This window comes from Streptomyces sp. CC224B (assembly GCF_030010595.1).
Lineage (GTDB): Bacteria > Actinomycetota > Actinomycetes > Streptomycetales > Streptomycetaceae > Streptomyces > Streptomyces longispororuber.
The window spans coordinates 115,343-171,986 of record NZ_JASCXL010000002.1 but is presented as its reverse complement, the minus strand read 5'-3'; the positions used below and the strand labels follow the sequence as shown (position 1 = coordinate 171,986).

General features: G+C 72.5%; 47 protein-coding genes, 1 tRNA gene, 3 pseudogenes and 1 riboswitch (2 of these 52 cut by a window edge). Of the genes and pseudogenes, 25 read left to right on the top strand and 26 right to left on the bottom strand.

Annotated features, from left to right (window positions below):
- A protein-coding gene (gene glnA / locus QK440_RS01895; RefSeq protein WP_282791142.1) for a type I glutamate--ammonia ligase crosses the window boundary here: on the top strand, positions 1 to 1,288 show its 3' portion. 122 nt of this gene lie to the left of the window's left edge; 1,288 of the gene's 1,410 nt are visible here — the last part of the coding sequence; its start codon lies off the left edge, out of view; it ends in the stop codon at positions 1,286 to 1,288.
- Between the two features lie 268 nt (positions 1,289 to 1,556).
- Here the strand turns inward: glnA and QK440_RS01890 are convergent, their stop codons facing one another.
- The 7 genes from QK440_RS01890 to QK440_RS01860 form a co-directional block, all read right to left on the bottom strand.
- Positions 1,557 to 2,096, bottom strand: a complete 540-nt coding sequence (locus QK440_RS01890; protein WP_282791141.1) for a helix-turn-helix transcriptional regulator — start codon at positions 2,094 to 2,096, stop codon at positions 1,557 to 1,559.
- Between the two features lie 138 nt (positions 2,097 to 2,234).
- Positions 2,235 to 3,047, bottom strand: a complete 813-nt coding sequence (locus QK440_RS01885; protein ID WP_282791140.1) for an ABC transporter ATP-binding protein — start codon at positions 3,045 to 3,047, stop codon at positions 2,235 to 2,237.
- 17 nt (positions 3,048 to 3,064) lie between these two features.
- Complete coding sequence (locus tag QK440_RS01880; RefSeq protein ID WP_282791152.1) at positions 3,065 to 4,075, bottom strand: iron chelate uptake ABC transporter family permease subunit; 1,011 nt, start codon at positions 4,073 to 4,075, stop codon at positions 3,065 to 3,067.
- 230 nt (positions 4,076 to 4,305) lie between these two features.
- Positions 4,306 to 5,313, bottom strand: coding sequence for an ABC transporter substrate-binding protein (locus QK440_RS01875; protein WP_282791151.1), 1,008 nt, complete (start codon positions 5,311 to 5,313; stop codon positions 4,306 to 4,308).
- Between the two features lie 160 nt (positions 5,314 to 5,473).
- Positions 5,474 to 5,661, bottom strand: a riboswitch (cobalamin riboswitch).
- A gap of 13 nt (positions 5,662 to 5,674) precedes the next feature.
- The gene (locus QK440_RS01870) at positions 5,675 to 6,157 is read right to left on the bottom strand and encodes a VOC family protein (RefSeq protein ID WP_282791139.1); all 483 of its coding nucleotides are present in this window, start codon (positions 6,155 to 6,157) and stop codon (positions 5,675 to 5,677) included.
- Positions 6,158 to 6,162: 5 nt separating this feature from the next.
- On the bottom strand, positions 6,163 to 7,035 hold the full coding sequence (locus QK440_RS01865) for a helix-turn-helix domain-containing protein (RefSeq protein WP_282791138.1): 873 nt from the start codon (positions 7,033 to 7,035) through the stop codon (positions 6,163 to 6,165).
- Positions 7,036 to 7,369: 334 nt separating this feature from the next.
- Positions 7,370 to 7,735: a hypothetical protein gene (locus tag QK440_RS01860; protein WP_282791137.1), complete on the bottom strand. Its 366-nt coding sequence runs from the start codon at positions 7,733 to 7,735 to the stop codon at positions 7,370 to 7,372.
- A 160-nt stretch (positions 7,736 to 7,895) separates the two neighbouring features.
- Here QK440_RS01860 and QK440_RS01855 point away from each other — a divergent pair, with 160 nt between their 5' ends.
- From QK440_RS01855 to QK440_RS01830, 6 genes are all read left to right on the top strand, one after another.
- A complete protein-coding gene (locus QK440_RS01855; RefSeq protein WP_282791136.1) occupies positions 7,896 to 8,264 on the top strand; it encodes an arsenate reductase family protein in 369 nt (122 codons plus the stop codon).
- A gap of 339 nt (positions 8,265 to 8,603) precedes the next feature.
- Entirely contained in the window at positions 8,604 to 9,074 is a 471-nt protein-coding gene (locus QK440_RS01850) for a hypothetical protein (RefSeq protein WP_282791135.1), read from the top strand.
- Between the two features lie 186 nt (positions 9,075 to 9,260).
- On the top strand, positions 9,261 to 10,298 hold the full coding sequence (glnII, locus tag QK440_RS01845) for a glutamine synthetase (protein WP_282791134.1): 1,038 nt from the start codon (positions 9,261 to 9,263) through the stop codon (positions 10,296 to 10,298).
- Between the two features lie 604 nt (positions 10,299 to 10,902).
- Positions 10,903 to 11,517: a winged helix-turn-helix domain-containing protein gene (locus QK440_RS01840; RefSeq protein ID WP_282791150.1), complete on the top strand. Its 615-nt coding sequence runs from the start codon at positions 10,903 to 10,905 to the stop codon at positions 11,515 to 11,517.
- 207 nt (positions 11,518 to 11,724) lie between these two features.
- Complete coding sequence (locus QK440_RS01835; RefSeq protein ID WP_282791133.1) at positions 11,725 to 12,714, top strand: NAD-dependent epimerase/dehydratase family protein; 990 nt, start codon at positions 11,725 to 11,727, stop codon at positions 12,712 to 12,714.
- 1,829 nt (positions 12,715 to 14,543) lie between these two features.
- On the top strand, positions 14,544 to 14,963 hold the full coding sequence (locus QK440_RS01830) for a hypothetical protein (protein WP_282791132.1): 420 nt from the start codon (positions 14,544 to 14,546) through the stop codon (positions 14,961 to 14,963).
- On the opposite strand, the pseudogene QK440_RS01825 reads toward QK440_RS01830, so the two are convergent.
- The 6 genes and pseudogenes from QK440_RS01825 to ssd form a co-directional block, all read right to left on the bottom strand.
- Positions 14,960 to 16,401 (bottom strand): annotated as a pseudogene (locus tag QK440_RS01825) (NF041680 family putative transposase). The gene QK440_RS01830 and the pseudogene QK440_RS01825 sit on opposite strands and share 4 nt — an antisense overlap.
- 517 nt (positions 16,402 to 16,918) lie before the next feature.
- Entirely contained in the window at positions 16,919 to 17,083 is a 165-nt protein-coding gene (locus tag QK440_RS01820) for a DUF4244 domain-containing protein (RefSeq protein ID WP_282791149.1), read from the bottom strand.
- Between the two features lie 335 nt (positions 17,084 to 17,418).
- Positions 17,419 to 18,240, bottom strand: coding sequence for a type II secretion system F family protein (locus tag QK440_RS01815; protein ID WP_282791131.1), 822 nt, complete (start codon positions 18,238 to 18,240; stop codon positions 17,419 to 17,421).
- Complete coding sequence (locus QK440_RS01810) at positions 18,240 to 19,181, bottom strand: type II secretion system F family protein (RefSeq protein WP_282791130.1); 942 nt, start codon at positions 19,179 to 19,181, stop codon at positions 18,240 to 18,242. The genes QK440_RS01815 and QK440_RS01810 overlap by 1 nt, the downstream gene beginning before the upstream one ends.
- Positions 19,178 to 20,347 carry a TadA family conjugal transfer-associated ATPase gene (locus tag QK440_RS01805; RefSeq protein ID WP_282791129.1) on the bottom strand — a complete coding sequence of 390 codons (1,170 nt, stop codon included), beginning with the start codon at positions 20,345 to 20,347 and terminating at the stop codon, positions 19,178 to 19,180. Before QK440_RS01805 ends, QK440_RS01810 begins: the two co-directional genes overlap by 4 nt.
- Positions 20,344 to 21,471: a septum site-determining protein Ssd gene (ssd, locus tag QK440_RS01800; protein WP_282791128.1), complete on the bottom strand. Its 1,128-nt coding sequence runs from the start codon at positions 21,469 to 21,471 to the stop codon at positions 20,344 to 20,346. Before ssd ends, QK440_RS01805 begins: the two co-directional genes overlap by 4 nt.
- Before the next feature lie 524 nt (positions 21,472 to 21,995).
- Here ssd and QK440_RS01795 point away from each other — a divergent pair.
- Complete coding sequence (locus QK440_RS01795; protein WP_282791127.1) at positions 21,996 to 22,829, top strand: HAD-IB family hydrolase; 834 nt, start codon at positions 21,996 to 21,998, stop codon at positions 22,827 to 22,829.
- Positions 22,830 to 23,275: 446 nt separating this feature from the next.
- Here QK440_RS01795 and QK440_RS01790 read toward each other — a convergent pair whose 3' ends face one another.
- Entirely contained in the window at positions 23,276 to 24,091 is an 816-nt protein-coding gene (locus QK440_RS01790) for a Fic family protein (RefSeq protein WP_282791126.1), read from the bottom strand.
- A gap of 101 nt (positions 24,092 to 24,192) precedes the next feature.
- On the opposite strand from QK440_RS01790, the gene QK440_RS01785 reads away from it, so the two are divergent.
- The gene (locus QK440_RS01785) at positions 24,193 to 25,173 is read left to right on the top strand and encodes an ATP-binding protein (RefSeq protein ID WP_282791125.1); all 981 of its coding nucleotides are present in this window, start codon (positions 24,193 to 24,195) and stop codon (positions 25,171 to 25,173) included.
- A 192-nt stretch (positions 25,174 to 25,365) separates the two neighbouring features.
- On the opposite strand, the gene QK440_RS01780 is transcribed toward QK440_RS01785, so the two are convergent.
- Positions 25,366 to 26,703: a hypothetical protein gene (locus QK440_RS01780; RefSeq protein WP_282791124.1), complete on the bottom strand. Its 1,338-nt coding sequence runs from the start codon at positions 26,701 to 26,703 to the stop codon at positions 25,366 to 25,368.
- 404 nt (positions 26,704 to 27,107) lie between these two features.
- On the opposite strand from QK440_RS01780, the gene QK440_RS01775 reads away from it, so the two are divergent.
- The 6 genes and pseudogenes from QK440_RS01775 (at position 27,108) to QK440_RS01750 (ending at position 35,499) form a co-directional block, all read left to right on the top strand.
- Positions 27,108 to 29,510, top strand: a complete 2,403-nt coding sequence (locus QK440_RS01775) for a SulP family inorganic anion transporter (RefSeq protein ID WP_282791123.1) — start codon at positions 27,108 to 27,110, stop codon at positions 29,508 to 29,510.
- Between the two features lie 215 nt (positions 29,511 to 29,725).
- Positions 29,726 to 31,779: pseudogene (gene acs, locus QK440_RS01770) on the top strand (acetate--CoA ligase).
- 339 nt (positions 31,780 to 32,118) lie between these two features.
- Positions 32,119 to 33,516 (top strand): Na+/H+ antiporter NhaA, encoded by a 1,398-nt coding sequence (nhaA, locus tag QK440_RS01765; protein ID WP_282791122.1) that lies wholly within the window; start codon positions 32,119 to 32,121, stop codon positions 33,514 to 33,516.
- Positions 33,517 to 33,685: 169 nt separating this feature from the next.
- Positions 33,686 to 34,186, top strand: coding sequence for a phage holin family protein (locus tag QK440_RS01760; RefSeq protein WP_282791121.1), 501 nt, complete (start codon positions 33,686 to 33,688; stop codon positions 34,184 to 34,186).
- A complete protein-coding gene (locus QK440_RS01755) occupies positions 34,183 to 35,130 on the top strand; it encodes an alpha/beta hydrolase (RefSeq protein ID WP_282791120.1) in 948 nt (315 codons plus the stop codon). Before QK440_RS01760 ends, QK440_RS01755 begins: the two co-directional genes overlap by 4 nt.
- A gap of 177 nt (positions 35,131 to 35,307) precedes the next feature.
- Entirely contained in the window at positions 35,308 to 35,499 is a 192-nt protein-coding gene (locus QK440_RS01750) for a hypothetical protein (RefSeq protein ID WP_282791119.1), read from the top strand.
- Between the two features lie 202 nt (positions 35,500 to 35,701).
- On the opposite strand, the gene QK440_RS01745 is transcribed toward QK440_RS01750, so the two are convergent.
- The 3 genes from QK440_RS01745 to nth all read right to left on the bottom strand — a co-directional run bounded on the left by QK440_RS01745 (position 35,702) and on the right by nth (position 39,130).
- Positions 35,702 to 36,904 carry a MarP family serine protease gene (locus QK440_RS01745; RefSeq protein WP_190133960.1) on the bottom strand — a complete coding sequence of 401 codons (1,203 nt, stop codon included), beginning with the start codon at positions 36,902 to 36,904 and terminating at the stop codon, positions 35,702 to 35,704.
- Positions 36,905 to 37,021: 117 nt separating this feature from the next.
- Entirely contained in the window at positions 37,022 to 37,804 is a 783-nt protein-coding gene (locus QK440_RS01740) for a CoA pyrophosphatase (protein WP_349239257.1), read from the bottom strand.
- A 264-nt stretch (positions 37,805 to 38,068) separates the two neighbouring features.
- On the bottom strand, positions 38,069 to 39,130 hold the full coding sequence (nth, locus tag QK440_RS01735; protein ID WP_282791118.1) for an endonuclease III: 1,062 nt from the start codon (positions 39,128 to 39,130) through the stop codon (positions 38,069 to 38,071).
- Positions 39,131 to 39,600: 470 nt separating this feature from the next.
- Here nth and QK440_RS01730 point away from each other — a divergent pair, with 470 nt between their 5' ends.
- Positions 39,601 to 40,275: a Crp/Fnr family transcriptional regulator gene (locus tag QK440_RS01730; protein WP_006382668.1), complete on the top strand. Its 675-nt coding sequence runs from the start codon at positions 39,601 to 39,603 to the stop codon at positions 40,273 to 40,275.
- 156 nt (positions 40,276 to 40,431) lie between these two features.
- A complete protein-coding gene (locus QK440_RS01725; RefSeq protein WP_282791117.1) occupies positions 40,432 to 41,325 on the top strand; it encodes a nucleotidyltransferase domain-containing protein in 894 nt (297 codons plus the stop codon).
- Here QK440_RS01725 and QK440_RS01720 read toward each other — a convergent pair.
- From QK440_RS01720 to QK440_RS01705, 4 genes are all read right to left on the bottom strand, one after another.
- Positions 41,295 to 42,128 (bottom strand): MBL fold metallo-hydrolase, encoded by an 834-nt coding sequence (locus tag QK440_RS01720; protein WP_282791116.1) that lies wholly within the window; start codon positions 42,126 to 42,128, stop codon positions 41,295 to 41,297. The two genes, QK440_RS01725 and QK440_RS01720, sit on opposite strands and share 31 nt — an antisense overlap.
- Before the next feature lie 49 nt (positions 42,129 to 42,177).
- The gene (locus QK440_RS01715; protein WP_282791115.1) at positions 42,178 to 43,044 is read right to left on the bottom strand and encodes an NUDIX hydrolase; all 867 of its coding nucleotides are present in this window, start codon (positions 43,042 to 43,044) and stop codon (positions 42,178 to 42,180) included.
- Between the two features lie 400 nt (positions 43,045 to 43,444).
- Positions 43,445 to 43,909: a RidA family protein gene (locus tag QK440_RS01710; RefSeq protein WP_282791114.1), complete on the bottom strand. Its 465-nt coding sequence runs from the start codon at positions 43,907 to 43,909 to the stop codon at positions 43,445 to 43,447.
- Positions 43,906 to 44,067 (bottom strand): DUF4177 domain-containing protein, encoded by a 162-nt coding sequence (locus QK440_RS01705; RefSeq protein WP_003975360.1) that lies wholly within the window; start codon positions 44,065 to 44,067, stop codon positions 43,906 to 43,908. Before QK440_RS01705 ends, QK440_RS01710 begins: the two co-directional genes overlap by 4 nt.
- 82 nt (positions 44,068 to 44,149) lie before the next feature.
- Here QK440_RS01705 and QK440_RS01700 point away from each other — a divergent pair, with 82 nt between their 5' ends.
- Both QK440_RS01700 and QK440_RS01695 read left to right on the top strand, forming a co-directional pair.
- Complete coding sequence (locus QK440_RS01700) at positions 44,150 to 45,124, top strand: ArsA-related P-loop ATPase (protein WP_282791113.1); 975 nt, start codon at positions 44,150 to 44,152, stop codon at positions 45,122 to 45,124.
- Between the two features lie 37 nt (positions 45,125 to 45,161).
- Positions 45,162 to 46,526: an ArsA-related P-loop ATPase gene (locus QK440_RS01695; RefSeq protein WP_282791112.1), complete on the top strand. Its 1,365-nt coding sequence runs from the start codon at positions 45,162 to 45,164 to the stop codon at positions 46,524 to 46,526.
- Between the two features lie 363 nt (positions 46,527 to 46,889).
- On the opposite strand, the gene QK440_RS01690 is transcribed toward QK440_RS01695, so the two are convergent.
- Complete coding sequence (locus tag QK440_RS01690) at positions 46,890 to 47,234, bottom strand: WhiB family transcriptional regulator (RefSeq protein WP_190133954.1); 345 nt, start codon at positions 47,232 to 47,234, stop codon at positions 46,890 to 46,892.
- Positions 47,235 to 48,182: 948 nt separating this feature from the next.
- Here QK440_RS01690 and QK440_RS01685 point away from each other — a divergent pair.
- Positions 48,183 to 50,402, top strand: coding sequence for a transglycosylase domain-containing protein (locus QK440_RS01685; RefSeq protein WP_282791111.1), 2,220 nt, complete (start codon positions 48,183 to 48,185; stop codon positions 50,400 to 50,402).
- Positions 50,403 to 50,541: 139 nt separating this feature from the next.
- Here the strand turns inward: QK440_RS01685 and QK440_RS01680 are convergent, their stop codons facing one another.
- Positions 50,542 to 51,009: a GatB/YqeY domain-containing protein gene (locus tag QK440_RS01680; protein ID WP_282791110.1), complete on the bottom strand. Its 468-nt coding sequence runs from the start codon at positions 51,007 to 51,009 to the stop codon at positions 50,542 to 50,544.
- Between the two features lie 129 nt (positions 51,010 to 51,138).
- Here QK440_RS01680 and QK440_RS01675 point away from each other — a divergent pair, with 129 nt between their 5' ends.
- The 5 genes and pseudogenes from QK440_RS01675 (at position 51,139) to QK440_RS01655 (ending at position 54,663) form a co-directional block, all read left to right on the top strand.
- The gene (locus QK440_RS01675) at positions 51,139 to 52,074 is read left to right on the top strand and encodes a metallophosphoesterase (RefSeq protein ID WP_282791109.1); all 936 of its coding nucleotides are present in this window, start codon (positions 51,139 to 51,141) and stop codon (positions 52,072 to 52,074) included.
- A gap of 109 nt (positions 52,075 to 52,183) precedes the next feature.
- Positions 52,184 to 52,257 (top strand) — tRNA-Pro (locus QK440_RS01670).
- A 174-nt stretch (positions 52,258 to 52,431) separates the two neighbouring features.
- Positions 52,432 to 52,792, top strand: a pseudogene (locus QK440_RS01665) (serine hydrolase); the annotation flags it as partial.
- 133 nt (positions 52,793 to 52,925) lie between these two features.
- Positions 52,926 to 53,531, top strand: a complete 606-nt coding sequence (locus tag QK440_RS01660) for a DUF4365 domain-containing protein (protein WP_282791108.1) — start codon at positions 52,926 to 52,928, stop codon at positions 53,529 to 53,531.
- Between the two features lies 1 nt (position 53,532).
- Entirely contained in the window at positions 53,533 to 54,663 is a 1,131-nt protein-coding gene (locus tag QK440_RS01655) for a hypothetical protein (RefSeq protein ID WP_282791107.1), read from the top strand.
- Positions 54,664 to 55,039: 376 nt separating this feature from the next.
- Here QK440_RS01655 and QK440_RS01650 read toward each other — a convergent pair whose 3' ends face one another.
- Both QK440_RS01650 and QK440_RS01645 read right to left on the bottom strand, forming a co-directional pair.
- The gene (locus tag QK440_RS01650; RefSeq protein WP_282791106.1) at positions 55,040 to 55,582 is read right to left on the bottom strand and encodes a Pycsar system effector family protein; all 543 of its coding nucleotides are present in this window, start codon (positions 55,580 to 55,582) and stop codon (positions 55,040 to 55,042) included.
- Between the two features lie 50 nt (positions 55,583 to 55,632).
- Positions 55,633 to 56,644 carry the 3' portion of a DUF4407 domain-containing protein gene (locus QK440_RS01645; RefSeq protein ID WP_282791105.1) on the bottom strand. The gene runs 323 nt beyond the window's last position, so only the last 1,012 of its 1,335 coding nucleotides appear in the window; the start codon falls outside the window, past its right edge; the stop codon is at positions 55,633 to 55,635.

Genomic DNA, 56,644 nt, shown 5'->3' with positions numbered 1-56,644 from the left:
CGACCCGGCGGAGGAGCTGGCCTTCGACGGCTCGTCCATCCGCGGCTTCCAGGCCATCCACGAGTCCGACATGGCGCTGCGCGCCGACCTGTCGACGGCCCGCGTGGACCCCTTCCGGCGCGACAAGACGCTGAACGTCAACTTCTTCATCCACGACCCGATCACGGGTGAGCAGTACTCCCGCGACCCGCGCAACGTGGCCAAAAAGGCGGAGGCGTACCTGGCCTCCACGGGCATCGCGGACACGGCGTACTTCGGCCCGGAGGCGGAGTTCTACGTCTTCGACTCGGTGCGCTTCGAGACCTCCGCCAACCGCTCGATCTACGAGATCGACTCCGAGGCGGGCGCCTGGAACACCGGCGCGGTCGAGAACAACCGCGGCTACAAGGTCCGCTACAAGGGCGGCTACTTCCCGGCCCCGCCGGTCGACCACTTCGCCGACCTGCGCGCCGAGATCTCCCTGGAGCTGGACAAGCAGGGCCTGAAGGTGGAGCGCCAGCACCACGAGGTGGGCACCGCGGGCCAGGCGGAGATCAACTACAAGTTCAACACGCTGCTCGCCGCGGCCGACGACCTGATGCTCTTCAAGTACATCGTGAAGAACGTCGCGTGGCGCAACGGCAAGACCGCGACCTTCATGCCGAAGCCGATCTTCGGCGACAACGGCTCGGGCATGCACGTGCACCAGTCCCTCTGGTCCGGCGGCGAGCCGCTCTTCTACGACGAGCAGGGCTACGCGGGCCTGTCGGACACCGCCCGCTACTACATCGGCGGCATCCTCAAGCACGCCCCGTCGCTGCTCGCCTTCACCAACCCCACGGTGAACTCGTACCACCGCCTGGTGCCCGGCTTCGAGGCGCCGGTCAACCTGGTCTACTCGCAGCGCAACCGCTCCGCGGCCATGCGCATCCCGATCACGGGCTCCAACCCGAAGGCCAAGCGCGTCGAGTTCCGCGCCCCGGACCCGTCCTCGAACCCGTACCTGGCGTTCTCGGCCCTCCTCCTGGCAGGCCTCGACGGCGTCAAGAACAAGATCGAGCCGGCCGAGCCGATCGACAAGGACCTCTACGAGCTCGCCCCCGAGGAGCACGCGGGCGTCGCCCAGGTCCCGACCTCCCTCCCCGCGGTCCTCGACGCCCTGGAAGCGGACAACGAGTACCTCCAGGCGGGCGGCGTCTTCACGTCCGACCTCATCGAGACCTGGATCGACTACAAGCGCACCAACGAAATCGCCCCGATCCAGCTCAGGCCGCACCCGCACGAGTTCGAGCTGTACTTCGACATCTAAAGGGCGGAGCCGGGTGCCTGGGCGCCAGGTCTCTTGACGAAGCCCCTCACCTCGTTCGGGTGGGGGGCTTCGTCGTGCCCGAGGGCCACACCGGCCCCGCTACGGCCGTGCCGGCAGGCGTGCCCGCAGCGGATCACGAAGGCCGGGGGCTCGCCGGGGGTGCGTTTGCCGGGGGCGTGGACGGGGATGCCGTCGCCGGGGCAGAGGGCGCACTCGCCGAGTTGGCATTCGGGCGAGAGCGCTGCGGTCGTGGCCTCCGTCCTGGCCGTCACCGCCGGGCCCGCTTCCGGACGCAGCTCGGGCAGGAGCACGGCGGGTAGGTGTCCCTCGTCGGCAGGGCCACGCCCATGGAGTCCACGCGGCGCGTTCCCGAGTCGGATGTGATCGTGCCCTGTGGGTTCACTGCATAGACCCGCAGCGTCATGCCATTACCGGTGTCTGCTTCAGGGATGTCGCCCGGGATCGTACGCTCGCTCATGTCGACCTGCTTCCTCAGGTTGGCCGCGCCCCGGGAGGTCTCAACCGCCTCGCCGGGGTCTGCGTCCGGGATCCTCGCGTGCACCCGGCCCCGCCGAGGGTCCTCGTACGGCTGCCCTGTGAGCTGTTCCAGCCGGACCCCCAAGGCGCGGGCCGCACCCGCGGTGAGCGAGGGCGTGGCCGGCTTGTGCCCTCGCTCGACCTGGGCGATCAGCGATTTCGAGCACGGGATGCGCTGAGCCAGTTGCAGTTGCGTCAGGCCACGCGCCTTGCGCGCCTCCGCGACGCAGAGCCCGCTGCGCTGCCCCTTGTTGTCATCGGCGTAGGGCATCCTGGAACCCTTCTGGCTTCGACACTCAGAAGGTACCCCCGAAGGTCTCGGGGGAAAGGTGATCGGCCCCTGTGCAGGCGATGCCCACACGACCAGTGGGCCGCGCCCCTCATGGATGGACGTCCTGCAGCACGCCCGTCACCTTCGAACGAAGCGGACCGACGGATACCCCTCCTCGCGCGTGACGACCGCCCGCACTCCGTACACCTCCGCGATCAGCTTCTCGGTCAGGACCTCGGTCGGCGTTCCGTACGCGTGGGCCCTGCCGTTGTTCAGGATGAGGACCTCGTCGCAGAACATGGCCGCGAGGTTGAGGTCGTGGAGGGCCACCACCGTGGTCAGGGGGAGGGACGCCACCAGGTGGAGGAGGTCCAGTTGGTGGTGGATGTCCAGGTGGTTGGTGGGCTCGTCGAGGAGGAGTTCGCGGGGGGACTGGGCCAGGGCGCGGGCGATGTGGGTGCGTTGGCGTTCGCCGCCGGAGAGGGTGTGCCAGGGCTGGTCGGCGCGGGAGGTGAGGTCCGTGCGGGCCAGGGCCTCGTCCACCGCCCGCTCGTCCTCGGCCGTGGCCGGCAACCAGGCCCTGCGGTGCGGGACCCGGCCCAGGCGTACGACGTCCCGTACCGTCAGGTCGACCTGCGTGTCCGACTGCTGCTCCACCACCGCCGTGCGGCGCGCCACCTCCCGGCGGCCCAGGTCCCGCAGCGGCCGGCCGTCCAGCGTGACCACCCCGGCCGTAGACGCCAGGACGCCCGCCAAGAGGCGCAGGAGCGTGGACTTGCCCGAGCCGTTGGGGCCGAGCAGGCCCACCACCGTGCCCGGGCGGGGCGCGAGCGTGATGCCGTCCACGATCAGGCTGCCGCCCGCGGCCCGGGAGACCCGCTCCGCGCGCAGACCGGTCTCTGTGATGGCTTGCTGCCGGGTGGTCGTGGTGTCTTGGCGGGCGGGTCCCATGGCGTTCTCCCCGTTCTTCACGTTCCTCCCGTCCGGCCCGTGCTCCTCGTGCGGTACAGGACCGCGATGAACGCCGGTACGCCGATCAGGGACGTGACCACGCCCACCGGGACCTCCTGCGGGTCCAGGACCGTACGGGCCAGGGTGTCCACCCAGATCAGGAGGATCGCGCCGGTCAGGGCGGTCACGGGGAGCAGCCGTGTGTGCCGGGCGCCGACCAGCATGCGTGCCGCGTGCGGCAGGGTCAGGCCGACGAACCCGATCGCCCCGGCGGCGCTCACCAGGACCGCCGTGAGCAGGGCCGTCGTACAGAGCAGGACCAGGCGGACCCGGCCGACGCGCACGCCGAGCGACGCCGCCGCGTCCTGGCCGAACGCGAACGCGTCGAGAGTGCGGGCGTGCCCCAGGCAGACCGCCAGGGCCACGACCAGGACCGCCGCGCACACCCCGACGTCCGTCCAGCTCGCGCCGCTGAGCGAGCCGAGGAGCCAGAAGAGGATGCCGCGCGTCGTCTCCGCGTCCGCCGCCGTGAGGACGACGAAGGAGGTCAGGGCGGAGAACAGTTGCATCGCCGCCACGCCGGACAGCACCACGCGGTCCGTCGTGGCCCCCAGCGCCTGGCTGAGCAGCAGCACCAGCGCGAAGGCGCACAGCGCGCCGAGGAACGCCCCGCCGGAGACCGTCACCACTCCCCCGCCGACCCCCAGGACCACCACGGCCACCGCTCCCGTGGACGCGCCGGAGGAGACGCCGAGGACGAAGGGGTCGGCCAGCGGGTTCCGCAGCAGGGACTGGAGGACCGCCCCGCACACCGCCAGGCCCGCGCCGCACACGCCCGCGAGCAGGGTGCGCGGCATGCGCAGGTTCCAGACGATGCCGTCGCGCAGCGGCGTGAGGCGCGCCTCGCCGCCGCCGAGGTGGCCCGCCACCGCCGCCCATACGTCGGGTACGGAGATGTCGGCGGGGCCGATGGTGACGGCCACGGCCACCGACAGGAGCAGGGCGGCCAGGCCCGTCGCGCACAGCAGGCCCGTGCTCCGCCACCAGGATCTCCTCGCGCCGATCCGTGCGTCGTTCCGTGTGCCGATCCGTGCGTCGTTCCGTGCGTCGTTCCGCGTGCCGTTCCGCGCGTCCTTCCGCGTGTTCACCGCCGGGCGCCGCGTCGCTTCGTCTTCTGTGCCGGTTCCCGTGCCGATTGCTGTGCCGGTCCCCGTGTCGCTTCCCCTGGCCGCGCGCGCACCGTCCCGTGCCGTCGCGCTCACCGTGCCAGGCCGAACTTCCGCAGGCCCGCCGCCACTTGTTCGATGCCGTCGACCGTCCGGATCGTCGGGTTCAGGGCCTGCCCGCTGAGCAGCACGTAGCGCTTCTTCCTCACGGCCGTGAGGTTCTTGGTGACGGGGTGGGACTCCAGGAACTTGATCTTCTGGCGGGCGCTCTCCGCCGACTGGGCCTTGCGCGTGAGGTCGCCGATCACCAGGACGTCGGGGTCGCGGTCGGCCACCGTCTCCCAGTTGACCTGCGGCCACTCGGCGCGCGTGTCGGCGAAGGCGTTGCGGACGCCGAGGGTGCGCGTGATGATGCCGGGCGCGCCGCAGCAGCCCGCGATGTACGGGGTCTTGGAGTCCGAGAACCAGTACAGGACGGACGCCTTGGACGCCTTGACCGTACGGGCCGCCTTCGCGGTGCGGGACTTGAGGTCCGCGATCAGGCGCTCGCCGCGCTCCTCCACGTGGAAGACGCGGGCCAGGTCGCGGATCTCCTTGTGGACGGTGTCCATGGTGAGTGTCTTGGTGCGGGTGCCGTCGTCGTCGCCGCTGTTGTCCTTGCCCGCGCAGTCGGTGGGCGAGACGTAGACGGGGACGCCCAGCTCGGTGAACTTGGCGCGGTCGGCGACGCCGCCCTTGCCCACGGTGTAGAGGAACGAGGCGCTGACGAAGTCCGGCTCCTTGGAGAGGACCTTCTCCAGGGACGGGTAGCGGTCCGCGAGGCGCTCGACCTTCGCGTTGTCCTTCGCGAGGTTCGGCCGGACCGGGTCGGTCCAGGTGCCGGTGCCCGCCATGCGGTCGGCGAGGCCGAGGGAGAGGAGGATCTCGGTGGAGCCCTGGTCCAGGGAGACGGCCCGGCGGGGCGGGGCGGTCACCGTGGCCTTCTTGCCGCAGGAGGTGACCGTCACCGGATAGCCGTCGGCCCCGGCCTCGTCGTCCCGGCCGGCGGAGGAGCCGCCGCCGCACGCCGTGAGCAGGAGCAGGCCGCCCGCGGCGAGCAGCGACGCGGTGCGGCGTACGCGAGGGCGTGTCCGAAGGCCTGCCCGGAGGCTCGTGCGAGGGCTTGTCCGAGGGCGTATCCGAGGGGCGAGAGAGAGCACACGTCTTCCCGGGTCTCATGGCTCATGCGCGGAGCCTGGTCTGCGAAACCCCGCCGCCCGGCGCCCGGACGGCGGTGCCAGCAGGTCTTCGGACTCGGGTTCGTCCGGACGGGGCCGCCTTCCCGGGCGCCCGTGGGCGCCCAGTGGCCGCTGGCCCCGCCCGTCCCCCTCACCGCTGCGCGTCAGTTCCGGATTCCCACCGGATTCCCTGGCCCGGGTGCGGGCGCGACTGGCGTGCGCAAGCTATCACCCCGGGCTCTCGTCACCGCTGGTCGGGGCGGGGTTCGCCGCGGTACGTCCCGAAGGACCACTTGTTGCCCTCCGGGTCCGCTACGGCGAACTCCCGGCTGCCGTACGGCTGGTCCGCGATCTCCCGGAGCACCTTGACGCCCGCGTCGGTGAGGCGCCGGTAGAGGGCGTCCACGTGGTCCGTGACGACGTACGCGCCGAACGTGCCCGGCTCCAGGCACCACTCGGCCGCCTCAGGGTTGTGGCTGCCGAGCATGACGCCGCCGCCCTCGGGCCAGTCGAGCTGGGCGTGGGCGACGCGGCCGCCGTCCTCGTACACGGCGGTCCGCAGGAAGCCGAGCGTGCCGACGAGGAAGTCGATCAGGGCGGGGGCGTCGTGGGCCTGGAAGGTGGGCCAGACGTCGGGTGCGCGCCGGGTCGTGGGGGTGTGCGTGGTGTCGATGTTCTGACCGCTCTGCGTGAGATGCGCGTTCTGCGGTGCTTCGTCGCTGTTCATGGGTCTCAGTCTTCGCCGGTCAGGTGCCCTCCGGCTTGGATATTCCGGCACTCCTCGGCCAGCCAGGCGGTCGGGCTCACGCCCGTGTACTGCTGGAAGTCCCGTACCAGGTGGGAGTGGTCGTAGTAGCCGCAGTCGGCGGCCACGCGGGCGAGGTCCGGGGGCGCGCCCGCGACGACGGCGCGGACGACGCGGGCCTTCGCGTGCTGGAAGCGCATGAGGCGGGCGGCCTGCTTGGGGGTGACGCCGGTCTCGGCGCGGAACAGGGCCGAAAGGCGGCGCTCGCTGAGCGCGACGTGCGCGGCCAGGCCCCGCAGGGTGCCCGCGCCCCGGTGCCGGGCGAGCCACGCCCAGGCCTCGGCGACCTCCGGGCGGGCGGCGCCGCGCCGGTCGGCGTCGGCCGCGCGCCGCGCCAGGTAGGCGTCGAGGCAGGCGAACCGCGCGTCCCAGCTGTCCGCCGCGCACAGCCGCTCCCGTACGTCCGCGGCCAGGCGGCCCAGGACGTCCGTGCCGTCGATGACGAGCTGCCCGGTCAGCTCGGCGGCGGGCAGGCCGAGGAGCGCGCGGGCCGCCAGCGGGTGCAGGGCGAGCTGGATGCCCGCCTCGCGCTCGGGCCGGACGACGTACGCCGGGCTCTGGTGCAGGCCGCCGACGACGATGACGGCGCGGGCGGCGCCCGGGCCGGTGGCCTCGGCGGGGGTGCGGCCGGTGACGACCGGGCCGTCGAGGGAGAAGAGCAGCGTCAGGTACGGGGACGGCAGGCCGCGGTGCAGGGCCGGGGTCTGGCCCGAGACGCGGTAGCCCACGGCGGACACCACCAGGCCGCGCCGCCCCGGAGCGGGCGCGGCGTGGACGAACTCCTGGCCGGCGGTGTCCATGGGTTCCATTGTGGCTCCGTACCGCGCGTCGCCGCGGGGCGGCGGTCGCGGCGGGGCCTCGCCGGCCGCGGTCCCGGTCCCGTGCGTCGGTCCCGTGCGCCGGACGGGGCTCGGAGTCCCCGCCCCGTCCGGCGCACGGCTGTCGTGAGTCAGCGGTCAGAGGGTCGGTGCGTCGGTGGATCTGGGCGTCAGCGGGTCGGTGCGTCGGCGGGTCGGTGCGTCGGAGAGGCTCGGTGGATCAGCGAGACAGTGAGTCTGTGGGTCAGTGGGTCAGTGGGTCAGTGGGTCAGCGGCTCAGCGAGACTGCGGGTCAGCGGGTCAGCGGGTCAGCGGGTCAGCGGCTGTAGCGCATCAGGGCCCGCACCATGTGGCACGTCGTGTCCGACGGGGGGTGGATGCCCACCGTCTCGGCCATGGCGCGGATCCGTACGTTGTCCGCCTGGGTCGGGACGTAGACGCCCGCGTCCAGGAGGGCGATGGCCAGCCTCATGGCCTTGAGGCGGCGGTTGTGCGTGATGTACCACTCGCGGGGGCGGCCGGGCGGCAGGGGGTGCTTCGCGTGCGGCACGTACGGGACGTCGAGCAGCGGCGGCTGCACGGCGTGCCGGACGCGGGACGCGCGCGGGGCACGGGACGAGGACGTGCGGGAGCGGGCGGTCGTAGCGGGCACGGACGGGACTGCGGCAGCGGGCACAGACATCCTCCTGTCGCGGTTCGGGAACCCTCGCGGGCCCCTTCGAACATTGCTTCCATTCTACGGGCCGGCACTGACAACGGCCGGTCTCCGGAACGGCAATCTCCGCTGGCCAGAGGGGGTTTGAGGGGCACGGGGCGGGTGGGTCGCGGGTAGCGTGTGCGGCATGGAGATCTGGATCAACCCCGCCTGTTCGAAGTGCCGCAGCGCCCTGACGCTGCTCGACGCGGAGGGAGCCGACTACACGGTGCGCCGCTATCTTGAGGACGTGCCCAGCGCCGACGAGATCCGCGACGTGCTCGACCGGCTCGGCCTCGAACCCTGGGACATCACCCGCACCCAGGAGGCCGAGGCCAAGGAGCTGGACCTGAAGGACCGCACCCGCTGGCCCCGCGACGCCTCCGGGCGCGAGGCGTGGATCGAGGCGCTCGCCGCGCACCCCAGGCTCATCCAGCGGCCCCTCATCACGGCGGACGACGGCACGGCGGTGGTGGGCCGCACGGAGGAGGCGGTGCGGGACGCGCTGTCCCGCTAGGCGCGGTGGCAGGGGCCGGAGCGGCCTCCCCGCGCCCGGAGCCAGCCTTCCCCCGGCCGAGGCGGGCTTCCCTCGGCGGGGGCGGGTTTCCCTCGGCCGGTGCGGCCCCCGCGGCCGAGGCGGGCTCCCCTCGGCCGGTGCGGCCCCCGCCCGGGCCGGGCTCGGGCCAGGGCGGCGTCCCGGGCCTGAGCCCGGGCTCGAGGCGGTTTCCCGATCCTCACGGGACCGCGCGGGAACAGCGGGCGAAACGTAACCTTCCCGCACATATCGCCTTCGTACGGTGGAGCGCTCCTCCCGGGTCGGCAGTCGGCCGCCCGGGGCGAGGGAGAGGAGCGCGCCGTGCGGAGCTGGCTGTCCGAAGGCGTGTACGGCACCGTCCTCGCGAGCGCGCTGCTCGCCGCCCTGCACTCCGAGGGCGCGCCGTACACACCGCTCTACGACGCCGCCTGGGTGCTGGTCACGGCAGGCACGGCCGCGCTGGCGCACGGCTACGCCCACCACATGGCCACGCACCGGCCGGGCCGTGCCGCCCACCGCTGGCTCCACCTGGCCTGGACCCTCGCCGACGAGTGGCCGGTGGTGATCGCCTGCTGGCCCACCGTGGCGCTGCTGGTGGCCGCCGGGTGCGCGGGCTGGCCGGAGGGGCCCGTGACGTACGCGGGGCTGTCGCTGAACGCGGCGCTGCTCCTCGGCTGGGGGACGTTCGCCGCGCTGCGCGCCGGTTACCGCAGGCACGCGGCCGTGCTCGTCGGGCTCGCGGACATGGCCATCGGGGTGCTCATCGCCGTGGCGAACGCCGTCATCAAGTGACCGCGGACCGGACCGCCACCCCGGCCCGTACGCCGTGACTCCGGCCACAGCCGTCCCGGGTAACACGGGGTTCACACACGGGCAACGGACGGGAAATCGCGCGTTGACAGGCTCCCGGACATCGCCACGGACCGCAGCACCCGCACGTCTGCGCCGCCGTACCTAGTGTTCCGAAGGATGAGGCCCGTGACCATCAAGGCTGAGTACATCTGGATCGACGGCACCGAGCCGACCGCCAAGCTGCGCTCGAAGACGAAGATCCTGGCCGGTCCTGAGCAGGCGGCGCGGGTGGCGGACCTGCCCCTGTGGGGCTTCGACGGCTCGTCCACGAACCAGGCCGAGGGCCACGCCTCCGACCTCGTCCTGAAGCCGGTCTTCCGCTGCCCGGACCCGATCCGCGGCGGCGAGAACGTCCTGGTCCTGTGCGAGGTCCTGCACACCGACATGACGCCGCACCCCTCCAACACGCGGGCCGCGCTCGTGGAGGTCGCCGAGCGGTTCGCGGGGCAGGAGCCGGTCTTCGGCATCGAGCAGGAGTACACCTTCTTCGAGGGCGACCGCCCGCTCGGCTTCCCGGCCGGCGGCTTCCCGGCCCCGCAGGGCGGCTACTACTGCGGCGTCGGCGCGGACGAGATCCACGGCCGTGACGTCGTCGAGGCGCACCTGGACAACTGCCTCGCGGCGGGACTCGGCATCTCCGGCATCAACGCCGAGGTCATGCCCGGCCAGTGGGAGTTCCAGGTCGGGCCGCTCGCCCCGCTGGAGGTCTCCGACCAGCTCTGGGTGGCCCGCTGGCTGCTCTACCGCACGGCCGAGGACTTCGGCGTCTCCGCCACCCTCGACCCCAAGCCGGTCAAGGGCGACTGGAACGGCGCCGGCGCGCACACGAACTTCTCCACCAGGGCCATGCGCGAGGGCTATGACGCGATCATCACCGCGTGCGAGTCGCTCGGCGAGGGCTCCAAGCCGATGGACCACGTCAAGAACTACGGCGCGGGCATCGACGACCGCCTCACCGGCCTGCACGAGACCGCCCCGTGGAACGAGTACTCGTACGGCGTCTCCGACCGCGGCGCCTCCGTCCGCATCCCCTGGCAGGTCGAGCGGGACGGCAAGGGCTACATCGAGGACCGCCGCCCGAACGCGAACGTCGACCCGTACGTGGTGACGCGGCTGCTCGTCGACACCTGCTGCGCGGCGCTGGAGAAGGCCGGGCAGGTCTGACCCGTTCCGTACGGTCCGCCGGATTCCGTGCAGGGCGCCCACCGCCGCGGTGGGCGCCCTTCGCGCGCCGCCCGACGTCCGCCTCGCGCCGCCCAACGCCCGCCTCGCGCCATCCCAACGCCCGCCTCGCACCCACCCCAACGCCCGCCCCGCGGCAGTCCGTTCGCGCCGCCGCGGCGTCAGGGGCTCGTACCGACGTACGAAACGGGGCCGCCGGACCCGCTCCCATCTGCTTCAATGGGGGGCATGGGCAGCTTCCGGAACTCCGCGACGGGTCATCATGACCTCGAGCCCTTCTGGCCGTCCCGGCAGCATCACGACTTCGACCGGGTGTGTTGCCGCGCGCTGAGCGCGCGGGCCCTCTGAGCCGTTCCACCCGGCCTCCGGCCTGTCGCGCACGACGTACGTCCTCGACGACTCCCTCGCGCGAAAGAGCTGACTCATGGCGAACTCCCGTACCTTCCAGGCCGCTACCGCCGTCTCCGCCGTCCCTGCCGCCCCTGCCGTCTCCGCCGTTCCCGGCGGCACCACCGCCGACGGTGCCCGTGCTGTGAACGGCGCTCACGCTGTCAACGGTGCCCGCGCCGTCAACGGGACTCGTGCCGTGCACGGTGCCCGGGCCGCCGGTGCCGCCTCGGCCACGGCCCGGGCCGCCGCGCCCGCCGCGCGCGGGCGGCTGCGCGCCGTGGCGCCCGACGAGGTGGCCCGGGCCTCCGGGCTCGGCGAACCGGCCGACCTCACCGCCCTCACCGACCTCTCGGGCTATCTGCCGCCGGGCGCCACGCTGCTGCCCGCGCCGCAGCACTCCCTGCCCACGCTGCCCGGCCAGCCGCCGATGATCGGCTACCTGGTGCTCGTGCCCGCGGGCCAGGAGCACCTCGCGCCCGTGGCGCCCGACGCCGGGCCGGGGGGCGCGGACGCCGGGGACGGGCCCGTACGGATCGACACCGCGCGGCGCTCGGCGCACGTCGACGGGCGCCGACTCGACCTCACCTACCTGGAGTTCGAGCTGCTCGCGCACCTCGTGGCGCATCCGCACCGGGTGCACACGCGCGACCAGCTCGTGACGACGGTGTGGGGTTACGGCCACGTCGGCGACGGGCGGACCGTGGACGTCCACATCGCCCGGCTGCGGCGCAAGCTCGGGGCGGAGTACCGCGCGACGATCCAGACGGTGCGGCGCGTGGGCTACAAGTACGCGCCGACGGCCGGGGAGTAGCGGGTCGTTCGCGGTTCTGTGTTCGCGGTTGTGCGTTCCCGGTTGTGCGTTCACGGTTGTGCGTTCGCAGTTCTGCGTTCGCGGTTTCCCGTTCTTTGTCTTCAGTTCCCTGATCTCCGTTGTTTCCCGTTCCCGGATCTCCGTTCCCGGTTCTCCCGGGGGCAGAAGGCGGTTCCCGTGCGGGCGCCGGTCGGGCAGAGTCGGATCATGAGACTTCTGATGCTCGGTGGTACGGAGTTCGTGGGGCGGGCCGTCACGGAGGCGGCGCTGGCGCGCGGCTGGGACGTGACGGTCTTCCACCGCGGGCGGCATGCGGCGCCCGAGGGAGCGCGGGCCGTGCACGGCGACCGCACGACCGCCGAGGGCCTCGCGGCGCTGGCCGCCGCGGACGGGGCCTGGGACGCCGTCGTCGACACCTGGTCCGGGGCGCCGCGGGCCGTCCGGGACGCGGCGCGGCTGCTGGCCGGGCGGGCGGGGCGGTACGCGTACGTGTCCAGCCAGTCGGTGTACCGCTACCCGGGGCGGGCGGGCTCGGACGAGTCGTTCCCCGTCGTCGACGGCGATCCGGACGCGGACGCGGTGGCGTACGCGGAGGACAAGCGGGGCGGTGAGCTGGCGGCGGAGCGGGCCTTCGGCGCGGAGCGGGCGCTCCTGGTGCGGGCCGGGCTCGTCCTCGGCCCGTACGAGAACGTCGGGCGGCTGCCGTGGTGGCTGAACCGCGTCGCGCGGGGCGGGCCCGTGCTCGCGCCCGGGCCGCGGGACGCGTGGATCCAGTACGTGGACGTCCGCGACCTCGCGGAGTGGACGCTGGACGCTGTGGCGGCGGGGCGGCACGGGCCCTACAACCTCGTCTGCCCCCGGGGCCACGCCACGATGGGGGACCTGCTCGAGGCGTGCGTGGAGGTGGCCGGGGCGCCTGACGCGGAGCTGCGGTGGACGGCACCCGAGGCCGTGACGGAGGCGGGGATCGAGCCGTGGCGGGAGCTGCCGGTGTGGCTGCCGCCGGGAGAGCTGTACGACACCCTGCACGACACGAGCGCGGCGCGGTCGGGCGTACGGTGCCGGCCCCTGTCGGCGACCGTGGCCGACACGTGGGACTGGCTCCGGAGCCTTGGCGGGGTGGCACCTCAGCGGCCTGACCGGCCGGGGGTGGGGCTCTCGCCGGAGAAGGAGGCGGTGGCCTTGGCGGGTTCTTGAGCTTGGGCTGGCTCCGGAGCCTTGGCGGAGTGACGCCTGGGCCGTCCGGGCGGGGGTTGCCTTGGCGGGGGGCCGGGCCGGGGGCTGGCTTGGGCGGGGGCTGGCCTGGGCGGGGGCCTGGCCGAGAGCTGGCCCGGGTGGGGGCCTGGCCGGGGGCTGGCCTGGGCGGGGCCTGGCCTCGGCGGGGGCCTGGCCGGGGGCTGGCCTGGGCGGGGGCGTGTGATGGCTGGGCGGCACCTGGGGCTGTTGCCCCCTCCCCGGAGGGGCGGTCGGGGGCGTCGGGTCCTGCCCGAGTGGGCCTGCGCCATGGCTGCGCCTGGCACCGCCGGGAGGTCCCACCCACCCGCCCCCACCCAACTCGGCGAAGGCGACAGCACCGGCCGCCGGCGCTCCACGTCGGGGCCCGGGTGCCGGGAGCCGGGCCTGGCCGGGGCTGATCCGAAGGCCAAGGTGTGCCCGCCCTGGGCAGGGACCCCCGGCCCAGGCAAGGGCCCAGCCCCGGCGGCGACCCCGGTGTGCTGCCTGGCGGCGCCTGAAGCCGTGCCCCCTGCCCGGAGGGGCGATCGGAGAAGCGTCGGGCCCCGCCCGACCGAGCCCGCCTGACGGCCCCGCCGCACGTCACCGGGAGGTCCCGCCCACCCGCCCCACCCAAACCGCTGGGAAGCGCGAGCGAAGCAGCAGCACCGACCGCCGGCGCTCCACACCGGGGCTGGGAGAGCCGAAAGCCCGGGGAGGCGGGCGAGTGGGTGTGGGTGGGTGGAGGGAAAAGGACCGCCCACCCAGCGGCAGCACATCCGTCGGGCCCCGCCGCTCCACAAGCCGCCGCACCACAGCCGGCCGGCTGCGCGGGAAGGACTACCCACGGACTCCCCACCCAGCCCCAACACACCACGCCAGGCCCGGCGATCCGAGAGTGGGAGCCGCCACGGGCGGCCGGAGCCGCAGGCACGCCGCGCCGGACCATAACCCGCCGAAGGCCGGGGCACTGTAAGAACTTCTGACGGGATGACACTTCGGGACCGGCTCCTCGCCGTGGGGTGCCGTCGGGCAGGAGGGGGCTATGGACTTCGAGCAGCCGCTGCCTCGCGAGCTGAAAGCTGTCGATTCGGCCTCGCTGTTCAGGCTGGAGGAGCGGGCGTGCGGCCTCGGTCTGAGCCAGCGGTTGGACCCGGCGTAGGTGCGAGCGCATGCGGCGCCCGACGGGACCCACTACGTGTGGCCGGCTTTGTGGCACAGCCTGTTCCACCGCCCGGACGTTCCACGTCATCTGCGGTGCGAGCTGCTGGTCTCTCTGCGTGCGGGAGACCACGTAACGAGTTGGCTGGACATGCTTCCGGAGGACTTCGTCCCGCTGCCGAAGGTGCCCTCACGCGAAGAAGGCATGCAGGTCGGCCAGCTCTTCGACCATGCTCTTCCGGTTCGGGAATGGCTACTGCGGGAGGAGGGCTCGGACCGGCTGTGACAGGCGTCGCCAGCGGATGAGCACACATCCCGGAGTCAGGAAGGCTTCGTGGATGTCGTCGCGGATCCCCCAGCGGGCCCGCGGGCAGCGGAACCAGTGCAGGCGGGGCGAAGGCGCGCTCGTTGCCCCAGGGCAGGGTGCCGAACCCCCGGGCTGGGTCCCGAACCCGGAGCCGTGTTCAATGCCGCGTCGCACGATCAGTGGCTGCACGCCGAGCGCGCGGACGAGGCCCCGGTACTTGTCGTGGTCGTAGCTGCGGCCACCGGGCACGATGTCGGGGCGGCGATCAACGACCCCGGAGTGATCCGACCACCTTGAAGAACATGTCGGTAGCTTGTCGCTTAACCTCGTCTCCGTTGGGGTGGGGATGGAGCAGCAGGTTTTCGAATCCGTCAGATACTCCGCTGTCTGCCAGGACTGCGGTGCGGAGCTGAAGTGCTGGGGAGCTCAGGCCCTGGTGGACGGCCGGTTGCGTTGGGACGTTGAGTCATCCTGTTCCGCCTGCGGATTCTCGCTAGCCGTGTGCGGCGGCGACATGCCTGCCGAACAGCGGGATCAGATGCTCTCCGAGCATGGACCCGCGAGGCTGCAGGTGAGCAGTCCACAGGCGAGGAGCGTCTCCATCATGCGCGTGCTACGGGCCGAGCTCGGCATTGATCTGATGAACGCCAAGGCCGTGCTGCGCCGCGTGTTGGACGGTGATCACTCAGGAACGCTTCCCGAGATGGAGCGCCTGGCCCACGCGCTTCGGGAGTCCGGCATCGCTGCTGCAGCTACTCGCCCTTAGACGTCTGATCTTGGTAGTTCTGTGACGGTTCCCCTGGGCTTGGTGCCCGTTTTGTGGTGATCGGGTCGGCTGTATGCCTCGCCGGTGGCGAGGACGCGGCCCACATCATGCCGGGGCGCCGGGCGGCGGTTCTTCGAGCCTGTTGGTTTTCCGGGGCCCGGCCGTGAAGGTTTCGGTGCACTGGCCAGGGAGCCGGTCTTCGTGCACAGGTTTCTGAACCCCCTGCGGACCCGGGCGGGCGTGAGCTTGTTCGGCAAAGCCGGTTTCTCCCATGGCCGCCGGAGATCGCTGGCCAGCGGACGGGCGAGCCGGAGCTGGGCATAGGTGGCGATCACCAGCCGCGTCCACCGGTCGTCAGCCTCCGAGTTGCGAAGCCGGGGCTTGGTCCACCCGAGCGTCTGCTTGAACAGGCGGAAAGTGTGCTCCAGGTCGAAGCGGCGGAGAAAGGACTGCCAGCAACGGTCGACGTTGGCAGTGGTGGCGGCAGCGCCCGACCACCACAGCCAGACCTGCTTGTTCACCCCGCCGCTGGGCAGCCTCGCCACGGTAAGGCGGAGAGGGTGCCTTCGTCGACGGGCCACGGCCCGTCGTAGTCGATCCAGGCCGCCCGGCGGGTCAGCCTCGGGTGCAGCCGGTCCCACGCCTGCGCGGTCGCCTTCCCGTAGAGACGGGTTGCGGTAACCGTCACGGCCCGCTCGATACCCCACGTGGCGGGGCGCCGAAGACGAACTCGCCTCCGTGCTTGGGCGGTCGGCCACCCTTGGGATCATAGATCCGCGCCGGTGTCGGCCGTCGCATGACGCAGTCGGGGCGGAGTCGGCCCGAGGATCTCCACGGGCAGATCGTTCAACAGGACATCCGGGTCGCCCGACTTCCCCTGGCCGGCGGCGACAAGCCGCTCAACCAGCTCGCGGACTGGGACCGTGGTCACTGCGGCGATGTCCGCGCCGGGCTCCAGACGCACAGCGTCCAGCACTGCAGTCCACGACGCCCGGCCGGTCTCCAGCGCAGCTACGATCGAGTACGGCCAGCCCGGGACCATCTGATGCTTGCCCTCGCCCCGGCCGAACGTGTGGCAGAAGGACCGGTCAACACAGGTGTTGGCGTCCGGCCGCAGCCATGGTGAGACGTCCGCGGCCAGCACGATCCGTCCGTCCGCCGCCCTCGGCAACGGCATCCCCGCCAGGGCCCTACGCGGCCGGGCGATGTCTAGCCGCCCCTGGTTGAGGCCGTCGTAGAGGGCCCCGTAGCCTCGGCGGTGTTCCGGCGCGAGCGCCAGGTCGACCAGCGTCCGCACCGGCCCGTCCGTGCACAACAGCGCATCGCATATCTCGAACAGCACGTCGCTCCGCGCGGTCAGACACGCGTACAACTCCGTCCGGCAGCATGACACTTCCCTGAACGTATCCTGCAGGACTCCCTGATACCCCAAACTCACGACCACGGCCTTCGTACTGGTTCCTCTGCCTCTGTGATGGAGCACAGGATCAGACGAACAAGTTCGAGCCGCGTTCGACGCCGGACCTTAAACGGCGAGGTTAGGAGTTCTCAGTGGGGCCGGGAGGACAGCATGGTCTGAACTGCGACGCTCCGCGCCGGAACCCACGCGCTGCCAGCCAAGCCACATCGCACCCCCGCCGGGGCCCCGCGGCCCGAGAACCGGAGCAGCACGGGTGGGCTGGGTGGGAGAGGCTCCCACCCAGCCGCAGTCCAGCACGTCAGGGCCCCAGGGTTCGAAAGCCGGAGCAGCGCGGGCGGGTGGGTGGGCAAGCCCCGCCCAGGTGAGGGGGGGGGGCGGCCGCGGCGGGCCCCGGCCCGCCCCCCCCCCCGCCCCCCGCCCCCCCCGCCGGCCCCGCCCCCGGCCGCGGCGCGGCCCGCGGCCCCCGGGGCGCGGGGGGGCCCCGGCGCCCGCGCCCCCTTCGCCGGTGCAGGCCACACCGTTCGCCGCACCCTCTTCAGAACCGCACATCGAGCGCCCTCTCCACCAGGGCCTGGAGCCCCGCCCGGACCGGCCCGCTCGTCACCACCTTGTAGAGCAGCCCGGCGAACCCCACAGCCGCGAGCAGCCCCATGGCGTACTCCGATGTCGCCATACCGGCGTCCCAGGCGCTCCGGCGCAGCCGCCGGACCCGCGGCGCCGCCCAGGACCGTCGCCTCCGCCTCAGGACACCCACGCCCGCTGACGCGTGTGCCAGTTCCGAGCCGTGCCCCTGTGCCGGTACCGGATCCAGTGCCGGGTCCGGTGCCGGTTCCTGTCCGTGCTCCTGTGCCGGTCCCTGTCCGTGTCCGTGTCCCTGTACGTGGTTCCACATGACAACCCCCATGACGTGTCCCTCCGTTGTCGGCAGCCGCCTTCCTGTCCTGGCGGCCGTACGAGATGTCGTTCAGCCGTGCTCCGGGGTGGCGGTTCGGCGCGGCGCGGCCGGGCCGTTCGCCTGAGCGCCCCGGCAGCACCTCACTGCGTACTCAGCAGTGCTCCGGCGAGTCCCGTGATCACCGGCACCACTCCGAGCGCGATGAAGGCGGGCAGGAAGCACAGCCCCACCGGTGCCGTCATCAGGACCGCCGCGTGCCGGGCCCGGGCGGTGGCTTCCCGCGCTCTGGCCGCCCGGCAGTCGGCGGCGAGCCGTGCCACGGGGCCGGCCGCGGGGGCCCCGGACTCGCCGGCCCGTTCGAGGAGGCGGGCCAGTGCCGCGGCACCCGGTAGGACGCCTAGCTGCCGCCAGGCCTCTGCGGGCTCGCCGCCCAGCCGCACCTGTGCGGCACCCCAGGCGAGCCGTTCGCCGACCGGCCCCCGCAAGGACTCCCCCACGGCCTGGGCCGCCACCACCGGCCCGGCGCCCGCGGCCACGCAGGCCGCGACCAGGTCGGCCGCCAGCGGCAGTTGACGCGCCGCCTCCGCCTCGTCGAACTCCGCCACCGGCCCGCCGTCCCGCCGTATCCGCGCCACGGTGCCTCCCAGACCCACGCCGACCACGAGCCCGGGCACCCCGCCGATCAGCGCCCAGCCGGCTCCGACCGCCCCGACGACGGCGAGCCCTCTGCGGACCGCCTCCCGGCGGCCGGACGGGGCGCCGCGTCCCTGCCCCAGCCGGCCCCGCCCGCGCAGCCGCATCCGCAGCCGCCCTGGTCTGAGCTCCACGCCCAGGACCGCCGCCACCCGCCGGCCCACGGTCCGCTCCCGCCGTGCCGTCGCCGCCGTGAGCGCCAGCCACAGCACGGCCGCCGCCGACCACGCGGCCACCCCCAGCCTGTGGACGACCTCCGCCTGACTCATCACGCCTCCGCCCTTCGCACGATCCGCAGTGCCCACCAGGCGCCCAGGCCCTCCAGAGCCCCGCCCACGAGCAGGCACCCGAACCCCGCCGCCGTGTGCAGCAGCACCCACAGCGGCCGTGCGCCCAGCGCCGCGCCCATCAGCAGGCCCAGCGCGGGGAGCCCGGCGAGCAGCACCGCCGTGGCCCGGGCGCCCGCCAACTGGGCCCGCAGGTCGGCCCGCTGGTCCCGCTCCGCCCGCAGGGCGCCCTCAAGGCGTTCGAGCCCGGTCGCGAGTCCGGCGCCCCGGTCCACGGCCACCCGCCAGCACGCCGCGAGCCCCAGAAGTCCTTCCGCGCCCGGCTCCCGGGCCGCCTCCCGCAGAGCCCCCGGCACATCCCCGCCGAACCGCGCCGCCGCCAGCACACCGGCCCACGCCTCACCGAGGCTCCTTCCGGCGGCCTCCCCGGCGTCCGCAGGCCCTGCGGCTCTGCCCACTCCGACCGCGCCCGCCGCAGGCGCCGACTGGTCCAGTGCCTCCGTAGCCGCCCGCAAGGCCTCCCCGGGCTGGCTCCCCGCACGCACCTCACCCGCGAGCGCCCCGCACAGGGCGATCACCGCGTCCGCCCGCCGCTCGCGCTTCCGACGCGCGTCCCGGGCCCTGCGCGCCCGGCCCGCCAGGGGTACGCCGACCGCCCCCGTGACGAGCGGCAGCACCGAACTGCCCAGGACGGACACCGCCACAGCCGCCACCAGCACCCACACCTCGTGTCCGGCCCGGTGGCCGAGCCGCCCTCGGGCCCAGGCGACCGCTCGGCGCCATCCGGGCCCCGGTGGTGCCGTGCCGTCGAGGGCGAGCACCGACCCCGCCCGCTTCGACGCTCTGCCTTTCGCACGGCCGCCCAGGAGCCACACCGAGCCGCCCGCGCACAGGGCCGCGCTCCACACCGCCACCGCGCTCATGTGCCCTCACCCCGGCTCCCGAGCAGGGTGCTCAGGCGACGCCATCCGCTCTGCCGGACGAACCCGTGCTCGCCCCACCGCAGCGCGGGCACCGTCGTCACCAGGCCGGACGCCTCCCGCTCCAGGACGTGCACCTCGGCGACGCGGCGGCGCCCGGAGCGGTCCCGTACGAGATGGATCACCACCGAGAGCGCGGCCGCCACCTGGCTGTGCAGGGCCGCGCGGTCGAGGCCCGCGGCCGTGCCCAGGGCCTCCAGGCGGGCCGGTACGTCCGCCGCGGCGTTCGCGTGCACCGTGCCGCAGCCGCCCTCGTGCCCGGTGTTCAGCGCGGCCAGCAGGTGGACCACCTCCGCGCCCCGCACCTCGCCCACGACGAGCCGGTCCGGGCGCATGCGCAGGGCCTGGCGCACCAGGTCGTCGAGGCCGACGAAGCCCGCCCCCTCCTGGTTCGCCGGCCGGGTCTCCAGGCGCACCACGTGCGGGTGCTCGGGGCGCAGCTCCGCCGAGTCCTCGGCCAGCACGATCCGCTCCCCCGGCCCGACCAGTCCGAGCAGGGTGCTCAGGAGCGTCGTCTTGCCGCTGCCTGTGCCGCCACTGATCACGTACGACAGGCGGGCGTCGAGCAGCGCCCGCAGGAACCGCTCGCCGCCGGGCGGCACCGTGCCCGCCTCGGTCAGCTCCGCGAGGGTGAAGGCCCGCGGCCGTACGACGCGCAGCGACAGGCACGCCGAGCCGACGGCCACCGGGGGAAGGACGGCGTGCAGCCGGGTGCCGTCGGGCAGACGGGCATCCACCCAGGGCCGGGCGTCGTCCAGGCGCCGTCCCGCGACGGCCGCGAGACGCTGGGCGAGCCGCCGCACCGCCGCCGCGTCCCCGAACGTCACATCCGTGAGCTCCAGGCCGCCGCCCCGGTCCACCCAGACCCGGTCGGGTGCGGACACCAGGACGTCGGTCACCGACGGGTCGGTGAGCAGGGGCTCCAGCGGGCCCGCGCCCACGAGCTCGGAGCGCAGTTGCTCGGCCGCGCCGAGGACCTCGGCGTCCCCGAGGACCCGCGCCTGCGCCCGCAGGGCTTCGGCGACTCTGGCCGGGGTCGGCTCCGTGCCGCTCGCGGCGAGCCACTGGCGTACGCCGTCCAGCATGCGGGCGCCCACGACCGCGCTCATACGCGCCCTCCCGTGGCGTCAGCGGGAAGCTGCTGCCAGAAGGCGGAGCAGAACCGGGCGAGCGGCCCGCGCGCCAGCCCTCCCGGTGGCTGTCCGCCGTCCTGGGCCGCCACCAGGCCGTGCTCCCACGGCAGCTCGCCCACGAGGGGCAGCTCGAGGAGGCGCGCGACCTCGTCCGCGTCGAGGCCGTCCGCGTCGAGCCCGCCGCGTCCGCGCCCGGCGGCGGCCACGACCCGCAGGTCCCGCAGCACCATGCCCATCGCGGACGCGACGCGCCGCGCCCCGGCCACGGCGCGCAGCTCGCGCGGCACCACAAGCAGGCCCAGGTCGAGCTGGGCCAGCGCCTCGCCCACCGTCTCGTCCACGCGGCGGGGCAGGTCCACGACGACCACACCGCCACGCCTGCGGGCCGCGGCGAGGACGGCGCGCATGGCGGGCGGGGCCACGGCCACGGTGTCCCCGCGGTCCCAGCTCAGCACCCGCAGGTCGTGCAGCTCGGGCAGGGACTCCTCCAGGGCGCCGCCGCCGACCCGGCCGCGCGACTGGGCGAAGGCGGGCCAGCGCAGCCCGTCCGCCGCCTCACCGCCGAGCAGGACGTCGAGCCCGCCGCCCAGCGGGTCGGCGTCGATGAGCATGGTGCGCCGCCGGTCACGCGCGGCCGTGACCGCGAGGGCGCACGCGAGCGTGGAGGCCCCGGCGCCGCCCCGGCCGCCGATGACGCCGATGGTGACGGCGGGCCGCCCCACGCCCTCGGTGACGTCGGCGATGCGGTCGACCAGCCACTGCTCGCCGTCCGGCAGGAGGAGCACCTGCTCCGCGCCGATCTCCACCGCCCGCCGCCAGACGTCTGAATCGTCCTGATCCCGCCCAACCAGCACGACCCCGCGCCGCCGTGCGGCCCCGCGCACCCGCTCCACCGCGTCGTCCCCGACCAGGACGAGCGGGGCCGCCTCCCAGCCGCCTCCGCGCTCCGGCACCCCGTGGTGCACCTCGGGCCGCGCGCCCGCCGCGGCGCACAGCCGCAGCAGGTCATCCAGTAGGTCCGCGTCCTCGGTGACGATCAGCGGTGCCCCCGGCCGCCCGTCGGACGGCGGCGACACGTCGCCCGCAATGACTCCGGTCACGATCTCCAGCCCCCTCTCGCTGCGAGTCCTCCGAATACGCGCCGTGCGCACCCGGATCCGCGCCCGTGAAGCCCGGTCAATGGAATCCGGCCATGAACTGCACGAGCGGAATCAGCGTGCGGCGAACCGGGAAATCGTGTGGATCTTGGTCAATAACTGTGGAGAAGGCGGTAGCTGTGAATATCTCCGTCACCCATACCGGTGAGGACCCGAACGACTTCCGCAGCGCAGCGCTTCGGCTACGTAGAGTGACCAATCGTGGGCATGGCTCATCGGCGCCGCAGCGGCGCACAACGGCGCCCGGCGAGCGCCGGAGATCAAAAAGAGGGGAGAAAAACCCACCCGGACATGCGACGACCCCCGCCGGGGGGGAGAGCGGGGGTCGTCCCCACGGTCCGACTCGGGGGGGGGAGGAGCCAGACCGGGTTAGCACGGTCGCGAACGATCCGTGACTTCCATGGTGTACCCGAGAGCCTTCTCAGGCAAACCCACGCGCCTCAGCTTACGCCGAATGGTGGGCGCCTATGCTCTGGCTCGTGGAAAACCACTCCTTGCCTCGCACGGCCGCCTTCTTTGACCTGGACAAGACGGTCATTGCGAAGTCGAGCACCCTCACGTTCAGCAAGTCGTTCTACCAAGGCGGCCTGATCAACCGCCGGGCGGTACTGCGCACCGCATATGCCCAGTTCGTGTTCCTCGCCGGCGGCGCCGACCACGACCAGATGGAGCGCATGCGCGCGTACCTGTCCGCCCTGTGCCGCGGCTGGAACGTCCAGCAGGTCAAGGAGATCGTCGCCGAGACCCTGCACGACCTGATCGACCCGATCATCTACGACGAGGCGGCCTCGCTCATCGAGCAGCACCACACCGCCGGCCGGGACGTGGTCATCGTCTCCACCTCGGGCGCGGAGGTCGTCGAGCCGATCGGCGAGTTGCTCGGCGCGGACCGGGTCGTGGCCACCCGGATGGTCGTCGGCCCCGACGGCTGCTTCACCGGAGAGGTGGAGTACTACGCGTACGGGCCGACGAAGGCGGAGGCGGTCAAGGAGCTGGCCGAGTCCGAGGGCTACGACCTGGAGCGCTGCTACGCCTACAGCGACTCGTTCACCGACATGCCGATGCTGGAGGCCGTGGGCCACCCCCACGCCGTCAACCCGGACCGGGCGCTGCGCAGGGAGGCACTGGCGCGCGAGTGGCCGATCCTGGACTTCCACCGTCCGGTACGGCTCAAGCAGCGGCTGCCCGCGCCACCCCGCCCGGCGCTCGTCGCGGCGGCGGCCGTGGGTGCCGCCGCGGCCACCGCGGGCCTCGTCTGGCTCGCCAGCCGGCGCCGCGCGGCAGCGGGGGCCGCCGGTTGACTTCACGCGCCGAGCGCCCTGAGGACGGCTCCCGCCCCTGATCACCACCAGGCGCGGCGGGCCACAGCCAGGCACGGCGGGAAAGCGGCGCCCGATTCACCCTTGTTTGAACCTAAAAGTAAAGAAGTGCGGTCAGGGGTTTCGCTCGCCGGGCGACAGGAGTACAAAGGAGTCAACGGCCCGCGAGACCAAGGACATCCGAGAGGATTACCTTCAACCGCACGAAATGGCCCCACGGACCGAAGCATGGCCACCGAGCACCCACGCGACGTCGACCCGTCGATTACGGGCCAGCCGCACCAGGTGACGGGCAAAGTTCCCGACCTGATGGGCATACATCGAGGACGCTTGGTAACTCGGCGGACATGCCAGCGGCGGTACGCATCGCTCGTACCGCCGCACCTTTGTGCCGTACCGCCGCACCCTTGTGCCGCCCCGGGCCGCCGCTAGGCCGCGCCCCGCTGCAAAGCCTCGCACACCGCCGTCGACTCCCTGACGCCCAGCTCAACAGCCCTGCCGCAGTGGGCGATCCAGGCGGCCATGCCCTCCGGTGTGCCGGAGGCGTAGTCGGCGAGGGCCGCCGCGTAGGCCGCGCGCCCCAGTTCGGCGTGGCCCGCCTCGGCCGGGCAGACGGACTTCGGGTCGAGCCCGCTGCCCACCAGGACGACGCGCTCGGCCGCGCGCGCCACCAGGCCGTTGTGCGAGCCGAAGGGCCGCAGCACGGCCAGTTCGCCGTGCACGACCGCCGCCAACACCAGAGCGGGCGCCGAGCTGCCCGCGAGGACCAGCCGGGACAGGCCGTCCAGGCGCCCCGCCACCTCCTCGGCGTCCGGCAGGTCCAGCTCCACCAGCGGCTCGTCGACCGGCTCACCCGCGAGGCGCGGGCGCCCCGCCGCCTCGTCGGAGTCCGCCGCGGCGACCAGGTGCAGCCGCGCCAGGACCCGCAGCGGCGACTGCCGCCACACGGACAGCAGCTGGCCCGCCTCGGCCGTCAGCCGCAGGGCCGCACCCATGACACGCGCCTCGCCGTCGGTGCCGAAGTCGCTACGCCGCCGCACCTCCTCGAGCGCCCACTCGGCGCCGGACAGCGCGGCGGACCCGCGGGCGCCGCGGAGTGCGGCCTCCGCGGTGATCTCGTTGCTGCGGCGGCGCATGACCCGGTGCCCGTAGACGCGGTCCACGGCCTTGCGCACGGAGTCCACGGCTTCCGGGACACCGGGCAGCGAGGCGAGGGCGAGCAGCGGATCGGGTGTCGTACTCATGAGTACGACCCTACGCACTCGGGGTCGCCGCCCCACGAAGGAGTGGTCTTCTTCACTCAAGGACCGCTCCGGCGCGGGGGCCGCCACTACGCTAGACGACTATGAAAATCGCTTTCGTGGGGAAGGGCGGCAGCGGCAAGACCACGTTGTCCTCGCTCTTCATCCGACACCTCGCCGCCACCGGCGCGCCCGTCCTCGCGGTGGACGCCGACATCAACCAGCACCTCGGCCCCGCGCTCGGCCTCGACGAGGAGCAGGCCGCGGAGCTGCCCGCGATGGGCGCGCGGCTGCCGCTGATCAAGGACCATCTGCGGGGCACCAACCCGCGGATCACCTCCGCCGAGACGATGATCAAGACGACGCCGCCGGGCGAGGGCTCCCGGCTGCTGCGCATCCGCGAGGACAACCCGGTGTACGAGGCCTGCGCCCGGCCGGTGGAACTCGACGGCGGCGCCGTGCGTTTGATGGTCACCGGGCCGTTCACCGAAGCCGACCTCGGTGTCGCCTGCTACCACTCCAAGACGGGAGCGGTGGAGCTGTGCCTGAACCACCTGGTCGACGGCCGTGACGAGTACGCCGTCGTCGACATGACCGCGGGCTCGGACTCCTTCGCCTCCGGCATGTTCACCCGCTTCGACATGACGTTCCTCGTCGCCGAGCCGACCCGGAAGGGGGTCTCCGTCTACCGCCAGTACCGGGACTACGCACGGGACTTCGGGGTCTGCCTGAAGGTCGTGGGCAACAAGGTGCAGGGCCAGGACGACATCGACTTCCTGCGCGAGCAGGTGGGCGACGACCTCCTGGTCACCGTCGGGCACTCGGACTGGGTGCGCTCCATGGAGAAGGGCCGTCCGCCCCGGTTCTCCCTCCTGGAGGACGCCAACCACCGCGCCCTGCAGGCACTTCAGGACGCCGTCGACGCCACGTACGAGCACCGCGACTGGGAGCGGTACACGCGCCAGATGGTGCACTTCCACCTGAAGAACGCACAGAGCTGGGGTGACGCCAGGACCGGGGCCGACCTCTCCTCCCAGGTCGACCCCGACTTCGTCCTGCGCGAGGAAGCGGTCGCCACGGCCTGACCCGCCGGCGCCGCACCGGCCCGGGGCGGGCCGACAGCCGCCTCCGGCCAGGCGCGCCGCCGACCCGCCCGGCCAGGCCCGAGCGGCCCCGCGACGCGCCCGCCCCGGCCCGGCCCAGCTCGGCCCGGGGCCCGGCCAGACAGCCCCTCAGCCCCACCGACCCCGTACGCCGGACCGCGACCCCCGCAAGGGCTACTCCTTCGCCGGCTCGGCCCCCGGTACCCCCTTGGGTGCCGGGGCCGGGCGGGCCGACAGGAAGGCGGGCCAGCCCCGCTCGGGGGCCTCGCCGACCCCGAGCTTGGCCAGCCTGGCCAGGACCTGCGGGTCCTGCGCGTCCAGCCAGTCCACGAGCTGCCGGAAGGAGACGCACCGCACCTCACGCTTGGTGCACACCCGCTCGATGGTCTCCTCGATGGCGCGCATGTAGGTGCCGCCGTTCCAGGACTCGAAGTGGTTGCCGATGATCATTGGCGCGCGGTTGCCGTAGTAGGCCCGCTTGAAACCCCGCAGCAGGCCGTCGCGCATCTGGTCGCCCCAGTACTCGTGCTGGGACGGATCACCCTGGGAGGTCGAACCGGACTGGTTCACCATGAAGTTGTAGTCCATGGTGAGCGTCTCGAAGCCGCGGCCCGGGACGGGGACGAGCTGCATCGACAGGTCCCACAGCCCTTTCTTCTTCTTGGGCCACTTCTGGTCGTTCACCCCACTGGTGTCGTAGCGGAAGCCGAGGTCGCGCGCCGCGCGCAGGAAGTTGGCGCGCCCCTCCAGGCAGGGCGTGCGGGCGCCGATGAGCTCCTTGTCGTAGTCGAAGGGCAGCGGCTGGGCGCCCGCGAGGTCCGCGTTGGTCTTCCAGGCCTTCACGAAGGACTTGGCCTGGCGGATCTCGCTCTTCCACTCGGCGACGGACCACTCGCCGACACCGCGGCCGGGGCCGCAGAAGTGGCCGTTGAAGTGCGTCCCGATCTCGTTGCCCTCGAGCCAGGCGGCACGCAGCTGCCGCACGGTGTCGCGGATGCCCTTGCGGTCGTTGAAGCCGATGTCCGAGCTGCCCGGTGAATGCTGCGGCGGCCTGTAGAGGGAACGTTTCTCCTCCGGAAGCAGGTACACGCCGCTGAGGAAGTACGTCATGGTGGCGTTGTTGCGCTTGGCGACCTTGCGGAAGTGGGAGAACAGCCGCTGACTGTCCTCGCCCGCGCCGTCCCAGGAGAAGACCACGAACTGCGGCGGCCGCTGGCCCGGACGGAGCCGCTCCGGCCGGGGCAGGAGCGGCTGCTTGCCCGTGAACGCGGTGGAGCCGTCGCCGATCAGGCGCACCGTGGTCTTGGGCGCCGCGGCGCCGCGCGGCTTCTTCGCCCCGTGGGCGCCCTCGCGCCCGCCCTTCTCGGTACCGGAGTCGCCGCCGCACCCGGCCAGGGCCGTGACGCAGACGACGAGGGCGGCCAGGCCTGCGGTGGCCCGCCGCCCCCCGGTTCCGCCCGGTGGCCCGGCCACCGCCCCGGGCGCGGCGGCAGTCCTGTGGTGGGCAGCCATCTCCCGCTCACCTTCTTCCGTTTCATCCGTGCGAGTCCTGCGAGGTCAGCGAGCCCGACAAGCCCTGCGAGCCCAGCGAGTTCTGCAAGCTCTGCGCGTTCTGCCAGCTCTGCGGCCCCTGCAAGCCCTGCAGATCGGGACACAACGCCAGAAACTTCGCACAGGTGTCGGAAAGCGGCGTAACGACAAGCCGATGAAAAGATTTATTCACTCGTCGGAGTGGACGCTTACCCCATTTGCACCAAAAATCCTGCCGCGACCTTTACTCTGCATTACGATCCGTTTACCGAGAGTTGATTTATCCCGCCGCTGTTACGCCGTGACCCACGGCCGCGACCCGCCCTCCGACACCGCGTCGGAGGACCCCTTGTTCCGCGACCGCGCCGCCCCGGAGGAGACGGGAAATGTCTGCCAGCGTCCCGCCACGCGTCACCGACTCGGCCCACGCATCGAGCTCCGTCCGACAGCCCCACGCGCCCCCGCCGCGCCGTCGGCCCTCCCTCGCGGGCGCCGACATCTCAGCGTCCGTCGCCGTCTTCCTGATCGCGCTGCCGCTGTCGCTCGGCATCGCCCTCGCCACCGGCGCGCCCCTCCAGGCGGGCCTCGTCGCCGCGGCCGTCGGCGGCGTCGTCGCCGGGCGCCTCGGCGGCTCACCGCTCCAGGTCAGCGGCCCCGCCGCCGGCCTCACGGTCGTCACCGCCGACGTCATCCAGCGCTACGGGTGGCGCACCACCTGCGCCATCACCGTCCTCGTCGGCCTCGCCCAACTCGGCCTGGCCTGCCTGCGCGTGGCCCGCTCCGCCCTCGCCGTCAGCCCGGCCGTCGTGCACGGCATGCTCGGCGGGATCGGCGTGACCATCGCCGTCGCCCAGTTGCACATCGTGCTCGGCGGCACCCCGCAGAGCTCGGTCGTCGACAACCTCCGCGCGCTGCCCGCCCAGTTGTCGGACCTGCATCCGGCCGCCCTGTCGATCAGCGTCCTGACCCTGGTGCTCCTGCTGCTCTGGCCGCGCATCCCGGGCCGTGCCGGACGGGCCGCCCGCGTGCTGCCCGCGCCCCTGGTGGCCGTCGCCGCGGCCACGGCGCTCGCGGGGCTCACCGCCCTGCCCCTGGCCAAGGTCGAGCTGCCGTCCTGGCGCAGCCACGCGCTCGCGGGGCTGCCGGAGGGGCCCGCGCTCGGCCTCGTCGCGGCCGTCCTCACGGTGACGCTGGTGTGCAGCGTGCAGTCGCTGCTCGGCGCGGTCGCCATCGACAAGCTCACCTCCGGCCGCACGGACTCGGCCGCCGGAGTGGGCCGTTCCGACCTCGACCGGGAGCTGCGCGGCCAGGGCGCGGCGAACATCGTCTCGGGCGCGCTCGGCGGCCTGCCGATCGCCGGGGTCGCGGTGCGCAGCGTGGCGAACGTCCGCGCCGGGGCCGTGAGCAAGAACTCCACGATCCTGCACGGCTTCTGGGTGGTCGGGGCCTCCCTGCTGCTCGTGCCCGTCCTGGAGCTGATCCCGCTCGCCGCCCTCGCCGCCCTCGTCATGGCCGTCGGCATCCAGATGGTCAGCCTCAACCACATCCGCACCGTCACCCGCCACCGCGAGATCGTCGTCTACGCCGTCACCACCCTCGGCGTCGTCGTGCTCGGCGTCCTCGAAGGCGTGGCGCTCGGCATCGCCGCGGCCGTGGCGGTCGCGCTGCACCGCCTCGCCCGTACGCGCATCATCTGCGAGGAGGACGCGGAGGGCGTCCACCACATCCACGTCCGGGGGCAGTTGACCTTCCTGGCGGTGCCCCGGCTCAGCCGCTGCCTGCACCACGTGCCCCGGGGGGCGCACGCCGTCGTGGAGCTGGACGGCTCGTTCATGGACCACGCCGCGTACGAGACGCTGCAGAGCTGGCAGGACACGCACGCCGCGCACGGCGGTACGGCGGAGATCACCGGCCGCGGCGGGCAGCGCATCGCCGAGCCCGCCGCCGTCGCCCAGTGCAGCTGCCGCCCCTGGACGCCGTGGCGCAACCACCACTGCGAGGCGCCCCCGCAGGCCGCGCGCGACGACCGGGCGGCGCCGGACCCGCAGGCCCACCACCAGCACCCGCTGGCCAAGGGCATCAGCGCCTTCCAGCAGCACACGGCCCCGCGCGTGCGCGGCGAGCTGGCCCGGCTCGCGCGCGAGGGGCAGCGTCCCGTACAGCTCTTCCTGACGTGCGCCGACTCCCGGGTCGTCACCTCGATGATCACGTCGAGCGGGCCGGGCGACCTCTTCGTCGTGCGGAACGTGGGCAATCTGGTGCCGTTGCCCGGCGCCGAGAGCGGCGACGACTCGGTCGCCGCGGCCATCGAGTACGCGGTGGACGTCCTGGAGGTCAAGTCCATCACCGTGTGCGGGCACTCGGGCTGCGGCGCGATGCAGGCACTGCTCAGCACCCCGCCCACCGGGGCGCAGACCCCGCTCAAGCGGTGGCTGCGGCACGGCCTGCCGAGCCTGGAGCGGATGGCCGCGTCCGCCGCCGGGCGGCCGTCCGGGAAGCTCGCGCCGCGCCTCGCCGGACGGGCGCCCGCGGACGCGGTCGAGCAGCTCTGCCTGACCAACGTGGTGCAGCAGTTGGAGCACCTGCGGGCCCACGAGGCCGTCGCCCGGCGGCTCGCCGAGGGCACCCTGGAGCTGCACGGGATGTACTTCCACGTGGGCGAGGCCCAGGCGTACCTGCTGTCCGAGGGCCCCGGACACGCCTCCGGCGCGGTCGGCCCCTCCCTGCCGCACGAGGTGTTCAGCCAGGTCAGCCCGACACCCCCGGCGGAAGTCACGCGCGCCGGCTGAGCGCCGCGGCCGAGCGCGCCGCCTTCACCGCCGGCACCACCGCCGGGACCACCGCCGACACCACCGCCGGAGCCGGAGCGACGTCCGCCCGGCGGTGGGGCCCCCGCGCGGACCCGCCCCGGCGCCCGGCACCCCGCCCTTCCCACCAGCACCCCTAGAGGTCTAAACCAATTGTCCGGAAGCCCTTGTCACCAGGGCCGGGTGTCTGATGAGCTGTGGCCTGGGACACAACGGACACCCTGGGAAAGGGAGATGTCGTGAGCAACGAAAGCCTGGCCAACCTTCGGAGGATGGAGAGGGAGCGATGAGCGAGACTTCTTCCCTTTCCAACCTGCTCAAGGAGGAGCGTCGCTTCGCGCCGCCGGCCGCTCTGGCCGAGCAGGCCAATGTCACCGCGGAGGCGTACGAGCAGGCCAAGGCTGACAGGCTCGGCTTCTGGGCCGAGCAGGCCCGCCAGCTGACCTGGGCCACCGAGCCGACCGAGACGCTGGACTGGTCGAACCCGCCGTTCGCGAAGTGGTTCAAGGACGGCAGGCTGAACGTCGCCTACAACTGCGTCGACCGCCACGTCGAGGCGGGCCACGGCGACCGGGTGGCCATCCACTTCGAGGGCGAGCCCGGCGACAGCAGGGCCCTCACCTACGCCGAGCTCAAGGACGAGGTCAGCCGCGCGGCCAACGCCCTGACGGAGCTGGGCGTGGGCAAGGGCGACCGCGTCGCCGTCTATCTGCCGATGATCCCCGAGGCGGTCGTGGCGATGCTGGCCTGCGCCCGCATCGGCGCCGCGCACTCGGTCGTCTTCGGCGGCTTCTCCGCCGACGCGATCGCCGCTCGCATCAAGGACGCCGACGCCAAGCTCGTCATCACCGCCGACAGCGGCTACCGCAGGGGCAAGCCGTCCGCGCTCAAGCCCGCCGTGGACGAGGCGCTGGGCCGCGAGGGCGTCGAGAGCGTACAGAAGGTGCTGGTCGTCCGGCGCACCGAGCAGGAGGTGGCCTGGACCGAGGGCCGCGACCTGTGGTGGCACGAGGTGGTGGGGCGCCAGCCGGCCGAGCACACCCCGGAGGCGTTCGAGGCCGAGCAGCCGCTGTTCATCCTGTACACGTCCGGTACGACGGGCAAGCCGAAGGGCATCCTGCACACGTCCGGCGGCTATCTGACGCAGGCGGCCTACACCCACCACGCCGTCTTCGACCTGAAGCCGGAGAGCGACGTCTACTGGTGCACGGCCGACATCGGCTGGGTGACGGGCCACTCGTACATCACGTACGGGCCGCTGGCCAACGGCGCGACGCAGGTCATCTACGAGGGCACGCCCGACACCCCGCACCAGGGCCGCTTCTGGGAGATCGTGCAGAAGTACGGGGTGACGATCCTGTACACCGCCCCCACGGCGATCCGTACGTTCATGAAGTGGGGCGACGACATCCCCGCGAAGTACGACCTGTCCTCGCTGCGCGTGCTCGGCTCGGTCGGTGAGCCGATCAACCCCGAGGCGTGGATGTGGTACCGCAAGCACATCGGCGGCGACCGGTGCCCCATCGTGGACACCTGGTGGCAGACCGAGACCGGCGCGATGATGATCTCGCCGCTGCCGGGCGTGACCGAGACCAAGCCGGGCTCGGCCCAGCGCCCGCTGCCCGGCATCGCGGCCACCGTCGTCGACGACGAGGCCAACGAGGTGCCCGACGGCGGGGGCGGCTACCTGGTCCTGACCGAGCCGTGGCCGTCGATGCTGCGCACCATCTGGGGTGACGACCAGCGGTTCCTCGACACCTACTGGTCGCGCTTCGAGAACCGGTACTTCGCCGGGGACGGCGCCAAGAAGGACGAGGACGGCGACATCTGGCTGCTCGGCCGGGTCGACGACGTGATGCTCGTGTCCGGGCACAACATCTCCACCACCGAGGTGGAGTCCGCGCTCGTCTCGCACCCGTCCGTCGCCGAGGCGGCCGTCGTGGGCGCCGCCGACGAGACCACGGGCCAGGCCATTGTGGCCTTCGTCATCCTGCGCGGCACGGCGTCGGAGACGGCCGACCTGGTCGCCGAGCTGCGCAACCACGTGGGCACGACGCTCGGCCCGATCGCCAAGCCCAAGCGGATCCTGCCGGTGGCCGAGCTGCCCAAGACCCGCTCCGGGAAGATCATGCGGCGGCTCCTGCGGGACGTCGCGGAGAACCGCGAGCTGGGCGACGTCACCACGCTCACGGACTCCTCCGTGATGGACCTCATCCAGACCAAGCTCCCGACGGCGGGCAGCGAGGACTAGCACCCGTCCGGGGCCGCTCCCGCAGCCGCCCCCGAGTCCGCAGAAGGCACCCGGCGCCCCGCGCGCCGGGTGCCTTCTCGTGTGCGCGGGCGCGCGCGCCTGCGCCGGGCTCCCGGGCCCCGCCTGCCGAACATCCCATTTATTCCTAAAGTGGCTTACGCCGGATCCCCCGCCGCACGCCCGTCCAAGCGATTAGGTAGGCTAAGGATCAACGTCAACAACGCGACAAGAACCGCAGCGAGATCCGCGGCGGACAGCGCGCGACAACACCCATAGGTGCGCCGGGAAGTCTGGTCGGCATGTGTTCCGCCCTGCCTACCCGACCGGAGGTCGACTCCCGTGGCCGCGTCCACCCCCCGCAAGCACACGTTCCTCGGACGCCTCTCCCTGCCTGAGCGCACCTTCGTGGCGAACGCGCTGCGCACCGAGACCGTCGGCGGCGTCCTGCTGCTCGTCGCCGCCATCACGGCCCTGATCTGGGCGAACACCCCGCTCAAGGAGAGCTACGAGACGGTACGGGACTTCCACCTGGGCCCCGGCTCGCTGGGGCTCGACCTGTCCGTGCAGCACTGGGCCGCCGACGGGCTGCTCGCGGTCTTCTTCTTCGTCGCCGGGATCGAGCTCAAGCGCGAGCTGGTCGCGGGCGACCTGCGCGACCCCAAGGCCGCCGCGCTGCCCGTCATCGCCGCGCTCTGCGGCATGGCCGTACCGGCCCTGGTCTACACACTGGTCAACACAGTGGGCGGCGGCTCCCTGAGCGGCTGGGCCGTGCCCACCGCCACCGACATCGCCTTCGCGCTCGCGGTCCTCGCGGTCATCGGCACCTCGCTGCCCTCCGCGCTGCGCGCCTTCCTGCTGACGCTCGCCGTCGTCGACGACCTCTTCGCGATCCTGATCATCGCGGTCTTCTTCACCAGCGACCTGAACTTCGCCGCGCTGGGCGGCGCCGTCATCGGCCTCGCCGTCTTCTGGCTGCTGCTGCGCAAGGGGGTGCGCGGCTGGTACGTCTACGTACCGCTGGCCGTCGTCGTGTGGGGGCTGATGTACAACAGCGGCGTCCACGCCACCATCGCCGGTGTCGCCATGGGCCTGATGCTGCGCTGCCACCGCAAGGAGGGCGAGGGCCACTCCCCCGGGGAGCACGTCGAACACCTCGTACGCCCCCTCTCGGCGGGTCTCGCGGTGCCGCTGTTCGCGCTGTTCAGCGCCGGGGTCGCGATCTCCGGCGGGGCGCTCGGCGACGTCTTCACGCAACCCGAGACGCTCGGCGTGGTCCTCGGCCTCGTCGTCGGCAAGGCGGTCGGCATCTTCGGCGGCACCTGGCTCGCCGCCCGCTTCACCCGCGCCGAGCTGAACGACGACCTGGCCTGGGCCGACGTCTTCGCCGTCGCCTCGCTCGCCGGCATCGGCTTCACCGTCTCGCTGCTCATCGGGGAGCTCGCCTTCAGCGACGACCCGGCCCTCACCGACGAGGTCAAGGCGGCGGTCCTCGTCGGCTCCCTCACGGCGGCCGTGTTCTCCGGAATCCTGCTGAAGATACGCAACGCCAAGTACCGCACGCTGTACGAGGACGAGGAGCGCGACGAGGACCTCGACGGCATACCGGACATCTACGAACAGGACAACCCCGAGTACCACTTGCGCATGGCCGAGATCTACGAGAAGAAGGCTGCCGAACACCGCAGGCGGGCGGAAACAGCGGCCGGATCGGGCGAACCGGACCACGGTCCGGCATGATCTGACCAGGAACCTTCCGCAGGGCGCCGGGGTGCGCCCGCCGAGCCGCACCCCGCCGGGCGCACCCCGGCGCCCGCAGACCGGCAGACGCAGACGCAGACGCAGACGCAGACGCAGACGCAGACGCAGACGCAGACGCAGACAGAGAAACAGAAATGAGGAGCACGCGATGAGCGCACCCGACGGTCCCGTCGGCACCGAACGCAGCCTCGGCCAGCTCGTCTCCGCGGCGAGCAAAGAGCTGTCGGAGCTGGTGCACGACGAGATCGCGCTGGTCAAGGCCCAGCTCACGCAGGACGTCAAGCGCGGCGCGATCGGCAGCGGCGCGTTCGTCGCGGCCCTCGCCGTGCTCCTGTTCTCGCTGCCGATGCTGAGCTTCGCCCTCGCCTACGGCATCCACACCTGGAGCGACTGGAACCTGGCGGTCTGCTTCCTGCTGTCCTTCGCCGCCAACGTCCTGGTGGCCGGCCTGCTCGCCCTGATCGGCGTGGTCTTCGCGAAGAAGGCCGCCCGGGGCAAGGGCCCGCAGAAGGCCGCCGCCGCGGCCAAGGAGACGGCCGCCGTGCTCCAGCACGCCAAGCCGCACCCGCGCCGGCTGCGCCCGGCGGCCGGCGCTCCCGAGCTGGAGGCCGGTGAGCGGGCCGACGCTGTGGCACGCTCGACTTCATGACGGACCCCGGCACCACCCCCCAGCACGCCTTTGCGACCGCGTCGGCCGTACGCATCGACGGCCCCTGGACGCACCGGGACGTCGCCGCCAACGGCGCCCGGTTCCACATCGCGGAGCTCGGCGACGGCCCGCTGGTGCTGCTCCTGCACGGCTTCCCGCAGTTCTGGTGGACCTGGCGGCACCAGCTCGTCGCGCTCGCCGACGCGGGCTTCCGCGCGGTGGCGATGGACCTGCGGGGCGTCGGCGGCAGCGACCGCACCCCGCGCGGCTACGACCCGGCCAACCTGGCCCTCGACATCACCGGCGTGGTGCGCTCCCTCGGCGAGCCGGACGCCGCGCTCGTCGGCCACGACCTGGGCGGCTACCTCGCCTGGACGGCCGCCGTGATGCGGCCCAAGCTGGTGCGCCGCCTCGCCGTCTCCTCCATGCCGCACCCGCGGCGCTGGCGCTCGGCGATGCTGCGCGACAGGAAGCAGACGGCCGCCGGGTCGTACGTGTGGGGCTTCCAGCGGCCCTGGGTGCCGGAGCGTCAGCTCGTCGCGGACGACGGGGCCTTGGTGGGGCGCCTGGTGCGGGACTGGTCGGGGCCGCGGCTGCCGGACGACGAGGCCGTGGAGACGTACCGCAGGGCGATGTGCATCCCGTCGACGGCGCACTGCTCGATCGAGCCGTACCGCTGGATGGTGCGCTCCCTCGCCCGGCCCGACGGCATCCAGTTCAACCGCCGCATGAAGCGACCGGTCCGGGTGCCGACGCTGCATCTGCACGGCTCCCTCGATCCGGTGATGCGCACCCGCAGCGCGGCCGGGTCCGGCGAGTACGTCGAAGCGCCGTACCGCTGGCGGCTGTTCGACGGGCTCGGGCACTTCCCCCACGAGGAGGACCCGGTGGCCTTCTCCCACGAGCTGGTGAGCTGGCTCAAGGACCCCGAGCCGGACCGCTGAGGCCCCGTGCCGGGCGGCCGGAAGGCCCCGAACCACGCCGCCGAGGGGGCCTGCCGCGCCCTGTTGTCACCCACAAGCGGGAACATCTGTCGTACGAACGCCACTTGCCCGGCGCATAGGCCAATTGGGGCCCCTGTGCGCGGTTACCGACCTTGAGGCACGGGCACACGTCCGGGTATGGGCTGGACGCACGACTACAGTGACGTAGCACGCAAGCGCCGGGCAGCCACCGTGGTGAACGGCCACGAGCGGGGCGCCCCGCAGGACGCGGGACACACGGGACCCGCTCGGGAAGTGATCGGCATTCCGCGCATCCTGCGCCGCCGGGCCCGCTGGGTCTCGGCGCGGCTGCGGCACACCCGCGCCTGACCCGCGTACGCCCGCGCCTGACCCGCGTACGCCGCGCCTTCCCGCCTCGCGCCCGACGGACGCGCTTTCCTCGCCCTCGACTGAGTGCGCGTGGGGCGCCTTCGCCGCGGTGCGCGTGGGGCTCCTGCGCGGTATGTGCGGTGCGCGCCTTCGCGGGGTGTGCGCCCGGCCGTCCGGCTGAGACGCACGCCCCCGCACCCGGTCAGAGCGCGCAGCCCTGGCTGTCGACCTCCTGGTTGGCGGTGCGGCCGCGCTCGATGTCCTCGCGGACCTCGTCCACGGTCAGGGCGTAGCCCGTGTCCGGGTCGTCGAGCGACTTCGCGAACACGACGCCGTAGACCCGGCCGTCGGGGGTCAGCAGCGGGCCGCCGGAGTTGCCCTGGCGGACGGTCGCGTACAGCGAGTACACATCACGGCGGACCGTGCCCCGGTGGTAGATGTCCGGGCCGTTGGCCGTGATGCGGCCGCGCACGCGCGCGGGGCGCACGTCGTACGGGCCGTCCTCCGGGAAGCCCGCCACGATCGCGCTCTTGCCGCTCACCGCGTCCTCGGAGGCGAACTTCAGCGCGGGCGCGGGCAGCGTCGGGACGTCGAGCACGGCGATGTCGCGCTTCCAGTCGTAGAGCACGACCTTGGCGTCGTACTTCTCGGCCTCGCCGCCTATCTGCACCCGGGGCTCGTCCACACCGCCGACGACGTGCGCGTTCGTCATGACGCGGCGCGGCGCGAACACGAAGCCGGTGCCTTCGAGGGCCTTGCCGCACCGGTGCGCGTCGCCGCTGACCTTCACGATGGAGCGCTTGGCGGTGACGGCGACCTGGCTGCGGGCGAGCTTCGGGTCGGGGGGCGAGACCTCCTTGATCGGCTCGTTCGAGAACGGGCTGAAGACCTGCGGGAAGCCGTTGCGCGCGAGGACCGAGGAGAAGTCCGTGAACCAGGTGTCCGCCTGGCCGGGCAGGGCCCGGTCGACGCCGAGCAGCACCTTGGAGTTGCGGACCTCCTTGCCGAGTGTCGGCAGCGTCGTGCCCGCGAGCAGGGAGCCGATCAGCCAGGCGACGAGGAGCATCGCGACGACGTTGACGAGCGCGCCGCCGGTGGCGTCCAGGGCCCTGGCGGGCTGCCAGGTGATGTACCGGCGCAGCTTGTTGCCCAGATGGGTGGTGAAGGCCTGGCCGACGGAGGCGCAGACGATCACGACGACGACGGCGATCACCGCCGCGGTCGTGGTGACCTTCGCACCCTCGTCGGTCATGGCGTCCCAGACGACGGGCAGCAGGTACACCGCCACGAGGCCGCCGCCGAGGAAGCCGATCACCGAGAGGATGCCCACGACGAAGCCCTGGCGGTAGCCGACGATCGCGAACCACACCGCGGCGAGCAGCAGCAGGATGTCCAGCACGTTCACCGATTCAGTCCTCGCCTCGCATGATTCCCCGCCTCGCCTCGCGGTCGCCGCCGCGCGCCGCGCCGCACGCGGTCCGCGCCCTCCTCGGCCCCGGTGGCCTCGGTCCCCGCAACCTTGTCATGAGCCCCAGTCGAGCGGGACGCGGCGGTCCCTGTCCCACGGGCGCTCCCAGCCGGCGAAGTGCAGGATCCTGTCGATGACCCCGGCGGTGAAGCCCCAGACCAGCGCGCGCTGCACGAGGAAGGCGGGGCCCTGGTGACCGCGGGGGTGCACCGCCATCGCGCGGTTCGCCGGGTCCGTGAGATCGGCCACGGGCACCGTGAACACCCGGGCGGTCTCGGCCGGGTCGACGACGCCGACGGGGCTGGGCACACGCCACCAGCCGAGCACGGGCGTCACGACGAAGTCGCTCACGGGGATGAACAGGCTCGGCAGGACACCGAAGAGCTGAACCCCGGCGGGGTCGAGGCCGGTCTCCTCCTCGGCCTCCCTGAGCGCGGCGCGCAGCGGGCCCTCGCCCCGCGGGTCCCCGTCCTCCGGGTCCAGCGCGCCGCCGGGGAACGACGGCTGGCCCGCGTGCGAGCGCAGCGATCCGGCGCGCTCCATCAGCAGCAGCTCGGGGCCCCGCTCGCCCTCGCCGAAGAGGACGAGGACCGCGGACTGGCGCCCGCCGCCGCCCTCTGGGGGCAGGAACCGGCTGAGCTGGTCGGGCCGCACGGTGGCCGCCGCCCGGGCCACGGGGGTCAGCCAGGCGGGCAGGCCGTCGGTGGTGACCAGGACGGGGACGGGGCCGTGGCCGTTCCGGTGGGGGGCGGGGGTGCCCTGCGCGGGGGCCTGCCCGGGAGCGGAAGCCGGTGCCTGCCCCGGAGCGGACGCCGGTGCCTGCCCGGGAGCGGGCACAGGAGCGGGAGCGGGAGGCCCGTCGGGGGCAGAGGCAGGGGCAGAGGGCCCCTCGGGGGCGGGGGCGGGGACGGGCGGCTTGTCGGGGGCGGGGACAGAGGGCCTGTCGTGTGGCTCGCCGTTCTCGGTCATGTCCCTGCCGCCTGTGTGCGTGTCGCTCGCGTGCGTCATCGGCCCCCGGCCCTTGGTCCCTGGTCCCCCGTCGGTCCCCATGCACTCATCCGTTCCTGCACAACGCCCTGGCCCCCGCGGATGGTTCCTCCCTCACCCGGCGGCGCCGAGCGGCGGCGCGGCCTTGCCGGGGTAGTCCGGCGGGGGCTTGAGGCGCTGTCCGGGCATGCCGCCCTTCTCGTACTTCAGGAGCTTCCGCGCCTTCTCGGGGTCCGTCTCGCCCTCCCCGTACGACGGGCAGAGCGGGGCGATGGGGCAGGCGCCGCAGGCGGGTTTGCGGGAGTGGCAGATGCGGCGGCCGTGGAAGATCACCCGGTGCGAGAGCATCGTCCACTCGCTCTTGGGGAAGAGCGCGCCGACGGCGGCCTCGACCTTGTCCGGGTCCGTCTCCTCCGTCCACTTCCAGCGGCGGACGAGACGGCCGAAGTGCGTGTCCACGGTGATGCCGGGGACCCCGAAGGCGTTGCCGAGGACCACGAAGGCCGTCTTGCGGCCCACGCCGGGCAGCTTCACCAGGTCCTCTAGGCGCCCCGGCACCTCCCCGTCGAACTCGTCGCGCAGCGCCGCCGACAAGCCCATGATCGACTTCGTCTTGGCCCGGAAGAAGCCGGTCGGCCGGATCAGCTCCTCGACCTCCTCGGGGTTGGCCGCGGCCAGGTCCTCCGGGGTCGGGTACGCGGCGAACAGGGCGGGCGTGGTCTGGTTCACCCGCAGGTCCGTGGTCTGGGCCGACAGGACCGTGGCGACCAGGAGCTGGAAGGGGTTCTCGAAGTCCAGCTCCGGGTGGGCGTACGGATACACGTCGGCGAGCTCGCGGTTGATCCGCCGGGCCTGCCGCACGAGGCCCGTACGGGTCCTGGGGGCGGCGGGCGCCTTGGCGGACCCCGCCTTCCCGCCGGAGGCCTTCCCGGCCGGAGCCGCGACCGAAGCCTTCTCGGCAGGGGCCTTCTTGGCAGCGGCCTCCTTGCCCGGAGCCTTCTTCGCCGGAGCCTTACCCGGAGCCTTCTTGGCCGCGGCCTTGCCCGGGGCCTTCTTCGCCGGGGCCCTCTTCGCGGATGCCTGCCTCGCGGGGGCGGCGGGGGTCTCCCCCGGGCCCTCGGCGGGGGCCGGCTCCGCAGGGGGCCGAGCGGCCCGTGAAGCGCCTTCATTCGCCATGCGGCCAGCGTACGGGTGCCCACTGACACCGATGGCGGAGATACGCACTTGTCACCGCGGCGGAGACCGGCCCGGGGCGCACGCCGGGGCACGCTCCCCTCCGCTCACTCCCCGAGCCCCCCGTTCCGGCCCGGTGCGCTGCGCCTCCCGCACCTCGCGGACCACGACATCCGCCCGGTTTGTCCGGTTCCCCGGAGTGGCGGAAGCGTGTTCGCCCACAGCAGAATTATCCGGGGCAACCCCGTCCCGCGGAGCCCCGGCCTGTGCTCTCACGGGCCCTGGGGCGGATGTCCGGGCCGTGCGCGGGTAGCGGTATGCGGAGCCGACGCCCCGGATCGGCCCCCAATTGGCCCCCTTCCGCATTGCCTCCGACGCAAGTGCGGCAGACTTGAGTGACTGATCACACTGTTTGAACCGTCCGGCAAACTGGGGGCACGGTCCCCTGATGCAGGTCGACAAGGAGAGAACTCGTGGACGACGTTCTGCGGCGCGCCCCGCTCTTCGCGGCGCTCGATGACGAGCAGGCCGCGGAGCTCCGCGCCTCCATGAGTGAGGTGACCCTCGCCCGCGGAGACGCGCTCTTTCATGAGGGCGACCCCGGAGACCGCCTGTACGTGGTCACCGAAGGCAAGGTGAAGCTCCACCGCACCTCCCCCGACGGCCGCGAGAACATGCTGGCCGTCCTGGGCCCCGGTGAGCTCATCGGCGAGCTGTCGCTCTTCGACCCGGGTCCCCGCACCGCCACCGCCACCGCGCTCACCGAGGTCAAGCTCCTCGGCCTCGGCCACGGCGACCTCCAGCCGTGGCTGAACGCGCGGCCCGAGGTGGCCGCCGCCCTGCTGCGCGCCGTCGCCCGGCGCCTGCGCAAGACCAACGACCAGATGTCCGACCTGGTCTTCTCGGACGTCCCGGGCCGTGTGGCGCGCGCCCTGCTCGACCTGTCGCGCCGCTTCGGCGTGCAGTCCGAGGAAGGCATCCACGTGGTGCACGACCTCACGCAGGAGGAGCTCGCCCAGCTCGTCGGCGCCTCCCGCGAGACGGTCAACAAGGCCCTCGCGGACTTCGCGGGCCGCGGCTGGCTGCGCCTGGAGGCCCGCGCGGTGATCCTCCTGGACGTCGAGCGGCTCGCCAAGCGCTCGCGCTGACCCGCCACCCTGTGCGTACGGAGCCGGGGCCGCCCTCTTCCTCAGGGGGCGGCCCCGGTTCGCGTACCGGGACCGTCCCGGCCGGCCCCGCACGTCCGCGGAACACACCCCCGGCCCCTGCTCGCCCCCCGTGTGCCCCGCCTGCACAGTGACCCCATGACCAACGACAGCCATGGGCTCGACAGCCATGGGCTCGACCACCGCGGACTCGACAGCCAGGGGTACATCGCGCGTGAGGGGTCGCTCGGGCGGATCCAGGACGCCTTCCGGCCCGTCGTCGCCGCCGCACGCGACCGGGTCGCGGACGTCTTCGGCAAGCGGCTCGACAGCGCGTACCTGTACGGCTCCGTGCCGCGCGGCACCGCCCGCGTCGGCCGCTCCGACCTGGACCTGCTGCTCGTCCTGCGCGAGGAGCCGACCGCGGCCGACCGCGCCGACGCGGACGCCCTGGCCGCCGCCGTGGACCGGGAGTTCGCGGAGGTCGACGGGGTCGGCCTGCTGCTCCTCGGCCGCGCCCGCGTCCTGAGCGAGCGCGAGACGTACGACCACGGCTGGTTCCTGGCCTGCCTCTGTACGCCGCTGCTCGGCGAGGACCTCGCCGAGTTCCTGCCCCGCTACCGGCCCAGCGGCCTGCTCGCCCAGGGGACCAACGGCGACCTGGCCCTGCTGCTGCCCCGCTGGCGCGCGGCCGTCGACCGGGCCGTGGCGGACGGCGACGAGCGGGAGCTGCGCGCGCTGTGCCGCCGGTTCTCCCGGCACCTCGTCCGCACCGGCTTCACCCTGGTCATGCCCCGCTGGGGCGGCTGGACCAGCGACCTGGCCGCGATGGCGGAGGTCTTCGGCCGGTACTACCCCGGGCGGGCCGCGCGGATGCGGGCGGCCGCCGCCGTCGCGGACGAGCCCGTGGCCGACGCGGACGTCCTGCGGGCGTACGTGGACGACCTGGGCCCCTGGCTGGCCGGGGAGTACGCCGCCGTGCACGGCGTGCGGGCGCCCCGGTCCGGCGGCACGGGGCCCGGTCACCAGATCAGGCCGTGCTCCTCCAGGTAGTCGAGCTGCGCCCGTACCGACAGCTCGGCCGCGGGCCACAGGGACCGGTCCACGTCCGCGTACACGTGCGCCACGACCTCGGAGGGCGTCGTGTAGCCGTCCTCGACCGCCGTCTCCACCTGGGCGAGGCGGCTGGCGCGGTGGGCCAGGTAGAACTCGACCGCGCCCTGGGCGTCGTCCAGGACCGGGCCGTGGCCCGGCAGGATCGTACGGACGCCGTCGTCGACGGTCAGCGAGCGCAGCCGGCGCAGTGAGTCCAGGTAGTCGCCGAGGCGGCCGTCGGGGTGGGCGACGACCGTGGTGCCGCGGCCCAGGACGGTGTCGCCCGTCAGGATGGCCCGGTCGGCGGGCAGGTGGAAGCAGAGCGAGTCGGCGGTGTGGCCCGGGGTGGGCACGACGCGCAGCTCCAGGCCGCCGGTGGTGATCACGTCACCGGCGGCGAGCCCCTCGTCGCCGAGGCGCAGCGCCGGGTCGAGCGCCCGGACCTTGGTGCCGGTCAGCTCGGCGAAGCGGGCGGCGCCCTCGGCGTGGTCGGGGTGCCCGTGGGTGAGCAGGGTGAGCGTGACGCGCTTCCCGGCCCGCTCGGCGGTCTCGACGACCTGGGTGAGGTGCGTCTCGTCGAGCGGTCCCGGGTCGATGACGACGGCGAGCTCGGAGTCCGGTTCGGCGACGATCCAGGTGTTGGTGCCGTCCAGGGTCATGGCGGACGGGTTGGGGGCCAGGACGTTGACGGCGCGGTCGGTGGCGGGGCCGCCGATCACCCCGCCCCGGGGCTGGCCCGGCAGGGCCGCTGCTTCGGTCATGCGGGGGTGGCTCCCGTCGGGCTGGGGGCGGCGGACGCGCGCGGGTCGCTCACGCCGCGCCGCCGGAGGGGATGTGCTTCGTGAACTCGTCGTGGCCGGGCCAGGTCAGCACCAGCTCGCCGTCCTCGATGGTGGCCCGGGCCAGGACCGGCGTGAGGTCGCGCCCGGAGGCGGCAGCCACGGCGTCGGCGGCGGTCCGGTACGGGCCGAGCTGGCGCAGGGTCGCGATGGTGGGCGGCATCATGACGAGCTCGCCGCGGTCGTAGCCGCCGGCCGCCGCCTCGGGGCTGGTCCACACCGTGCGGTCGGCCTCCGTGGAGGCGTTGCGGGTGCGCTGGCCCTCGGGGAGCGCGGCCACGAAGAAGAAGGTGTCGTAGCGCCGGGGCTCGAACTCCGGGGTGATCCAGCGGGCCCACGCCCCCAGGAGGTCGCTGCGCAGCACGAGGCCGCGCCGGTCGAGGAACTCGGCGAACGACAGGTCGCGGGCCACCAGGGCCGCGCGGTCCGCCTCCCAGTCGTCGCCCGTGGTGTCGCCGACGACGGTGTCCGGGGTGGGGCCCGCGAGCAGGACGCCCGCCTCCTCGTACGTCTCGCGGACCGCCGCGCAGACGGTGGCCTGGGCGGCGGACTCGCCGAGACCGAGGCGGGCGGCCCAGGCGGTGCGGGAGGGGCCGGCCCAGCGGACGGCGCGCTCGTGGTCGCGGGGGTCGACGCTGCCACCCGGGTAGGCGTACGCGCCCGCCGCGAAGGGCATCGACGTACGCCGCCGCAGCATGTGGACCTCCGGCCCGCGCGGGGTGTCCCGCAGGAGCATCACCGTGGCGGCGGGGCGTGGCGGTGCCGGGGTGAGGTCGCCGCTCGCGAGTGCGCGGACGCGGTCGGGCCATTCCGGGGGGTACCACTGCCCATTCGCCATGGGCGGAGGCTATCTGGTGTGGAGCGGATGTTCGAGAGCCGCTGGGGCCGGCCGGGGGCGCGGCGCTTGGAGGGCTGTGGCCGTCCCGCCCTTGCGAAATGAGGGCGGGAGAGCGCTCCACGCCGGGGCCGGGCGGACGAAGCCGGGCAGCCACGGGTGGGCGAGCGGGAAGGAAAGGCCTCCGTCAGGCAACGGCGGGAAAGCGCTCCGCGCCAGGGCCGGGCGGGCGCAGCCGGGCAGCCACGGGTGGGCAGGCGGGAAAGGCCCCCGTCAGGCAACGGCGGGAAAGCGCTCCGCGCCGGGGCCCGGCGGGCGCAGCCGGGCAGCCACGGGTGGGCGGGCGGGAAAGGCCCCGGCCCAGCGGCAGCAGGCCTCACCCCCGCCCCGGCAGCCCGCAGGGCTACGCGTCGAGCTCCACCTGGATCTCGACCTCCACCGGCGCGTCCAGCGGCAGCACCGCCACCCCCACCGCGCTCCGCGCGTGCACCCCCGCGTCGCCCAGCGCGGCGCCCAGCAGCTCGCTGGCGCCGTTCAGGACGGCGGGCTGGCCCGTGAAGTCGGGCGCCGAGGCAACGAAACCGGTCACTTTCACCACGCGCACGATCCGGTCCAGGTCGCCCGCGACGGACTTCACGGCCGCGAGGGCGTTGAGCGCGCACAGCCGGGCCAGGTCCTTGGCCTCCTCGGGCGTGACCTCCCCGCCGACCTTGCCGGTGACGGGCAGCTTGCCGTCCACCATGGGGAGCTGGCCGGCCGTGTACACGTACACGCCGGACCGCACGGCGGGCTGGTACGCCGCGAGCGGCGGGACCACCTCGGGCAGCGTGTGCCCGAGCTCCGCCAGCTTCGCCTCGACAGCGCTCATGCCTGCTTCTCGCGCTTCAGGTAGGCCACGAGCTGCTCGGGGTTGTTCGGGCCCGGGACGACCTGGACGAGCTCCCAGCCGTCCTCGCCCCAGGTGTCCAGGATCTGCTTCGTGGCATGGACGAGCAGCGGCACCGTTGCGTATTCCCACTTGGTCATACGGCGACTGTAATGCCTGGGACCGGCCCACTACGGACGGCCTCATGCGTAGCCCGCGGGCGGACTGGTTAGGCTCGAAGACGTGAGCAGGCTCCAGGTCGTCAGCGGCAAGGGCGGTACCGGCAAGACCACGGTCGCCGCGGCCCTCGCGCTCGCCCTCGCGACCGAGGGAAAGCGCACCCTCCTCGTGGAGGTCGAGGGCAGACAGGGCATCGCACAGCTCTTCGAGACGGAGGCCCTTCCGTACGAGGAGCGGAAGATCGCCGTGGCCCCGGGCGGCGGGGAGGTGTACGCCCTGGCCATCGACGCCGAGCTGGCACTGCTCGACTACCTCCAGATGTTCTACAAGCTCGGCGGCGCCGGCCGCGCCCTGAAGAAGCTCGGCGCCGTCGACTTCGCGACGACGATCGCGCCGGGCCTGCGGGACGTCCTGCTCACCGGCAAGGCCTGCGAGGCCGTACGCCGCAAGGACCGCGGCGGGCGGTTCGCGTACGACTGCGTGATCATGGACGCGCCGCCCACGGGCCGCATCACGCGGTTCCTGAACGTGAACGACGAGGTCGCGGGCCTCGCCAAGATCGGCCCCATACACAACCAGGCACAGGCCGTCATGCGGGTCCTCAAGTCCCCCGAGACGCAGGTGCACTTGGTGACCCTCCTGGAGGAGATGCCCGTCCAGGAGACCGCCGACGGGATCGCCGAGCTGCGCGCCGCCGGGCTGCCGGTGGGCCGTGTCATCGTGAACATGGTGCGCCCGGCGCTGCTCGACGCGGCCGCCCTCGGCCCGGGCCTCGGGGGCGCGCCGCGCGCCGCCATCGCCGCGTCCCTGTCGGCCGCGGGCCTCGGCGGCTCCCGCGGCGCCGCCGCCCGCCTCGTCGACCCGCTCCTGGACCAGGCCGCGGAGTACGCCGAGCGGCACGCCCTGGAGGCCTCCCAGCGCTCGCTCCTCACCGAGCTGGACCTGCCCCTGCACGAACTCCCGCTGCTGAGCGACGGAGTGGACCTGGCGGGCCTGTACGAGCTCGCCGCGGAGCTGCGGCAGCAGGGGGTCTCGTGACCGCGGCACCCCCCGACACCCGGAAGCCTAGGAACTCATGAGCCTCGATCCGGCACGTGACCCGCTCGACGTCGACGCCCTGCTCGACGACCGCACGACGCGCATCGTGGTGTGCTGCGGCTCGGGCGGCGTGGGCAAGACCACCACGGCCGCCGCGCTCGGCCTGCGCGCCGCCGAACGGGGCCGGTCCGTCGTGGTGTTGACCATCGACCCGGCGCGCCGCCTCGCGCAGTCCATGGGCATCGACTCGCTGGACAACGTGCCGCGGCGGGTGGAGGGCGTCAAGGGCGAGGGCGAGCTGTGCGCCATGATGCTCGACATGAAGCGCACCTTCGACGAGATCGTCGAGGCGCACGCGGACAAGGAGCGCGCGAAGGCGATCCTGACCAACCCCTTCTACCAGTCGCTCTCGGCGGGCTTCGCGGGCACGCAGGAGTACATGGCGATGGAGAAGCTCGGGCAGTTGCGGGCCCGGGACGAGTGGGACCTGATCGTCGTCGACACCCCGCCCTCGCGCTCGGCGCTCGACTTCCTGGACGCCCCCAAGCGGCTCGGGTCGTTCCTGGACGGCAAGCTGATCCGGCTGCTCATGGCCCCGGCGAAGGTGGGCGGCCGGGCCGGGATGAAGTTCCTGAACGTCGGCATGTCGATGATGACGGGCGCCCTCGGCAAGCTGCTCGGCGGGCAGCTCCTGCGGGACGTGCAGACCTTCGTGGCGGCGATGGACACCATGTTCGGCGGCTTCCGCAAGCGGGCGGACGCCACGTACCGGCTGCTCCAGGCGCCGGGCACGGCGTTCCTCGTGGTGGCGTCGCCGGAGCGGGACGCGCTGCGCGAGGCGGCGTACTTCGTGGAGCGGCTCGCCGCGGACGACATGCCGTTCGCCGGCCTCGTACTGAACCGGGTGCACGGCAGCGGGGCGGCGGACCTGTCGGCCGAGCGGGCCCTCGCGGCGGCGGAAAATCTTGAGGAGCGCCGCATTGTGGATCAGGAGGGCGGGAAGATTGGAGTGCGTAGCTCCTCCGAGGCTCCCTCCTCCGGGGCTCCCGCCACGCAGGCTCCCGACTCCCCCGGGGCGCCCGGTGGTCCACCGTCCACCGGCACCCCGTCCGAAGGAACCGAGCCCGCGCCCGTACCGGAACCGGACACGTCCATAGCCCCGCCCGCGGAGTCGCCCGCGGATCCGTCCGTCGAGCGGCTGACCGCGGGCCTGCTGCGGCTGCACGCGGAGCGGATGCGCCTGATCGCCCGCGAGCGGCACACGCGCGACCGCTTCACCGCGCTGCACCCCGAGGTGGCGGTGGCCGAGGTGGCCGCGCTGCCGGGGGACGTCCACGACCTCGCGGGCCTGCGCGCCATCGGCGACCAGCTCGCGGGGGACACCGACGATCCCACGCGCTGAACCCGGCGCGCGCCGCACCGGGCCTGTGCCGCCGCTGCTCTGCCGTACGGAGTCCTGTCCTACGTAGTCAGCCCTGTCATACGTAGTCAGTCCTGCCGTACGGAGTCCTGTCGTACGGAGCCTGTCCCCGTGGCGGGCGCCCGGGGCGGGCACGCGGCGCACACCGAACCGGCCGGTCCGCAGCGGTGCACGGGGCGGTCGGCGCACGGTGGGAGCCCGTGCCCCGCCGAGGGCGCCGGGGCGCGGTCCGGCCCGGCTCCGGGGCCGCCCGACAGCGCGGCGGCACCCCGAAGAGCCGGTGGCCCGCTGAACCGGTCAGCAGATCAGCCTGTCAGCCTGTTCTGCCGAAGTCTTGACGTGGGGTCAGCCCACAGCGGCGTAGCTCTCGTACGTCTCCTCGTTGTCCAAGTCCACGGGCAGCAGGCCCGCGCCACGCTCGTACTCGGAGCGCGCGGTCTCAAGGAGCCGGCGCCATGAGGTGACCGTGGGGCGCCTGCGCAGCAGTGCGCGCCGCTCCCGCTCCGTCATGCCACCCCACACGCCGAACTCGACGCGGTTGTCGAGCGCGTCGGCCAGGCACTCGGTCCGCACCGGGCAGCCGGTGCACACCGCCTTGGCCCTGTTCTGCGCTGCTCCTTGTACGAACAGTTCGTCCGGATCGGTAGTGCGGCAGGCGGCCTGCGCACTCCAGTCGGTTACCCAGCCCATACCGGCGCCGTCCTCTCCCGAATCGAGGCTCCCCCACGGCGGCAGCGGCATATTCACCGCCGCCAGTTGAGGACGTTACGGAAGGTGGGCACAGCGCAACACCCCCTTCGGGCCCAATCTTGGATGGCCCGAACGGACTATGCGTAAGCGGCAGATCACCCGACGGAGTGAGCTGGCGACATGCACGACCTACCCGGCAAATGCGGGCAGTTGAGCTGCGTCACGGCGGACACGCGCGCCGGTTGGGGCGGATTCGGTCAGGGATCCGCCAGAGACCCGACACAGATGCGTCAAAGGTCATCAGGAACGACCCGCGGACGGACCACGCACCGCTCCCCAGCCGGACCACACCCGATCCCTGGACCGGACCCCCGCTGGTCCACCCGGACCATGCTCGGCCCGACCGGCCGAGGACCACGCGAAGAGCTTCCGGAAAAACGGAACGGAGCTGAACGAACAGCGAGAGAGCGACGTAGGAATGGGTACGGGGCCACACTGCCGTGACAGTTGAGAGCAGCTTAGGCCAAGGCATCTCCGTCTGTCCGGCGAATCAGAACGTAGGCGCCGCCCTTCGCCGTGCCGTCAAGGCGGCCCGCGGGGGCGCCTTCGGGCAGAGGCCGCGTTCGCAGTCTGCGGGCGTACGCGGGAACCCTGGGCGTGGGACGTGACCCGCGGACGTGCACGGGCCCCTGGGCGTGGAGCGAGATCCGCGGGCGTACGCGAGTGGCGGCCGCGGCAGCAGGCATGCGCGGGTCGCGGCCACGGCAGCAGCAGGCGTACGCGCGTCGCGGATGCGGGCGTACGCGTGCCGCGGCCACAGCGGCGGCTCGTTCCCACCGGCCCGTCCCACCGGCCCGCCTGCCCCCGGATGTCACGATCCGGCACTCGAACATCCCGAGATCCACTCGCTCCCTCGGAACGCCCTTGGCGACGGATTAGGCTGCACCCATGGGAAACAAGCGATCGGGGGGCGGCCTCTCCCCAGCGCAGCAGGCCGCCAAGTTCCTGGGCGTCAGCGTGCTCGCGGGCGCGGTGCTCGCCGGGATCGCGCTGCCCGCCGTGGGGGTGATCGGCCTCGCGGCCAAGGGTTCGGTCGAGGGCTTCGACGAGCTTCCGGCCACTCTGAAGCAGCCGCCGCTGAGCCAGCGCACCACCATCCTGGACGCCGCGGGCGGCCCCATCGCCACGGTCTACTCGCGTGACCGCACGGTGGTCCCGCTGAAGCGCATCTCCCCGTACATGCAGAAGGCGATCGTCGCGATCGAGGACTCGCGCTTCTACGAGCACGGCGCGGTCGACCTCAAGGGCATCCTGCGCGCCCTGAACCAGAACGCGCAGAGCGGCGGCGTCTCCCAGGGCGCCTCGACGCTCACCCAGCAGTACGTGAAGAACGTCTTCGTGGAGGAGGCCGGCGACGACGCCGCGAAGGTCGCCGAGGCCACGCAGCAGACGCTCGGCCGCAAGATCCGCGAGCTGAAGTACGCGATCCAGGTCGAGGAGGAGCTCGGCAAGAAGCGGATCCTCAAGAACTACCTGAACATCACGTACTTCGGTCAGCAGGCGTACGGCGTCGAGGCGGCGTCCCAGCGGTACTTCTCCAAGCCCGCCAAGGACCTCAAGCTGCAGGAGGCCGCGCTGCTCGCGGGCATCGTGCAGTCGCCGAGCCGCTACGACCCGGTGAACGACGCCACGGAGGCCAGGCAGCGGCGCAACGTCGTCCTCCAGCGCATGGCCGAGACCCACGACATCTCGCAGGCCGAGGCCGACCGCGCGAAGCGCAGCCCGCTCAAGCTGAACGTGAGCCGCCCGAAGAACGGCTGCATCACCGCCGTGAAGGGCGCCGGGTTCTTCTGCAAGTACGTGGAGAAGGTCTTCCTGAACGACCCGGTCTTCGGCAAGACCCGGGAGGCCCGCGCCAAGCTCTGGAACCGCGGCGGCCTCAGGATCAAGACCACCCTGGACCCGCAGACCCAGCTTTCCGTACAGGACTCGATCAAGGACCACGTCTACCAGACCGACGACGTGGCCACCGCCGCGACCATCGTCGAGCCGGGCAGCGGCAAGATCCTCGGCATGGGCCAGTCCCGCCCCTACGGCTACGGCAAGAACGAGACCGAGATCAACCTGTCCGTCGACCGCTCGATGGGCGGCGGCGCGGGCTACCAGCCGGGCTCCACCTTCAAGCCGATCGTGGCGGCCGCCGCCCTGGAGCGCGGCATGTCCGCGGGCAAGCGCTACTCCGCCCCGTACGAGATGCCGTACCCGGAGCGGATCTCGGCCTGCGACGGCAAGACCTGGGTGAACACCGGCGGGCAGAAGCTCACCAACGAGAACGAGTCCGAGGTCGGCCCCTACCGCCTGCGGGAGGCCACCGCGAAGTCCGTCAACACGTACTTCGTGCAGATGATCGACGACATCGGCATCTGCCCGGTCACGGAGCTGGCCGGCAAGATGGGCGTCGAGCGGGCCGACGGCAGGCCGATGGACCAGGCCCCGTCGATCGCGCTCGGCACCCAGGAGGTGTCGCCGCTGACGATGGCGAGCGCGTACGCGACGTTCGCCGCGCGCGGTGTGTACTGCACGCCGATCGCCATCGAGTCGATCAGGACGATCGGCGGCAAGTCCCTGCCGGTGCCGAAGTCGAAGTGCTCGCGCGCGATGTCGGAGCGGACCGCCGACACGGTGAACACGCTGCTGCGGGGCGTCGTCGAGGACGGCACCGGCCGCCAGGCGGGCCTCGGCTCCCGCGCGAGCGCGGGCAAGACCGGTACGACGGACTTCCGGTACGCCGCCTGGTTCGCGGGCTACACCCCGAACATGTCCGGCGCGGTCTGGGTCGGCGACCCCGCCCACGAGCGCAGGATGATCAACATCAGCATCGGCGGCACGCCCTACGCCAAGGTCTTCGGCGGCGAGGTCCCCGGCCCGATCTGGCGCGACGCGATGAGCGGCGCCCTGGAGGGCAAGCCCGCACCCGGCTTCGAGCGGGTGCACCTGCCGGGCGACGGCGACGGCCGCGACGGCGGTGGCAACCATGACGGCGGCAGGGGTGACGACGGCGACGGGGATGACGACAAGCCGGGCGACGGCGACGGGGACGGTGCCGGCGGCAGCCCGTGGCCGGACGTGATCGGCGGCGGGGACGGCTTCGGCGGGCGCGGCGACTGACGCTCGCCGGTACGACTTCCGCTACGTCTACGGGGGCGGCCCCGAGCTCTTGGGCTCGGGGCCGCCCCCGTTCACGTACGAGCGGGTACGAGGGAAGCGAAGGAAAGGGAAGGGAAGGGAAAACGAAAACGGAAACGGATCAACCGCTCGCGAGCAGGCGCTTCACCGTGGCGGCGACGCGGCCGCCCTCGGCCTGACCGGCCACCTTCGGGTTCACGATCTTCATGACCTGGCCCATGGCCTTGGGGCCCTCGGCGCCCGCGCCCTTGGCCTCCGCGACGGCGGCCGCGACGATCCGCTCCAGCTCGTCGTCGGAGAGCTGCTTGGGCAGGTACGCGGCAAGGACCTCGCCCTCGGCGCGCTCGCGCTCGGCCTGCTCGGGGCGGCCGCCCTGAGCGAAGGCCTCGGCGGCCTCGCGGCGCTTCTTCGCCTCGCGGGTGATCACCTTCTGTACCTCGTCGTCGGAGAGCTCGCGCTTCTCCTTGCCGGCGACCTCCTCCTTCGTCACGGCGGCGAGGGTCAGCCGGAGCGTCGAGGAGCGGAGCTCGTCGCGCTCCTTGATCGCGGCGTTGAGGTCGTCCTTGAGCTTCGACTTGAGCGTGGTCATGCGGCAATTGTGGCAGGTGGGCACGGCGGTTGGCCCCTTCATTTCCGGGCCGGGACCGGAGGCCGGGCGCGGGTTCGCCTCCCGGGGCTCGCCGTTCGGGCCGCGTACGGGGTCTGACACGATGGAGGTATGCGCGCGCGATACGCAGTACCTCTGGGAATCACGGCGACGGCCGCGGCCGGGATCGCCTACTCGGCGGGCATCGAGACCCGCCTCTTCCGCCTCCGGCGAGTGACCGTCCCCGTGCTGCCGCCGGGGATGCGCCCCCTGCGCGTCCTCCAGGTCTCGGACATCCACATGGTGTCGGGCCAGCGCAGGAAGCAGCGCTGGCTGCGCTCGCTGGCGGGCCTGCGCCCCGACTTCGTGATCAACACGGGCGACAACCTGTCGGACCCGGAGGGCGTCCCCGAGGTCCTGGACGCGCTGGGCCCGCTGATGGCCTTCCCCGGGGTGTACGTCTTCGGCTCGAACGACTACTACGGCCCCAAGCTCCGCAACCCCGCCCGGTACCTGCTCGAGAAGGTGCAGGGCCGCCACGGCCTGAACGGCAACCCGCCCGCCGTGGGTGTGATCCACAACCCGTGGGAGGGCCTGCGCGACGGCTTCGACGCGGCGGGCTGGGTCAACCTCACGAACACCCGGGGCACCCTCAAGATCGACGGCTACGAGATCGCGTTCACGGGGCTCGACGACCCGCACATCAAGCGGGACCGGTACGAGCGGGTGGCGGGCGGCCCCGACACGGCCGCCGACTTCTCCCTGGGCGTCGTGCACGCCCCCTACCTGCGCTCCCTGGACGCCTTCACCGCGGACGGCTACCCGCTGGTCCTGGCCGGCCACACCCACGGCGGCCAGCTCTGCGTCCCCTTCTACGGGGCCCTGGTCACCAACTGCGACCTGGACACGGACCGCGTGAAGGGCCTCTCCACGCACCAGGCCGGGGGCCACACCTCGTACCTGCACGTCTCGGCGGGCTGCGGCGCCAGCCGCTACACCCCGCTGCGCTTCGCCTGCCCGCCCGAGGCCACGCTCCTGACCCTCACGGAGCGCTCCCAGTGGACCTGACCCGGGCCCTCCCCGAAACCGGATTTCGTCTCCGGCCGCCGGTCCGCTAAAGTAATCGATGTCGCCGCGACCTGCACAGCAGAGCTGACAGGCAGCGGAGCATCGACATCGGGGTGTGGCGCAGCTTGGCAGCGCGCTTCGTTCGGGACGAAGAGGTCGTGGGTTCAAATCCCGCCACCCCGACAGAGAAACACCAGGTCAGGCCCGGTGCTGAGAAATCAGCACCGGGCCTGACCTGCATTCGGGAGCCGACGTCGGGACACAGCTCCCTACCCGGCCGCCTTGCGGCGACCTGGCCAGCGACGGACTCTTCGACCGGATGCATGTCCTCACTGTCAGTGCCCCCGTCTAAAGCCTGCCCGGCTCGTGGGTGGCGTGTTCGGCATCGTTGGCGCGTTCACCGTCCTCGACAACCTCGTCAGCTTCCTGCGCTGCATGCTGAGCCCCGCGACCGCCACTCCAGGACAAGCAGGGCCCGACCCTGCCTGGATCACGCAGTCACTGACCGTCCAGACCGGCAACCTGGAACCCGTACGCGGCCTGTTCTGGCACCCGCCCTCGGCACCACCCCCGCCGACGGCATCTGAGTCCACTACGGCTTCACCGGCACCGGAATGTGGATCTCACCCCCCAACTGCGCTGCTGGGCAGTGCTCCTGATCAACATGGTCTACTACACCCGCGATGGTCAGACTGCGACGAACATCCGCAACCCCTTCCACGCTTCGGCGTTCCGCTGTAGCAAGCGACTGTCCGGAGGCAGGCGCCGCTCAGGCCCAATATCACTGTCAGTAGCGACCCGTACCGTAGAGAGCGCAGAGTCGTTGCTCAACCAGATGGCGGGGAGCAGGTATGGAGCACTCAACTACGGCTCTCTACACGGCCGTCGAGGCCCTATTTCCGGCTTCCCCTTTTACCTCTATCCTCACGCTCAAGCGTCGGGGAGGGGTGCGCGTGGCGGGTGGGGCGACAAGCTGGCAAAAGGAACAGATCAGTCGCGCGTATGTGCATGCCATCGCCTCCCAGGGCGGTTACACCGTAGGAGACTGGAACGTCGACAAGGACGGAGTGGACGTCACACTCCGGGACCGCGGTCTCATGGTCGACATCCAGCTCAAGTGCACGGAGAGCCCACGAACTGTCCGGGGCGGATACAGCTTTGACCTGGACGTCGAGACGTACGACAAGCTGCGCAGCACAGAACGATCGGCGCCCGGCCACCTGGTACTCCTGGTCGTTCCATCCAATCTGGAGTTATGGGTCACCCAGCATCCTGATTCAGTCGTCCTCGCCTGCCACGGGTACTGGGCGTGCCTGCACGGTCGAGAAGCGGCTCACAGTAGCGTCACCACTGCCATCAATCTGCCTCAAGACCAGCGGTTGACGGTGAAATCCATGCGTTCCATGTTCGACATGGCACGGAGTTTGCTTCTGACCGGCAGTACGGTGGTGAACTGACGTGGCCCTTGACGAAGTCCCCTTCGGACCCGACGAAATTCGCAGCTACCTCAAGGTGACCGGCTGGTCCACTGTATCCGGCAGCGATGTGGCGGAACTCTGGCGTCTTCCGGGAGCTGCCGAGGAAGTCGTTCTGGTTCCTATGAAGCCAGGTGCTCCGGATTTCTCCAAACGCGCGCGCATCCTCGTCGAAGACCTGGCAAGAATCAACGCAGAGGACATTCGAACCGTTCAAGACGCCATTGCGTCCGTGTTCCACGACGTCACAGACCTCAGAGCCTCTCACCCCTCCCTTCGAGACGGTTCCATCCCATTGGATGCCGGCTTCGAGTTGTTCCAGTCCGCCAAGCGACTCCGAGTGGCCTCGGCTGCGTCCACCATCCGCCGCCAGGGGCACTTCCGGAACTTCCCCACCCGAGCACGTGCGCAGGCCCGCGACGTACGGCTTGGTCAGACCCGTAAGGGCTCGTACATCGTGCCCATCATTAGCCAAGCCCGTTCTCCTCTGGATGTGTACGAGCGGGGACAGAACCAGATCGACATCGAAGTTGAGGAGACACTTTTCGACCGTCGGGTGACCGCCACTATGTCGCGCGCGCTAGGCGTACTGGAAGAAATGGCGGCCAGCGACCGAGTCCCCACCCCGAGTGAAATCACCGACTCCATCGGCGAAGGCGTTTCTTACGAGCTGTGCCACGCACTGTCCAAGGTTGTGAACAGCGAGGCCGTAGACAGCTTGGACGTCACGTTCAACTGGTCACGTGTGGCGGCAGCACCAGCAGGAACCCCGCTCGAGGTGGAATTCAACCGCGATGCCATCGACATCGTGGAAAGAGTGTCCGAGCAACTCAAAACAAGCGTTTACAGCCGTGAGCACGTGATCTACGGCCTGGTCACCGACCTCAGGCGGCATCCGGATGACGAGACGGGAAAGGTGGGCGTCCAAGCCCTGCTCCAACGACGCAGCCGCACGATCTGGATGGATCTTCCCGACGACGATTACCACACCGCAGTCCACTGCCATGACACCGGCACCGCAGTTCGCGTACGCGGAGTACTCACAAGTCCACCGGGAGGGACCGCCACCATGACGGTCGTCGACTTCGGGCCCGATCCGTCTCTCGGCCAATGACCGGCCTGCGCACCACCTCCTGCGTCAGTCCCCGCTCAACGGAACTGTCGATGACCTCCGACCCCCTTGGAAGCCATCTGGGAGTCAAACCGCTCCCCGAGCCCCTTTCCGGCCGTGCGACACCAACCGAGTCCACCGGTCCGACTTGCAGAAACGCCATCGGGGCGGGCTCGCCAACCGAACCTCATTCGCGACGAGGGGGTCGTGGGTTCGAATCCCGCCACTCGACAGTGAAGTACCAGGTTAGGGGCCTGATCCGCTTAGCGGGTCGGGTCCCTGCGTCGTTGTGGGGCATGGCCTCGGGCGGACAGGGATGCTCGTGCTCAATGGGTGGTGTGTGTAGGGGCCGAGGCCCCGTTGTCCCAAGGGTGCGCTGTCACGTCGTTGATGTGCCTGTCCAGATGCCTATGAGCGTGAGGGTGAAGAACGCCGTGCACCAGGGCAGGGCGTGGTGGATGCAGCGGTATTTGGTCCAGGCGATCTGGGACAGGGTCATCAGTTGGCTCACGTTCCGGGACACGAGGTCCGTGTGGCGGATCGTCCGTTCCAGGTGCGTGAGTGATGTCGCGAGCCTCACGTCGCCGAAGTAGTGGGTGCGACGGCGGTGGGGGGTGCCGAGCCGGGGGGTCACGGCCAGGCCCAGCAGGGCGAGTGCCGGGAGGCAGGCGCCGCAGCCCAGCCAGAGGAGGAGCTGGGGGACGACGGCGTACTGCCGGGGGGTGATGACGCCGCTGCCGATGGCGCCGAGCTGCGCCGTCAGGGCCGCTCCGAGGGACGCCAGCATCACACCGGCCTTGTTGTCGGCCCTCACGACTTCCTCGCGGGCCTCGGACAGCAGGACCCTGGCGAGTTCGGCGCCGCCGTCCGCCGCGGTGCGGGCATCCGGGCCGGTGTCGGCGCCGCCCCCCGGTGTGGTCATACCTCCTCCTGCCCTTCCGTGACGCCGGGGCCCGTGTGCGGACGGCGGCGTCAGACTGCCGACGAGCGGCGGATCTCGTCCTCCAGCGCGTTCACCGCCTGCCGGACCCGGATGTTCATCGCCGCCGCGTGCTCCCGGGCAGCCGCTTCCGACTCGGCGCGGTGGCGCCTGACCTCCTGCTCGATGGCGTCCTGCGCCATCTCGAGGTCGGCCATGGCCCGGCGCTCGGCGAGCCGGACCTCGGCATCGTGGATCTTCACCCCGCTGTTGCTCGCGCTGGTCAGCATCCTGTCGTACGCGGACTCGCCGCTCAGGTACTTCACCAGCACGGGGAGTACGTCGAGGAGGACGAACAGCAGGCGGAGCAGCCAGATGCCCACGAACAGCACGGGGTTACCCGTCGCGAGCTCCTCCAGTGCCCGCATCCGTTCCAGGACACCGATCTCCTGCTGCTGGGCGCGCTCCTCCTCCAGCCGTCGCTCGACCCCATCGGCCCGGGCCTTGAGGAAGGCGCCCCGGGACGCGGTCTGCTGGGCCTCGATCGTCGAGATACGGCTGTTCATGCGGGCCAGCCGCCGTTCGTTCTCCTCGGTGCGGTGGGTCGTCCGGTACTCCCGCGCCTTGGCACGCAGGCGCAGGCATTCGGACGTCCGCTGGTACAGGCCGGTGGCGGCGATGCGGATCAGCCGGCGGCACTCGTCCCGCACCTCGGAGTCGAGCCTCTCCAGCTTGCCGGTGTCCCGGTCCACCCTCTTCTGCAGGACGGTGGCGTCCGAGCGCAGGGCTGCCAGTTCCTCGGCCCGCTCGCCGGGTGTCTTGCCGAAGGAGAGGACGTACGTCTTGCCGCAGCCCTCCGGAGTGACGGTCCGTGTCGTGGACGGTACGGGGTTGCAGCGGACCAGGTTCGTGCGCAACTGGTCGATCGTGTCCGTGCGTTCGTCGGCGACGTGTTCCTCGATGGCCGTCTGGAAGACGCGCAGCACCAAGGGCTCCGCGATCACCGCGCCGAGCAGCACGGCGATCAGCAGACGGGTGAGGAGGGGGCCGACCCGTCTCCGCGCG

What these genes read in the sequence shown, in the direction of transcription:
- QK440_RS01805 (WP_282791129.1), bottom strand. Translation starts at nt 20,347, where the DNA reads ATGAGCGCGGTCGTGGGCGCCCGCATGCTGGACGGCGTACGCCAGTGG.
- QK440_RS01760 (WP_282791121.1), top strand. Translation starts at nt 33,686, where the DNA reads ATGAGCGCACCCGACGGTCCCGTCGGCACCGAACGCAGCCTCGGCCAG.
- QK440_RS01855 (WP_282791136.1), top strand. Translation starts at nt 7,896, where the DNA reads ATGGAGATCTGGATCAACCCCGCCTGTTCGAAGTGCCGCAGCGCCCTG.
- QK440_RS01660 (WP_282791108.1), top strand. Translation starts at nt 52,926, where the DNA reads ATGGAGCACTCAACTACGGCTCTCTACACGGCCGTCGAGGCCCTATTT.
- QK440_RS01785 (WP_282791125.1), top strand. Translation starts at nt 24,193, where the DNA reads ATGAAAATCGCTTTCGTGGGGAAGGGCGGCAGCGGCAAGACCACGTTG.
- QK440_RS01865 (WP_282791138.1), bottom strand. Translation starts at nt 7,035, where the DNA reads ATGGACACCGCCGGCCAGGAGTTCGTCCACGCCGCGCCCGCTCCGGGG.
- QK440_RS01685 (WP_282791111.1), top strand. Translation starts at nt 48,183, where the DNA reads ATGGGAAACAAGCGATCGGGGGGCGGCCTCTCCCCAGCGCAGCAGGCC.
- QK440_RS01780 (WP_282791124.1), bottom strand. Translation starts at nt 26,703, where the DNA reads ATGGCTGCCCACCACAGGACTGCCGCCGCGCCCGGGGCGGTGGCCGGG.
- QK440_RS01860 (WP_282791137.1), bottom strand. Translation starts at nt 7,735, where the DNA reads ATGTCTGTGCCCGCTGCCGCAGTCCCGTCCGTGCCCGCTACGACCGCC.
- QK440_RS01755 (WP_282791120.1), top strand. Translation starts at nt 34,183, where the DNA reads ATGACGGACCCCGGCACCACCCCCCAGCACGCCTTTGCGACCGCGTCG.
- QK440_RS01680 (WP_282791110.1), bottom strand. Translation starts at nt 51,009, where the DNA reads ATGACCACGCTCAAGTCGAAGCTCAAGGACGACCTCAACGCCGCGATC.
- QK440_RS01690 (WP_190133954.1), bottom strand. Translation starts at nt 47,234, where the DNA reads ATGGGCTGGGTAACCGACTGGAGTGCGCAGGCCGCCTGCCGCACTACC.
- QK440_RS01815 (WP_282791131.1), bottom strand. Translation starts at nt 18,240, where the DNA reads ATGAGTCAGGCGGAGGTCGTCCACAGGCTGGGGGTGGCCGCGTGGTCG.
- QK440_RS01795 (WP_282791127.1), top strand. Translation starts at nt 21,996, where the DNA reads ATGCTCTGGCTCGTGGAAAACCACTCCTTGCCTCGCACGGCCGCCTTC.
- QK440_RS01710 (WP_282791114.1), bottom strand. Translation starts at nt 43,909, where the DNA reads ATGAGCGCTGTCGAGGCGAAGCTGGCGGAGCTCGGGCACACGCTGCCC.
- QK440_RS01870 (WP_282791139.1), bottom strand. Translation starts at nt 6,157, where the DNA reads ATGAACAGCGACGAAGCACCGCAGAACGCGCATCTCACGCAGAGCGGT.
- QK440_RS01775 (WP_282791123.1), top strand. Translation starts at nt 27,108, where the DNA reads ATGTCTGCCAGCGTCCCGCCACGCGTCACCGACTCGGCCCACGCATCG.
- QK440_RS01650 (WP_282791106.1), bottom strand. Translation starts at nt 55,582, where the DNA reads ATGACCACACCGGGGGGCGGCGCCGACACCGGCCCGGATGCCCGCACC.
- QK440_RS01885 (WP_282791140.1), bottom strand. Translation starts at nt 3,047, where the DNA reads ATGGGACCCGCCCGCCAAGACACCACGACCACCCGGCAGCAAGCCATC.
- QK440_RS01830 (WP_282791132.1), top strand. Translation starts at nt 14,544, where the DNA reads ATGGAGCAGCAGGTTTTCGAATCCGTCAGATACTCCGCTGTCTGCCAG.
- QK440_RS01810 (WP_282791130.1), bottom strand. Translation starts at nt 19,181, where the DNA reads ATGAGCGCGGTGGCGGTGTGGAGCGCGGCCCTGTGCGCGGGCGGCTCG.
- QK440_RS01750 (WP_282791119.1), top strand. Translation starts at nt 35,308, where the DNA reads ATGGGCTGGACGCACGACTACAGTGACGTAGCACGCAAGCGCCGGGCA.
- QK440_RS01790 (WP_282791126.1), bottom strand. Translation starts at nt 24,091, where the DNA reads ATGAGTACGACACCCGATCCGCTGCTCGCCCTCGCCTCGCTGCCCGGT.
- QK440_RS01835 (WP_282791133.1), top strand. Translation starts at nt 11,725, where the DNA reads ATGAGACTTCTGATGCTCGGTGGTACGGAGTTCGTGGGGCGGGCCGTC.
- QK440_RS01725 (WP_282791117.1), top strand. Translation starts at nt 40,432, where the DNA reads ATGACCAACGACAGCCATGGGCTCGACAGCCATGGGCTCGACCACCGC.
- QK440_RS01675 (WP_282791109.1), top strand. Translation starts at nt 51,139, where the DNA reads ATGCGCGCGCGATACGCAGTACCTCTGGGAATCACGGCGACGGCCGCG.
- QK440_RS01695 (WP_282791112.1), top strand. Translation starts at nt 45,162, where the DNA reads ATGAGCCTCGATCCGGCACGTGACCCGCTCGACGTCGACGCCCTGCTC.
- QK440_RS01720 (WP_282791116.1), bottom strand. Translation starts at nt 42,128, where the DNA reads ATGACCGAAGCAGCGGCCCTGCCGGGCCAGCCCCGGGGCGGGGTGATC.
- QK440_RS01715 (WP_282791115.1), bottom strand. Translation starts at nt 43,044, where the DNA reads ATGGCGAATGGGCAGTGGTACCCCCCGGAATGGCCCGACCGCGTCCGC.
- QK440_RS01705 (WP_003975360.1), bottom strand. Translation starts at nt 44,067, where the DNA reads ATGACCAAGTGGGAATACGCAACGGTGCCGCTGCTCGTCCATGCCACG.
- QK440_RS01890 (WP_282791141.1), bottom strand. Translation starts at nt 2,096, where the DNA reads ATGCCCTACGCCGATGACAACAAGGGGCAGCGCAGCGGGCTCTGCGTC.
- nth (WP_282791118.1), bottom strand. Translation starts at nt 39,130, where the DNA reads ATGGCGAATGAAGGCGCTTCACGGGCCGCTCGGCCCCCTGCGGAGCCG.